Source organism: Kitasatospora sp. NPDC001603 (assembly GCF_040298365.1).
Lineage (GTDB): Bacteria > Actinomycetota > Actinomycetes > Streptomycetales > Streptomycetaceae > Kitasatospora.
Genome location: NZ_JBEPAA010000065.1, coordinates 1 through 44,457, shown reverse-complemented (window position 1 = coordinate 44,457; position 44,457 = coordinate 1). Strand labels below are relative to the sequence as shown.

Below are 44,457 nucleotides of genomic sequence, written 5' to 3'. Positions count from 1 at the left end.
GCGGCGGAGTTGGCCGGGATCGTCCCGCGGGCGGGTCGTGTCCCGATGATCTCGACGGTGACGGGCGAGTGGTTGTCCGGTACGGAGGTGGACGCCGCCTACTGGTTCGCGAACCTGCGGCGGATGGTCCGCTTCGAGGAGGCCGTTCGCACGCTGCTGGGTGGCGGTTACGGCTCGTTCGTCGAGGTGTCGACCCATCCGGTGCTGACGGCGGCGGTGGCGGAGACGGCCGAGGACGCCGGTGTCGCCGACGTCCTGACGGTGGGCACGCTGGAGCGTGACAACGCGGGCGCCTCCCGCCTGCTCACGGCGTTCGCGCAGGCCTACGTCGGCGGCCTGTCGGTCGACTGGAAGGTCGTGCTGCCCGCCGCCGAGGTGGTGGAGCTGCCGACCTACGCCTTCCAGCACCAGCACTACTGGCTCCAGTCCGCCGCGACGGCGTCCCCCGTCGGTGGCGACGGTGCGAGCACGGCGGCGGAAGCGCAGTTCTGGGCCGCCGTCGAGGGCGGCGACCTGGCCCGGCTCGCGGACACCCTGGCGATCGAGGACCAGCGGCAGCTCAGCACCGTGCTGCCCGCGCTGGCGTCCTGGCGCCGCCGGGAGCAGGACCGCTCGGTCACGGAGAACTGGCGCTACCGCGTCAGCTGGGCGCCGGTCGCCGACCCCGCTCCCGCCCGGCTGTCCGGGTCGTGGCTGGTGGTGCTCCCCGCCGGGGAGACCGACGGCGGGGTGGCCCGGGGCTGCACGGCGGCGCTGACCGCCCGCGGCGCCGAGCCCGTCGTCCTGGAGGTCACGGCCGAGACCGACCGGAAGCAGCTGGCCGAGCGGATCCGCGCGGTGCGGCCGGAGTCCGGCTTCGCCGGGGTGCTGTCGCTGCTGGGCCTGGACGAGACGCCCGTGCCGGAGCACCCGGTGGTGCCCCGGGGCCTCGCCGCGACGCTGAGCCTGGTGCAGGCGCTGGGCTCCGCCGAGGTGGACGCGCCGCTCTGGGTGGTCACGTCCGGCGCGGTGGCCGGTGGGCCGGGCACCGGACCGGCGAGCCCGGTGCAGACGCAGGTGTGGGGTCTGGGGCGGGTCGTCGCCCTGGAACACCCGGACCGCTGGGGCGGGTCGATCGACCTCCCCGGGACGGTCGACGAGCAGGCCGCGGGACGGCTGGCCGCGGTGCTGGCCGGCTGCGGCGAGGACCAGGTCGCGATCCGTCCGGCCGGGATCCTGGCCCGGCGGCTGACCCGCGCCCCGCACCCCCGCCCGGCGGAGCGGCCGTGGACGCCGACCGGGACCGTCCTGGTCACCGGAGGCACGGGCGCGATCGGCGGGCACGTGGCCCGCTGGCTGGCCGGTCGGGGCGCGCAGCGGCTCGTGCTGACCAGCCGGTCCGGCGCCGGCGCCGCCGGGGTCGCCGCACAGGCGGCCGAACTGGCCGCCCGGGGCAGCCGGGTGGACGTCGTCGCGTGCGACGTGAGCGACCGGTCCGGGCTGGCCGGGCTGCTCGACCGGATCGCCGCGACCGGCCCCGCGCTGTCCGCGGTGATGCACACCGCGGGCCTCGGACAGGCCACCACGGTCGAGGACACCGACCTGGCCGAGACGGCCGCCGTGCTGGCCGCCAAGGCGGGGGGAGCCGTGCACCTGGACGAGCTGACCAGGGGCCTGGACCTGGACGCGTTCGTGCTCTTCTCGTCGATCTCGGCGACCTGGGGCAGCAGCGTCCAGCCCGCCTACGCCGCGGCCAACACCTTCCTGGACGGCCTGGCCGAGCACCGCCGGGCGCAGGGTCTGCCCGCCACCTCGGTGGCCTGGGGGCCGTGGGGCGGCGGCGGGATGACCGACGCCGACACCGGCGCCTGGATGGCCCGGGGCGGCCTGATGGTCATGGACCAGGACCACGCCGTCCAGGCGCTGGCCCAGATCCTGGACGGCCGCGAGGGCTCCGTCACGATCGCCGACGTGGACTGGGCGCGGTTCGCCCCGCCGTTCACGCTGCGCCGGCGCAGCCCGCTGATCGAGGGGCTGCCCGAGGTCGTCGCGGCGCTGGCCGGGACGGGGGCCGGCGCGGCCGACCCGGACGCGGGCGCGTCCCTGCGGGAGCAACTGGCGGGCCTGACCCGGGCCGAGCAGAACCGGACGCTGGTCAAGCTGGTCCAGGCGCAGGCGGCCGCGGTGCTCGACTACGCGTCCCCCGAGGCCGTCGAGGCCACCCGGGCCTTCAGCGACCTGGGCTTCGACTCGCTGACCTCGGTGGAGCTGCGCAACCGGCTCGGCGCCGCCACCGGCCTGCAGCTGCCGGCCACGCTGCTGTTCGACTGCCCCACCCCGGCGGCGGTGGCCGAGTACCTCTGGAACGAGGAGTTCCGGGACGGGTCCGGTCCGGTGTCCCTGGTGGAGGAGGTCGACCGGCTCGGGTCGGTGCTGACCGGGGCGGCGCCGGACGAGAAGACGCATCAATTGATCACCGATCGCCTGCAGGAGCTCCTTTCCCAGTGGATGGAGGTTGGTGCTCCCACGGAAACCCAGGCGGTCGCGGAGAAGATCGGGTCCGCGACGGACGACGAGATATTCGAGTTCATCCACAAGGAACTCGGCAGGTAAGTGGTTGTCCGTGTGCGCGGATGGCAGGCATGCGTTTCACAGACTGGAATGGTGAGATCCGATGGCGAACGAAGAGACTCTCCGCGACTACCTCAAATGGGTGACGACCGACCTCTACAACACGCGTCAGCGACTGCGTGAGGTGGAGGAACGCAGCCACGAACCGATAGCGATCGTCGGAATCGGCTGCCGGTACCCCGGTGGAATCCAGGCTCCGGAGGACTTCTGGAATCTGCTCTCCACCGGCCGGGACGGGGTCGCCGGAATTCCGACCGACCGCGGCTGGAACATCGAGGAGCTCTACGCGGAGGACCCGGACGGCATATCGCAGGTGCGCGAGGCCGGGTTCATCGCGGACGCCAGCGGATTCGACGCGGGGTTCTTCGGTGTCAGCCCGCGGGAAGCGGTGGCGATGGACCCGCAGCAGCGCGTGCTGCTGGAGGTCTGCTGGGAGGCGCTGGAGCGGGCGGGCATCGACCCGACCTCGCTGCGCGGCTCGCTGACCGGTGTGTTCGCCGGCGCCGCGCTGTCCGGCTACGGCTTCGGCACGGACGAGGACCTGGACGTCCACCTGATGACCGGGACGTCGACCAGCGTCATCTCCGGCCGGGTGTCGTACTCGCTGGGCCTGGAGGGCCCGGCGGTGACGGTGGACACCGCCTGCTCGTCGTCCCTGGTGGCGCTGCACCTGGCCGCCCAGGCGGTGCGCTCGGGCGAGTGCACGCTGGCCCTGGCCGGCGGCGTCACGGTGACCGCCATCCCGATCATGTTCACCCAGTTCTCCAAGCAGCTCGGGCTGGCCCACGACGGCCGCTGCAAGGCGTTCTCGGCGGAGGCCGACGGCATGGGCATCGCCGAGGGCGCGGGCATGGTCGTCCTGGAGAAGCTGTCCGACGCCCGGCGCAACGGGCACCCGGTGCTCGCGGTGATCCGGGGTTCGGCGATCAACCAGGACGGCGCGTCCAACGGCCTGGCCGCGCCGAACGGCCCCTCGCAGCAGCGGGTGATCCGCGCCGCGCTGGCCAACTCCCGGCTCTCGGCCGCCGACGTGGACGTGGTCGAGGCGCACGGCACGGGCACCACGCTGGGCGACCCGATCGAGGCCCAGGCGGTGATCGCCACCTACGGCCAGGGCCGCCCGGAGGACCGTCCGGTCTTCCTCGGCTCGGTGAAGTCCAACATCGGGCACACCCAGGCCGCGGCCGGCGTCGCGGGCGTCATCAAGATGGTGCTGGCGCTGCAGAACCAGCGCATGCCGCAGACCCTGCACGCGCAGGAGCCGTCGCCGCACATCGACTGGTCGGCGGCCGACGTCCGGCTGCTGAACGAGGCCGAGTCCTGGCCCGCCGGTGAGCGGGTGCGCCGCGGTGGCGTCTCCTCGTTCGGTGTCAGCGGCACCAACGCGCACGTCATCATCGAGGAGGCCCCGGCCGAGGAGGCCGAGCCGGCGGAGGCCGTCGACGCCGGCGCCCCGGCCGAACCCGGCGCCCCGGAGGGCGGGGCGCCGGTCGTCGCGGAGGTCGTGGCACCGCTGGTGTCGGGCGCCGAGGCGTGGCTGGTGTCGGGCCGCTCGGCGGACGGGCTGGTCGCCCAGGCGGACCGGCTGCGCGACTGGATCGCCGCGCGGCCGGCCCTGGAGCCGGCCGCGGTGGCGCGGTCACTGGTGACCACGCGTGCGGCCTTCGAGCACCGGGCCGTGGTGCTGGGCACCGACCGGGCCGCACTCATGGGCGGCCTGGGCCAGTTGGCCGGCGGTCAGCAGACCGCCTCGGTCGTCGCGGGGGTGGCGCACGCGAGCGCGCGGGCGGTCTTCGTCTTCCCGGGCCAGGGCTCGCAGTGGCTCGGCATGGCCACCGAACTGGCGGCCGGCAGCCCGGTGTTCGCCGCGCGGCTGGCCGAGTGCGCGGCGGCGCTGGCGCCGTACGTGGACTGGTCGCTCGCCGACGTGCTGGCCGGCGCCGAGGGCGCGCCCGCGCTGGAGGCGGCCGACGTCGTGCAGCCCGTGCTGTGGGCGGTCATGGTCTCGCTGGCGGCGGTCTGGGAGGCCGCCGGGGTGACCCCCGAAGCGGTGGTGGGCCACTCGCAGGGCGAGATCGCCGCGGCCACCGTCGCGGGCATGCTGAGCCTGGAGGACGCGGCCAAGGTCGTCGCGCTGCGGTCCCGGGCGCTGCGGGCGATCACCGGCATCGGCGGGATGCTGTCGGTGACCGAGCCGGCCGCCCGGGTGGAGGAGCGGCTCGGACGCTGGGCGGGCCGGCTCTCGCTGGCCTGCGTCAACGGCCCCTCGGCGGTGGTGGTCTCCGGCGAGGCGGCCGCCCTGCGGGAGCTCCAGGAGGAGCTGAAGGCCGACGGCGTGCGCGAGCGGATGGTCGCCGTCGACTACGCCTCGCACTGCGCGCAGGTGGAGCGGCTGGAGGAGGAGATCACCTCCCTGCTGGCCGGGGTGACGCCGCGCGCCGGGCGGATCCCGATGATCTCGGCGGTCACCGGCGAGATGCTGACCGGCGAGGAGCTGGGCGCCGGGTACTGGTACGCGAGCCTGCGGGCCACCGTCCGCTTCGAGCGGGCGGTGCGGACCCTGGCCGGCCTCGGCCACCAGGTGTTCATCGAGGTCTCCCCGCACCCGGTGCTGATCGCGCCGATCACCGACACCCTGGAGGAGGCCGCCGTCGACGCCGGCCCGGCCGTCCAGGCCGGGCGGGTCTGCGGCACCCTGCGCCGGGACGACGGCGGGGCGCTGCGCCTGCTCACCTCGCTCGCCGAGGCCTTCGTGGCCGGGGTGCCCGTCGACTGGGCGCGGGTGCTGCCCGCCGCCGACCAGGTGGAACTGCCCACCTACGCCTTCCGCCACGAGCGGTACTGGCCGAAGGGCATGCTCGCGCTGCCCGGCGCGGCCCGGGCCGGGAGCGGCGACCCGGCCTCGCTGGGCCTGGGCACCGTCACGCACCCGCTGCTGCGCGCCGTGGTCGAACTCGCCGGCGACGCCGAACTGGTGTGCACCGGACGGCTGTCGCTGCGCACGCACGCCTGGCTCGCCGACCACGCGGTCGGCGGCGTGGTGCTGCTGCCCGGCACCGGCTTCGTCGAGATGGTGGTGAGCGCCGGCCACCAGGTGGGCTGCTCGCTGCTGGAGGAGCTGACCCTGCAGTCGCCCCTGGTGCTGCCCGCGGACGGCGCCGGCGTCCAGGTCCAGGTGGTGGTGGCCGCGGCCGACGCCGAGGGCCGGCGCCAGGTGGACGTGTTCTCCCGCCCCGACCGCCCCGAGGAGGAGCAGGTCTGGGTGAAGCACGCCGCCGCGGTGATCGCCCCCGCCCCGGCCGCCGCCGAACCGGAGGAGGACCTCACGGTCTGGCCGCCGCGCGGGGCCGAGGCGCTCGACATCAGCGACCTGTACACCGTGCACCTGGCCGACATCTACGGACCGGCGTTCCAGGGCCTGCAGGCCGTCTGGCGCCGCGGCGAGGACATCTTCGCCGAGGTGGCCCTGCCGGAGGAGGCCGGGGACCCGGCCTCGTACGGGCTGCACCCGGTCCTGCTGGACGCGGCGCTGCTCGCGGGCGTGGTGGCCGAGGCGGCCGAGGCACAGGAGTCCGGCGACGCCCAGCAGGGCCAGATCCGGATGCCGTTCGCCTGGACGGGCGTCGCGCTGCACGCCGCCGGGGCGCCGGTCCTGCGGGCCCGGCTGCGCCGGGACGCCCAGGGCAGCCTGACGCTGACCGCGGCCGACGCCACGGGCCGGCCGGTGGTGACGGTGGACTCGCTGATCACCCGCCCGGTCTCGCCGGAGCAGCTGCAGAGCGCCGACGACTGGATCCGCGACGCGCTGTTCACCGTGGAGTGGGCGCCGCTGCCGCAGGGCGCGGTGCAGGAGGGGCCGTGGGCGCTGGTCGGCGCCGACCACTTCGCCGTGGCCGAGCAGCTGGCCGCCGCCGGGATCCCGGTGCACGGCTACCCCGGCATCGCCGAACTGGCCGCCGCCACCGCCGAGGGGGAGGTCTCGCCCCGCGCGGTGATCGCCTGCGTGAGCGGCGAGGGCGTCGACGGGACGGCCGTGGCCGCCCGTCAGGTCGCCGGCGAGGCCCTGGAGCTGGCGCAGGACTGGCTGGCCGCGGCCGAGCTGGAGCCCGCGCAGCTGGTGGTCGTCACCCGTGGCGGCGTGGCCGTGCAGGCCGGCGACGCGGTGGCGGACCCGGCCGTGGGCGCGGTCTGGGGCCTGCTGCGCTCGGCCCAGCTGGAGAACCCCGGCCGCTTCGTCCTCGCCGACCTCCCCGCGGACGGCGGTGACGGCGAGGTGGCCGCGCTGCCGGCCGTGCTGGGCAGCGGAGAGCCCGAGGTGGCCGTCCGCGAACGGAAGGGCTACGGCCGGCGCCTGACCCGCCCGGCGGGCGACCTGGTGGTCCCCGACCGGACGGCGGCGGAGCGGCCGGCCGACCAGGAGCCGCGGACGGTGCTCGTCACCGGTGGCACCGGAACGCTCGGCGGTGTGGTCGCCAAGCACATGGTGGCCACCGGGCGGGCCGGCGGTGCCGTGCTGCTCAGCCGCTCCGGCCCGGGCGCCGCCGGGGTGGCCGCGCTGGCCGCCGAGGTGGCCGAGCTGGGCGGCTGGGTCCGGGTGGTCGCGTGCGACGTGGCCGACCGGGACGCGCTGGCCGGGGTGCTGGACTCGCTGCCGGCCGACTGCCCGCTGGGCTCCGTGTTCCACGCCGCGGGCATCATCGACGACGGCATGGTCGACTCGCTGAGCGCCGAGCGCGTGTCGGCGGTCATGCGTCCCAAGGTGGACGCGGCCTGGCACCTGCACGAGCTGACCCAGGGCCTGGACCTCGACCACTTCGTGCTGTTCTCCTCGGTCGCCGCCGCGTTCGGTGGTGCGGGCCAGGCCAACTACGCGGCGGCCAACGCCTTCCTGGACGCGCTGGCGGCCGCCCGGCGGGCCGCCGGACTGGCGGGCACCGCGCTCGCCTGGGGCCCGTGGATGCCCGAGGCCGGCATCGGCCGCGGCCTGGACGAGGTGATGCTCCGCCGGATGACCGGTTCGGGCCTCGCCGCGCTGAACGAGCAGGAGGGCCTGGTCCTGCTGGACCTCGCCCTGGAGCGGGCCGAGTCCGTCCTGGTCCCGGCCCGGCTGGACAAGGCCGGCCTGCGGGCGCAGGCGGCCGCCACCGGCATCCCGCCGCTCTGGCAGGTGCTCGCGGACGACTTCATCCCGCGCCGGGCGGCCGTCACCTCGGCCGCCGGGGCGACCGGCGCCGGCGCCGCGGACGTGCTGCGCCAGCAACTGGCCGGGCTGCCGGGCACCGAACGCGACCGGGTGCTGCTGGACCTGGTGCGCACCCACGCCGCGGCGGTGCTCGGACACGCCTCGGGCGACGCGATCGAGGCCGGCCGTCCGTTCACCGACCTGGGCTTCGACTCGCTGATCGCGGTCGAGTTCCGCAACCGGATGAACCCGGCGACCGGGCTGCGGCTGCCCGCCACCCTGGTCTTCGACTACCCCAACCCGGTCGCGCTCGCCGCGCTGCTGCGCGAACAGCTCGCCGGCGACCTGTCCGACGACGTGGACCTCGGCGGTCCCGCGGCGACGGCGGCGCTCGCCATGGACGAGCCGGTCGCGATCGTCGGCATGGCCTGCCGCTTCCCGGGCGGCGCGACCAGTCCGGAGGAGCTGTGGCAGATGCTGGCCACCGGCACGGACGGGCTGTCGACCTTCCCGACCGACCGCGGCTGGGACCTCGACTCCCTCTACAACCCGGACGTGGACAACGTCGGGACCTCGTACACGCAGGTCGGCGGGTTCGTCCAGGAGGCCAGCGGCTTCGACGCCGGCTTCTTCGGGATCAGCCCCCGCGAGGCGCTGGCGATGGACCCGCAGCAGCGGCTGCTGCTGGAGACCTCGTGGGAGGCGCTGGAGCGGTCCGGCATCGACCCCGCGACGCTGCGCGGCAGCCAGACCGGCGCGTTCGTCGGCGGCTACGGCTCCTCGTACCTGGCCGTCACGATGGCCGACGAGGAGGAGGTGGAGAGCCTCGGGGCGCACCTGATGACCGGGAACGCGGCCAGCGTGCTGTCCGGCCGGGTCTCCTACGTGCTGGGCCTGGAGGGCCCGGCGGTGACCATCGACACGGCCTGCTCGTCCTCGCTGGTGGCCCTGCACCTGGCGGCCCAGGCGCTGCGCCAGGGCGAGTGCACGCTGGCGCTGGCCGGCGGCGTCACGATCATGGCGAGCCCGGACGGCTTCCGCGCGTTCTCGCACGCCCGCGGTCTCGCGGAGGACGGGCGCTCCAAGGCGTTCTCCGACGCGGCCGACGGCATGGGCATGGCCGAGGGCGCGGGCATGCTCGTGGTCGAGCGGCTCTCCGACGCCCGCCGCAACGGGCATCCGGTGCTCGCGGTGCTGCGCGGTTCGGCGATCAACCAGGACGGCGCGTCCAACGGTCTGACCGCGCCGAACGGCCCCTCGCAGCAGCGGGTGATCCGCGCCGCGCTGGCCAACTCCCGGCTCTCCACGGCCGATGTGGACGTGGTGGAGGCGCACGGGACGGGCACCACGCTGGGCGACCCGATCGAGGCGCAGGCACTGCTGGCCACCTACGGCCAGGAGCGCGGCGACCGCGGGTCGCTCTGGCTGGGCTCGGTGAAGTCGAACCTCGGGCACACCCAGGCGGCCGCCGGTGTCGCCGGGGTGATGAAGATGGTGCTGGCGCTCCAGCACGAGGAGCTGCCGCGGACGCTCTACGCGGACGTGCCCTCCTCGCACGTGGACTGGGAGGCCGGTGACATCAGGCTGCTGAACGAGCCGGTGCCGTGGCCGACCGGGGAGCGGGTGCGCCGGGCCGGTGTGTCGGCCTTCGGCATCAGCGGCACCAATGTGCACGTCATCGTGGAGGAGGCCCCGGCCGAGGAGCCCGAAGCGGTGGAGACCGAGGACGGGCCGGCCGAGGATGTCCGGTCCGCCGCGGTGGTGGAGCTGGACGGGCCGGCCGCGTGGCTGGTCTCGGGCCGGACGGCCGAGGGGCTGACCGCCCAGGCGGGCCGGCTGCGGGAGTGGGTCGCGGCGCGGCCGGACCAGGCGCCGGCCGAGGTGGCCTGGTCGCTGGCGACGACGCGGTCGGTGTTCGAGCACCGGTCGGTGGTGGTCGGCACCGAGCGCGCGGAGCTGGTCGCGGGCCTGCAGAGCCTGGCCGCCGGTGCGCCGTCGGGTGCGGTGGTGTCGGGTGTGGCCCGACCGGGTGCGCGGGTGGTGTTCGCGTTCGCCGGGCAGGGTTCGCAGTGGGTGGGCATGGGCCGTGAACTGGCGGCGTGCAGCCCGGTGTTCGCGGCGCGGCTCGCGGAGTGCGAGGCGGCGCTGGCGCCGTACGTGGAGTGGTCGCTGAGCGACGTCCTGGCGGGTGCCGAGGGTGCCCCCGCACTGGAGGCGGCGGATGTCGTCCAGCCGGCGTTGTGGGCGGTGATGGTGTCGCTGGCGGCGGTCTGGGAGGCCGCGGGCGTCGCGCCCGATGCGGTGGTCGGTCACTCGCAGGGTGAGATCGCGGCGGCGACGGTGGCCGGGATGCTGTCGCTGGAGGACGGTGCCCGGGTGGTGGCGCTGCGTTCGCGGTCGCTGAAGGTGCTGGCGGGCCTGGGCGGCATGTTGTCGGTGAGCCGGAGCGCCGCGGTGGTGGAGGAGCGGATCGCGCGCTTCGGTGAGCGGCTGTCGCTGGCGGCGGTCAACGGGCCGTCGGCGGTGGTGGTTTCGGGTGAGCCCGAGGCGCTGGAGGAGCTGAGGGCGGAGTTCGAGGCCGAGGGCGTGCGCGCCCGGCTGGTCGCGGTGGACTACGCCTCGCACTCGGCGCAGGTGGACCGCCTTGAAGCGGAGATCACCGAGGTCCTGGCCGGTATCGCGCCGCGCCGGGGCCGGATCCCGATGGTCTCGGCGATGACCGGCGAGACGCTGACCGGCGAGGAGCTGGACCCCGCCTACTGGTACGGCAGCCTGCGCGCCACGGTCCACTTCGACCGCGCGGTGCGCACCCTGGCCGGTCAGGGCTACCAGGTCTTCGTCGAGTCCACGCCGCACCCGGTGCTGCTCGGTGCGATGAACGACACCCTGGAGGAGGTCGCCCAGGCGGCCGGGCCGGGCGCCATGACGGCCGCCGTCTGCGGCACGCTGCGCCGCGACGACGGCGGCGCCCAGCGCCTGCTGGTTTCGCTCGCCGAGGCCTTCGTCCAGGGCGCGACCGTCAACTGGCGCGCGGTGCTGACCGCCGCCGCACCCGTCGAGCTGCCCACCTATGCCTTCCGCCACCAGCGGTACTGGCCGCAGGGCGCCCTGGCGCTGCCGGCGGCCGGACCGGTCCTCGGTGGGGACGGGGCGAGCACGGCGGCGGAGGCCCAGTTCTGGGCGGCCGTCGAGGGCGGGGACCTCACGCAGCTGGCCGACACGCTGGCCTTCGACGGCGGTCGTCCGTTCAACGAGGTGCTGCCGGCCCTGGCGTCCTGGCGGCGCCGGGAGCAGGACCGGTCGGTGACGGCCGGCTGGCGCTACCGGGTGAACTGGGCGGCGATCGCCGAGCCCGACGCCCGGGTGCTGTCCGGCACGTGGGTGCTGGCGGTGCCGGCCGGTGCGGGCGAGCAGCCGTGCGCGGCCGCGCTGGCGGCGCGTGGCGCGGAGGTGGTCGTGGTCGAGGTCCCGGCGGGTGCCGTGGACCGGGCCGAGGTGGCCGCGCTGCTGGCCGGCGCGGTCGAGCCGTCGGCGGTGGCGGGTGTGCTGTCGCTGCTGGCGCTGGACGAGGCGCCGGTCGCGGAGTTCCCGGTGGTGGCCGGTGGTCTGGCCGGGACGCTGGCGCTCGTCCAGGCGCTGGGCGACGCCGGGATCGGCGCGCCGCTCTGGCTGGCGACGCGCGGCGCCGTGGCGGCCGGTCCGGGGGAGGCGCTGGCCAGTCCGGTGCAGGCGCAGGTCTGGGGCCTGGGCCGGGTCATCGGCCTGGAGCACCCGGAGCGCTGGGGCGGGATGGTCGACCTGCCCGAGGTGCTGGACGAGCGTGCGGGTGTGCGGCTGGTCGCGGTGCTGGCCGGCTGCGGCGAGGAGCAGATCGCGATCCGGACGGCCGGGATCCTCGGCCGCCGGCTGTCGCGGGTCCCGCAGCGCGGCTCCGAGCGGAGCTGGGCGCCGCGCGGCAGCGTACTGATCACCGGCGGCACCGGCGCCATCGCCGGGCACGTGTCGCGGTGGCTGGCCGGCCTCGGTGCCGGGCGGCTGGTGCTGACCGGTCGCTCCGGTCCGGCGGCCGCCGGGGTCGCGGCGACGGTCGCGGACCTCGCCGCCCGGGGCATGGACGTCGACGTGGTGTCCTGCGACGTGACCGACCGCTCGGCGCTGGCCGGGCTGGTCGACTGGATCGGCGCGACCGGTCCGGCGCTGTCCTCGGTGTTCCACACGGCCGCCGTCCTGGACGACGGCGTGGTCGACCGGCTGTCGGTGGAGCGGCTGGAGACGGTGCTGGCCGCCAAGGCGGCGAGCGCGGTCCACCTGGACGAGCTCACCGCCGGTCTGGACCTGGACGCCTTCGTGCTGTTCTCCTCGGCCGCGTCCACGCTGGGCGGCCCCGGGCAGGGCAACTACGCGGCGGCGAACGCCTTCCTGGACGCTCTGGCGGAGAACCGCCGCAGCCGCGGCCTGGCCGGTCTCGCGGTGGCCTGGGGCCTGTGGGGCGGCGGCGGACTCGCGGAGTCCAACGAGGCGATCCGGTCGCGGATGCGCCGGATCCCGATGCCGCCGATGGACCCGCAGCTGGCCGTCCGGGCGCTGGCCGAGTCGCTGGACGGCCCGGAGCCCGTCGTCACGGTGATGGACGTCGACTGGCGGCAGCTCGGCACCGCGCCGGGCACGGCCGACGTGCTGGACATGCCGCTGGTGCGTGACATGCCCGAGATCCGCCGGCTGGCCGCCGACCGGGCGGGCGCCGCGGACACCACCCGCAACGACGGCGAACTGGCCCACCGGCTCGCCGGGTTGGGCCGGGCCGAGCAGGACCGGGTGCTCACCGACATGGTCCGGGCACAGGCCGCCGCCGTCCTGGGCCACTCCTCGGCGGAGATGGTGCAGGCCAGGCAGGCGTTCAAGGACCTGGGCTTCGACTCACTGACCGCGGTCGAGCTGCGCAACCAGCTGAACGCGGCGACCAGGCTGCGGCTGCCCGCCACGCTGGTGTTCGACTACCCCACCCCGGTCGCCATGGCGGAGTTCCTGCGCGGCGAGCTGGTCGGGGAGCAGACGGGCGGGACTCCCGCCCCGGTGGCCGCCGTGGTGGCCCCGGTGGTGGACGAACCGCTGGCGATCGTCGGGATGGCCTGCCGCTTCCCCGGCGGTGCGGGCACTCCGGAGGAGTTCTGGCAGCTGCTCGCCTCGGGCGGCGACGCGGTGGGCGGGTTCCCGACCGACCGCGGCTGGGACCTCGACGGCTTCTTCGACCCGGACGGAGGGACGGCGGGGACGTCGTCCACCCAGTCGGGCGCGTTCCTGCGCGGCGCCGCGGAGTTCGACGCGGGCTTCTTCGGGATCTCGCCGCGCGAGGCGCTGGCGATGGACCCGCAGCAGCGACTGATGCTGGAGACCTCGTGGGAGGCGCTGGAGCGGGCGGGCATCGACCCGGCCTCGCTGCGGGGATCGTCGACCGGTGTGTTCGCCGGCGGCTTCGGGTCCGGCTACGCCATCGGCATGGCGTTGACGGGCCAGGACTCCTCGGGCGTCGAGGGCCACCTGATGACCGGCAACTCGACGAGCGTGCTGTCCGGCCGGGTCTCCTACGTGCTGGGCCTGGAGGGCCCGGCGGTGACCGTGGACACCGCGTGCTCGTCCTCGCTGGTGGCGCTGCACCTGGCGGCCCAGGCGGTGCGCTCGGGCGAGTGCTCGCTCGCGCTGGCCGGCGGTGTCACCGTGATGGCGACGCCGTTCTCCTTCGTCGAGTTCTCGCGCCAGCAGGGTCTGGCGACGGACGGCCGGTGCCGGGCGTTCTCCGAGGACGCCAACGGGACGGGCTGGGCCGAGGGCGCCGGCGTGCTGGTGGTGGAGCGGCTGTCGGACGCGCAGCGCAAGGGCCACAAGGTGCTCGCGGTGATCCGCGGTTCGGCGATCAACCAGGACGGCGCCTCCAACGGCCTGTCCGCGCCGAACGGTCCGTCGCAGCAGCGGGTGATCCGGGCGGCGCTGGCCAGTGGCCGGCTGACCGCCGCCGACGTCGACGTGGTCGAGGCGCACGGCACCGGTACGACGCTGGGCGACCCGATCGAGGCGCAGGCGCTGCTGGCCACCTACGGCCAGGAGCGGGCCGGCGGGCAGCCGCTGTGGCTGGGGTCGGTGAAGTCCAACATCGGGCACACCCAGGCGGCCGCCGGTGTGGCGGGCGTGATCAAGATGGTGCTGGCGCTGCAGAACGAGCGGCTGCCGCGGACGCTGCACGCCGAGGTGCCGTCCTCGCACGTGGACTGGACGGCCGGTGACGTCAGGCTGCTGACCGAGTCGGTGCCGTGGCCGTCCGACGGGCGTCCGCGCCGAGCGGGTGTGTCGGCCTTCGGGATCAGCGGGACCAACGCGCACGTCATCGTCGAGGAGGCGCCGGCCGCCGTCGAGGCTTCCGCGACGGTGTCGGCTCCGGTGGTGTCGGGTGCCGGTGCGTGGATCGTCTCGGGCCGGTCGGCCGAGGGGCTGACGGCCCAGGCGGGCCGCCTGCGCGAATGGATGTCGGTGCGCTCCGAGCTGGCGCCGGTGGATGTCGCGTGGTCGCTGGCGGCGACCCGGTCGGCGTTCGAGCACCGGGCCGTGGTGCTCGGGGCCGAGCGCGCCGAGCTGATGGCGGGGCTGGGGAGCCTGGCCACCGGTGCCTCGTCGGGTTCGGTGGTGTCGGGTGTGGCGCGGGCGGATGCCCGGGTGGGTCTGGTCTTCGCGGGTCAGGGTTCGCAGTGGGTCGGGATGGGCCGGGGCCTCTATGAGGGCAGCGCGGTCTTCGCCGAGGTCTTCGACCGGGTGTCCGGGCTGCTGGAGCTGGAGTTGGGCGTCTCGGTCCGGGACGTCGTGCTCGGCGCCGAGGGTGTGGACGAGTCGCTGGCGCAGCAGACGCTGTACGCGCAGGCCGGTCTGTTCGCCTTCGAGGTGGCCGTCGCGGCGGTGCTGGAGGCCGCGGGCGTGACGCCGGACGCGGTGGTGGGTCATTCGGTGGGCGAGGTCGCGGCCGCGTATGTGGCCGGGGTGCTGTCGCTGCCGGACGCGGTGCGGCTGGTGGCGGCGCGGGCGCGGTTGATGCAGGCGCTGCCGGCGGGCGGGGCGATGGCTGCGGTCAACGTCCCGGAGGCCGAGGTGCTGGCGGAGCTGGTGCCCGGTGTGGTGATCGCGGCGGTCAACGGCCCGGAGTCCGTGGTGGTTTCGGGTGAGGTCGAGGCCGTCGATCAGGTGGTGGAGCTGTGGCGGGGGCGGGGTCGCCGGGTGCGGCGGCTGCGGGTCTCGCACGCCTTCCACTCCCCGGCGATGGATCCGGTGCTGGACGAACTCACCGCCGTCGCGGCCGGGTTGGAGTACCACCGGCCGAACATGATGTGGGCGGGCGCGCTCACCGGTGAACTGGTCACCGCGCCCGAGGCGGGCTACTGGCCGGCGCAGACCCGCCAGGCGGTGCGCTTCGCCGACGCGGTGGCGACGCTGGCCCGCGAGGGCGTCTCGGTGTTCATCGAGGTCGGCCCCGACGGATCGCTCTCCTCGCTGGGCCCCGACGCCGTGGCCGGCATCGGGAGCGAGGAACCCGTCTTCGTCCCGCTCCAGCGGCGCGACGAGCAGGGGGTGACCGGCCTGCTGGGCGGTCTCGCCCGGGCCTTCGTCAACGGCGCCGGGGTGGAGTGGAGTTCGGTGCTGCCGACCGGTACGCCGGTCGAGCTGCCCACCTACGCGTTCCGGCACCAGCGGTTCTGGCCGGAGGGCATCCTGGCCCTGCCGGTCGCCGGTGGGGACGGCACCAGCACCGAGGCGGAGGCCCGGTTCTGGGCGGCCGTCGAGGGCGGGGACCTCACGCAGCTGGCGGACACGCTGGCCTTCGACGGCGGTCGTCCGTTCAACGAGGTGCTGCCGGCCCTGGCGTCCTGGCGGCGCCGGGAGCAGGACCGCTCGCTGACCGCCAACTGGCGCTACCGGACCGCCTGGTCGGCCGTCGCCGAGCCCGACTCCGGCGTGCTGTCGGGGACGTGGCTGGCGGTGGTGCCGGCCGGTGCGGGCGAGCAGGCGTGCGCGGCCGCCTTGGCGGCGCGTGGCGCGGAGGTGGTCGTGGTCGAGGTCCCGGCGGGTGCCGTGGACCGGGCCGAGGTGGCCGCGCTGCTGGCCGGTGCGGTCGAGCCGTCGGCGGTGGCGGGTGTGCTGTCGCTGCTGGCGCTCGACGAGACGCCGGTGCCCGGCCACCCCGCGGTGACCGGCGGCATGGCCGCCACCCTGGCACTCGTCCAGGCGCTGGGCGACGCCGGGATCGCCGCCCCGCTCTGGCTGGCGACGCGCGGCGCGGTGGCGGCCGGTCCGGGCGAAGCCCTGGCCCACCCGCTCCAGGCGCTCGTCTGGGGGCTGGGCCGGGTCGTCGGCCTGGAACAGCCGGACCGCTGGGGCGGGTTGGTCGACCTGCCCGAGGTGCTGGACGACCGGGCCGGTGCCCGACTGGTCGCCGTGCTCGCCGGCTGCGGCGAGCACGAGATCGCGATCCGGGCGGCCGGGATCCTCGGCCGCCGGCTCACCCGGGCCGCCCAGCTCCGCGGCAAGGACCGCTGGGCACCGCGCGGCAGCGTGCTGATCACCGGCGGCACCGGCGCCATCGCCGGGCACGTCGCCCGGTGGCTGGCCGGTCGCGACGCGCCCCGCCAGGTGCTGACCAGCCGTTCCGGCCCCGCCGCGAGGGGGGCGGCGGCGCTCGCCGCCGAACTCGCGACGGCCGGCTCCGCGGTGGACGTCGTCGCCTGCGACGTGACCGACCGCTCGGCGCTGGCCGGGCTGGTGAGCTGGATCGGCGGGACCGGTCCGGCGCTGTCCTCGGTGCTGCACACCGCGGCGGTGCTGGACGACGGTGTCGTGGACCGGCTCTCGGTCGAGCGACTGGAGACGGTGCTGGCCGCGAAGGCGTTGAGCGCGGCCCATCTGGACGAGCTCACCGCCGGCCTGGACCTGGACGCCTTCGTACTCTTCTCCTCGGTGTCCTCGACGATCGGCGCCGCCGGTCAGGGCAACTACGCGGCGGCGAACGCCTACCTGGACGCCCTGGCGGAGAACCGCCGGGGCCGGGGGCTGGCCGCGCTCACCGTGGCCTGGGGTGCCTGGGCCGGCGGTGGCATGGCGGAGTCCAGCAGCGTGGTGCAGGCCCGGGTCAAGCGCGGCCCGATGCCGGCGATGGACCCGCAGCTCGCCGCCCGCGCCCTGGGCGAGGCCCTGGAGGGCCCGGACGCCCTGGTGACGGTGATGGACGTGGACTGGGCGCTGCTGGCGTCCGGACCGGGCGCGGCGGACCTGCCGAAGCGCCCGCTCGTCCGGGACCTGCCGGAGATCCGGCAGCTGGCCTCGGCCGGCGGGAGCGCGGCGGCCGTGGTCCACGCCGAGGGAGAGCTGGCCCACCGGCTGGCCGGGCTCGCCCCGGCCGAGCAGGAGCGGGTGCTCACCGAGGTGGTGCGGGCCGAGGTCGCGGTCGTGCTGGGGCACGCCTCGGCCGACGCGGTCGAGGACCGGCGCGCCTTCAAGGACCTGGGCTTCGACTCGCTGACCGCGGTCGAGCTGCGCAACCGCCTGGGCGTGGCGACCGGCATCCGGCTGCCCGCCACGCTGGTGTTCGACTACCCGAGCCCGGTGGTCCTCGCCGAGTTCCTGCGCGGCGAGCTGACCGGGAGGGTGGCGGACGCCGCCGCTCCGGTGTCCACCGCCGCGGCGGTCGCGGCGGCGGACGAGCCGCTGGCGATCGTCGGGATGGCCTGCCGCTTCCCGGGGGGTGCGGGCAGCCCGGAGGAGTTCTGGCGGCTGCTGGCCTCGGGCGGCGACGCGGTGGGTGCCTTCCCGACCGACCGTGGCTGGGACCTGGAGGGCTTCTACGACCCGGAGCGCGGCAACGCGGGGACGTCCTACACCCGGTCGGGTGCCTTCCTGAGGGACGCGGCCGAGTTCGACGCGGGCTTCTTCGGGATCTCGCCGCGCGAGGCGCTGGCGATGGACCCGCAGCAGCGCCAGCTCCTGGAGACCTCGTGGGAGGCGCTGGAGCGGGCGGGCATCGACCCGGCCTCGCTGCGGGGGTCGTCGACCGGTGTGTTCGCCGGCGGCTTCGCCTCGGGCTACGGCTTCGGGGTGACGCTGGCGAGCCAGGGCGACTCCGGCTCCGAGGGCCACGTGATGACCGGGAACGCGACGAGCGTGCTGTCCGGCCGGGTCTCCTACGTGCTGGGCCTGGAGGGCCCGGCGGTGACGGTGGACACGGCGTGCTCGTCCTCGCTGGTGGCGCTGCACCTGGCCGCCCAGGCGGTGCGCTCGGGCGAGTGCTCGCTCGCGCTGGCCGGCGGTGTCACCGTGATGGCGACGCCGGGGACGTTCATCGACTTCTCGCGGCAGCAGGGTCTGGCGGCGGACGGCCGCTGCCGGGCGTTCTCCGAGGACGCCGACGGGACCGGCTGGGCCGAGGGCGCGGGCATGCTCGTGGTCGAGCGGCTGTCGGACGCGCGGCGCAACGGGCACAAGGTGCTCGCGGTGCTGCGCGGCTCCGCCGTCAACCAGGACGGTGCGTCCAACGGTCTGACGGCGCCGAACGGGCCGTCGCAGCAGCGGGTGATCCGGGCGGCGCTGGCCAGTGGCCGGCTGACCGCCGCGGACGTGGACGTGGTCGAGGCGCACGGGACGGGGACCACGCTGGGTGACCCGATCGAGGCGCAGGCGCTGCTGGCCACCTACGGCCAGGAGCGGCCGGAGGGGCGGCCGTTGCTGCTCGGCTCGGTGAAGTCCAACATCGGGCACACCCAGGCGGCCGCCGGGGTGGCGGGCGTGATCAAGATGATCCTCGCCCTCCAGCACGAGGAACTGCCGCGGACGCTGCACGCCGAGGTGCCGTCCTCGCACGTGGACTGGTCGGCGGGTGAGGTCAGGCTGCTGACGGAGCCGGTGCCGTGGCCGTCGGACGGGCGCCCGCGTCGTGCGGGTGTGTCGGCCTTCGGGATGAGCGGGACCAACGCGCACGTCATCGTCGAGGAGGCGCCGGCGGCCGTCGAGGCTACCGGGACGGTGTCGGCGCCGGTGCTCTCGGACGCCGGTGCGTGGCTGGTGTCGGGCCGGACGGCCGAGGGGCTGACGGCCCAGGCGGAGCGGCTGCGCGACTGGGTGACGGCCCGGCCGTCGGTGGAACCGGTGGACGTGGCGGCGTCGCTGGCGACCACCCGGGCGACGTTCGAGCACCGGGCGGTCGTGCTCGGGGCCGAGCGCGCCGAGCTGGTGGCCGGCCTGGAGAGCCTGGCTGCCGGGACGCCCTCGGCTTCGGTGGTGTCGGGTGTGGCACGGCCGGGTGCCCGGGTGGGTCTGGTCTTCGCGGGTCAGGGCTCGCAGTGGGTCGGGATGGGCCGGGGGCTCTACGAGGGCAGCGCCGTGTTCGCGGAGGTCTTCGACCGGGTGTCCGGGCTGCTGGAGCTGGAGTTGGGAGTCTCGGTCCGGGACGTGGTCCTGGGCGCCGAGGGCGTCGACGAGGCGCTGGCGAACCAGACCCTGTACGCCCAGACGGGGCTGTTCGCCTTCGAGGTCGCCGTCGCGGCGGTGCTGGAGGCCGCCGGTCTGACGCCGGACGCGGTGGTGGGTCATTCGGTGGGCGAGGTCGCGGCCGCCTATGTGGCCGGGGTCCTCTCGCTGGAGGACGCGGTGCGGCTGGTGGCGGCGCGGGCTCGCTTGATGCAGGCGCTGCCGGCGGGCGGGGCGATGGCGGCGGTCAACGTCTCGGAGCCCGAGGTGCTGGCCGAGCTGGTGCCCGGGGTGGTGATCGCTTCGGTGAACGGTCCGGAGTCCGTGGTGGTTTCGGGTGAGGCCGACGCGGTGGACCACGTGGTGGAGCTGTGGCGGGAGCGGGGCCGCCGGGTGCGGCGGCTGCGGGTCTCGCACGCCTTCCACTCGCCGGCGATGGATCCGGTGCTGGACGAACTCGCCGCTGTGACGGCCGGGTTGGAGTACCACCGGCCGAACCTGATGTGGGCGGGCGCGCTTTCGGGTGAGCTGGTCACCGAGGCCGAGGCGGGCTACTGGCCGGCGCAGACGCGCCAGGCGGTGCGCTTCGCGGACGCGGTGGCGACGCTGGCCCGCCAGGGTGTCTCGGTGTTCGTCGAGGTCGGCCCCGACGGGTCGCTCTCCTCGCTCGGCCCGGACGCGGTGGCAGGCGTCGACGGTGACGAGGCCGTGTTCGTCCCGCTCCAGCGGCGCGACGAGCAGGTGGTGACCGGCCTGCTGGGCGGTCTCGCCCGGGCCTACGTCAACGGCGCTGCCGTGGAATGGAGTTCGGTGCTGCCGACCGGTACGCCGGTCGAGCTGCCCACCTACGCGTTCCGGCACCAGCGGTTCTGGCCGGAGGGCATCCTCTCGCTGCCGACGGCCGCGCCGGCGGTCGGCGGGGACGGTACGAGCACCGAGGCGGAGGCCCGGTTCTGGGCGGCCGTCGAGGACGGCGACCTGGCGGGCATCGCCGACACGCTGGCCATCGAGGACCAGAACCGGCTCGGCGAGGTGCTGCCGGCGCTGGCGTCCTGGCGGCGCCGGGAGCAGGACCGGTCGATGACCGCGAACTGGCGCTACCGGGGCGGCTGGGCGGCGATCGCCGAGCCTGACGCCCGGGTGCTGTCCGGCACCTGGCTGGTGGTCGTGCCGGCCGGAGCGGCCGAGCAGGCGTGCGCTGCCGCGCTCGCCGACCGTGGTGCCGAGGTCGTCACGGTCGAGGTCCCGGCGGGTGCCGTGGACCGGGCCGAGGTGGCCGCGCTGCTGGGCGCGGCGGTCGAGCCGTCGGCGGTGGCGGGTGTGCTGTCGCTGCTGGCGCTCGACGAGGCACCGGTGCCGGGCCACCCCGCGGTGACCGGCGGTCTGGCCGCCACCCTGGCACTGGTCCAGGCCCTGGGCGACGCCCGGATCGGCGCGCCGCTCTGGCTGGCGACGCGCGGCGCCGTGGCGGCCGGTCCGGGAGAGGCGCTGGCCCACCCGCTCCAGGCGCAGGCCTGGGGGCTGGGCCGGGTCGTCGGCCTGGAACAGCCGGACCGCTGGGGCGGGTTGGTCGACCTGCCGGAGACCGTCGACGAGCGGGCGGGTGCGCGACTGGTCGCGGTGCTCGCCGGCTGCGGCGAGAACCAGGTCGCGATCCGGACGGCCGGGATCCTCGGCCGCCGGCTCACCCGGGCCGCCCAGCCCCGCGGCACCGCCCGGTGGACACCGCGCGGCAGCGTGCTGATCACCGGCGGCACCGGCGCCATCGCCGGGCACGTGTCGCGGTGGCTGGCCGGCCGCGAGGCGGAGCGGCTGGTGCTGACCGGTCGTTCCGGTCCGGCGGCCGCCGGCGTCGCGGCGACGGTCGCCGACCTCGCCGCCCGGGGCATGGACGTCGACGTGGTGTCCTGCGACGTGACCGACCGCTCGGCGCTGGCCGGGCTGGTGGAGTGGACGGGGAAGACCGGTCCGGCGCTGTCCTCGGTGCTGCACACCGCGGCGGTGCTGGACGACGGTGTCGTGGACCGGCTGTCGGTGGAGCGGCTGGAGACGGTGCTGGCCGCCAAGGCGGCGAGCGCGGTCCACCTGGACGAGCTCACGGCCGATCTCGACCTGGACGCCTTCGTGCTGTTCTCCTCGGCCGCGTCCACGCTGGGCGCCGCCGGGCAGGGCAACTACGCGGCGGCCAACGCCTTCCTGGACGCCCTGGCGGAGAACCGCCGCAGCCGCGGCCTGGCCGCGCTCACCGTCGCCTGGGGTGCCTGGGCCGGTGGCGGAATGGCCGGGTCCAGCAAGGTGGTCCGGGCGAGGGTCGAGCGGGCCCCGATGCCGGCGATGGACCCGCAGCTCGCGGTGCGCGCGCTGGGCGAGTCGCTGGACGGCCCGGACGCCGTGGTCACGGTGATGGACGTCAACTGGGCCGAGCTGGTGGCCTCGCCGGGCCCGGTGGACCCGCGGGAGATGCCGCTGGTGCGGGACCTGCCCGAGATCCGCCGGCTGGCCGCGGCGGGTGCGAGCGGCGGCGCGGTCCGCGAGGAGGGCGGACTGGCCCGGCAGCTGGCCGGGCTCGGCCGGGCCGAGCAGGAGCGGGTGCTCACCGAGGTGGTGCGGGCCGAGGTGGCCGTCGTGCTGGGGCACGCCTCGGCCGACGCGGTCGAGGACCGGCGCGCGTTCAAGGACCTCGGCTTCGACTCGCTGACCTCGGTCGAACTGCGCAACCGGCTGAACGGTGTGACGGGGCTCCGGCTGCCCGCCACGCTGGTGTTCGACTACCCCACCCCGAACGCCCTTGCCGCGTGGCTGCGAACCGAGGTTGTCTCGGACGAAGCGGTGTCGGTGCCGGTCCTCGCGGAGCTCGACCGGCTCGAAGCCGCCCTCCGCACCGGGTCGATGGCGGACCAGGTGCGGGAGGAGGCCACCGACCGGCTGCGCCGGCTGCTGGACGCCATCGGTGACCAGGCCGCCGACAAGAGCAAGGAACGGCGCGAAGCGGAACTCCGGGAAGCGACCGACGACGAGCTGTTCGCTCTCGTCGACGAACTGGAGTGACGCCTGCCAGGCCCTGACGGGCTCCGTTCGAACCCGGGCTGCCCCGCACACACCGTGCGGGGCAGCCCGCCCCTGACTCTGCCGAAAAACACCATTGCTGGGAGATGACCGTGTCCGACGAGGACAAGCTCCGTAGTTACCTGAAGCGGGCCATCGCAGACGCCCAGGACGCCCGCGCCCGACTGCGCGAGGTGCAGGAGCAGACGGCGGAGCCGGTGGCGATCGTCGGAATGGCGTGCCGCTTCCCGGGGGGCGCGGACACCCCGGAGGAGTTCTGGGAGCTGCTGGCCTCGGGCGGTGACGCGGTGGGCGCCTTCCCGACCGACCGCGGCTGGGACCTGGACGGCGTCTACGACCCGGACGGCGAGCGCGAGGGCACCTCGTACGTGGCGCAGGGGGCGTTCCTGCGGAACGCGACCCGGTTCGACGCCGGGTTCTTCGGCATCTCCCCGCGCGAGGCCATGGCGATGGACCCGCAGCAGCGGCTCCTGCTGGAGACCTCGTGGGAGGCGCTGGAGCGGGCGGGCATCGACCCGGCGACCCTGCGGGAGAGCGCGACCGGGGTGTTCGCGGGCGGCTTCGCGTCCAACTACGGGATCGGGGTCTCCTGGTCCGCCGAGGCCGGGTCCGGCGTCGAGGGCCACCTGATGACCGGCAACGCGACCAGCGTGCTGTCCGGCCGGGTCTCCTACGCACTGGGCCTGGAGGGCCCGGCGGTCACCATCGACACGGCCTGCTCGTCCTCGCTGGTCGCCCTGCACCTGGCGGCCCAGGCGCTGCGCTCGGGCGAGTGCACGCTGGCCCTGGCGGGCGGTGTCACCATCCTGGTGTCGCCGGGGACCTTCGTGGAGTTCTCGCGGCAGCAGGGGCTGTCGGCGGACGGCCGGTGCCGGGCGTTCTCCGAGGACGCGGACGGCACGGGCTGGGCCGAGGGGGTGGGCATGCTCGTGGTGGAGCGGCTGTCGGACGCGCGGCGCAACGGGCACCGGGTGCTCGCGGTGCTGCGCGGCTCGGCGGTGAACCAGGACGGCGCGTCGAACGGTCTGACCGCGCCGAACGGGCCTTCGCAACGGCGGGTGATCCGCGCCGCGCTGGCGAACGCGCGGCTGTCGGCCGCCGACGTCGACGTGGTGGAGGCGCACGGGACGGGGACCACGCTGGGTGACCCGATCGAGGCGCAGGCGCTGCTGGCCACCTACGGCCGGGAGCGGCCGGAGGGCCGGCCGTTGTGGCTGGGCTCGGTGAAGTCCAACATCGGGCACACCCAGGCGGCCGCCGGGGTGGCGGGCGTGATCAAGATGGTGCTGGCGATGCAGCACGAGGAGCTGCCGAAGACCCTGCACGCCGAGGTGCCGTCCTCGCACGTGGACTGGACGGCCGGTGAGATCGAGCTGCTCACGGCGCCGGTGCCGTGGCCCGCCGGGGAGCGGCCGCGTCGGGCGGCGGTCTCCTCGTTCGGGATCAGCGGGACCAACGCGCACGTCATCGTGGAGGAGGCGCCGGCTCCCGAGACGGCCCGGGCCGAGGCCGTGGCGCCGCTGCTGGCGGGTGCCGGTGCGTGGCTGGTGTCGGGCCGGACGGCCGAGAGCCTCACGGCGCAGGCGGGCCGGCTGCGCGCCTGGACGGTGGCGCGTCCGGAGCTGGCGCCGGTGGACGTGGCGTGGTCGCTGGCGGCGACGCGTTCGGCGTTCGAGCACCGGGCCGTGGTGGTGGGCACCGAGCGGGCCGAACTGGTCGGTGGCATCGAGAGCCTGGCCGCCGGGGTCTCCTCGGCCGCGGTGGTGTCGGGTGTGGCGCGGCCGGGTGCCCGGGTGGGTCTGGTCTTCGCCGGTCAGGGTTCGCAGTGGGTCGGCATGGGCCGGGGTCTGTACACGGCGAGCACGGTCTTCGCCGAGAGCTTCGACCGGGTCAGCGGGCTGCTGGAGCTGGAGTTGGGCGTCTCGGTCCGGGACGTCGTGCTCGGCGCCGAGGGTGTGGACGAGGCGCTGGCGCAGCAGACGCTGTACGCGCAGGCCGGTCTGTTCGCCTTCGAGGTCGCCGTCGCGGCGGTGCTGGCGGCCGCGGGCGTGACGCCGGACGCGGTGGTGGGTCATTCGGTGGGCGAGGTCGCGGCCGCCTATGTGGCCGGGGTGCTGTCGCTGCCGGACGCGGTGCGGCTGGTGGCGGCGCGGGCGCGGTTGATGCAGGCGCTGCCGGCGGGCGGGGCGATGGCGGCGGTCAACGTCTCGGAGGCCGAGGCGCTGGCCGAGCTGGTGCCCGGGGTGGTGATCGCCTCGGTGAACGGGCCGGAGTCGGTGGTGGTCTCCGGCTCGGTCGAGGCCGTCGATGAGGTGGTGGAGCTGTGGCGGGAGCGGGGCCGCCGGGTGCGGCGGCTGCGGGTCTCGCACGCCTTCCACTCGCCGGCGATGGATCCGGTGCTGGAGGAACTCGCGGCCGTGGCCGATGGGTTGGAGTACCACCGGCCGGCTGTGCTGTGGGCGGGCGCGCTCGCCGGTGAGCTGGTCACCGCGCCCGAGGCGGGCTACTGGCCGGCGCAGACCCGCCAGGCGGTGCGCTTCGCGGACGCGGTGGCGACGCTGGCCCGCCAGGGTGTCTCGGTGTTCGTCGAGGTCGGCCCCGACGGGTCGCTCTCCTCGCTCGGCCCGGACGCGGTGGCGGGGATCGACGGGGACGAGCCCGTGTTCGTCCCCCTCCAGCGGCGCGACGCGGAGGGCGTCGCGAGTTTCGTCACGGGTCTCGCCCGCGCCTTCGTGCACGGCGTGCCGGTGAACTGGAGTTCGGTTCTGCCCGCCGGGAAGCCTGTCGAGCTGCCCACCTATGCCTTCCGTCAGCAGCGCTTCTGGCCGGAGGGCGTGGTGCCGCTCACGCCGCCGGCGGCGGGCGGCGGCGACGGTGCGGGCACGGCGGGGGAGGCGCGGTTCTGGGCGGCCGTCGAGGACGGGGACCTGGCGAGCATCGCCGACACGCTGGCCATCGAGGACCAGCGGCAGCTCGCCGAGGTACTGCCGGCGCTGGCGTCCTGGCGGCGCCGCGAGCTGGACCGCCTGGTGACCACCGACTGGCGCTACCGGACGGCCTGGTCGGCCGTGGCGGAGCCCGACGCGCGGGTGCTGTCGGGGACGTGGCTGGTGGTGGTGCCGGCCGGCGCGGGCGAGCAGCCGTGCGCGGCCGCGCTGGCGGCGCGTGGCGCGGAGGTCGTCGTGGTCGAGGTCCCGGCCGGTGCCGTGGACCGGGCCGAGGTGGCCACGCTGCTGGCCGCGGCGGTCGAGCCTTCCGCCGTCTCCGGTGTGCTGTCACTGCTGGCCCTGGACGAGACGCGCGTGCCGGACCACCCGGGGGTGACCGCCGGGCTGGCGGCCACGCTGGCGCTCGTCCAGGCGCTGGGCGACGCCGGGATCGGCGCGCCGCTCTGGCCGGCGACGCGCGGCGCCGTGGCCGCCGGTCCGGGCGAGGCGCCGGTCAGCCCGGTGCAGGCGCAGGTCTGGGGGCTCGGCCGGGTCGTCGGTCTGGAACACCCCGAGCGCTGGGGCGGGTTGATCGACCTGCCCGAGGTGCTGGACGACCGGGCCGGTGCCCGGCTGGTCGCGGTGCTGGCCGGTGCCGGGGAGAACGAGGTCGCGATCCGGGCCGAGGGGATCCTCGGCCGCCGGCTCAAGCGGGCCGGGCAGACCCGCGACCGGGACCGCTGGTCGCCGCGCGGCAGCGTGCTGATCACCGGCGGCACCGGCGCCATCGCCGGGCACGTGGCGCGGTGGCTGGCCGAGCGCGGAGCCGGGCGGCTGGTGCTGACCAGCCGCTCCGGCCCCGCGGCCGCCGGGGTCGCGGCCACGGCCGCCGAACTGGCCGCCCGGGGTACGGGAGTGGACGTCGTGGCCTGCGACGTCGGCGACCGGTCGGCGCTGGCCGGGCTGCTGGCCCGGATCGGGGAGACCGGTCCGGCGCTGTCCTCGGTGCTGCACACCGCCGCGGTGCTGGACGACGGCGTGGTCGACCGCCTCTCGGCGGCGCGCCTGGCGTCCGTGCTCGGGGTGAAGGCCGAAGGCGCGCTGCTGCTCGACGAGTTGACCGCCGACCTCGATCTCGACGCCTTCGTGCTGTTCTCCTCGGCCGCGTCCACGCTGGGCGCCGCCGGTCAGGGCAACTACGCGGCGGCCAACGCCTACCTGGACGCCCTCGCCGAGAACCGCCGCAGCCGGGGCCTGCCGGGCCTGTCGGTCGCGTGGGGCGCCTGGGGCGGCGGCGGGTTCGCCGAGTCCAGCGCGGCGGCCCGGGCGCGGGTCGAGCGCGGCCCGATGCCGCCGCTGGACCCGCAGCTCGCCGCCCGCGCCCTGGGCGGGGCACTGGAGGGGCCGGACGCCGTCGTCACCGTGATGGACGTCGACTGGGCCCAACTGGCCTCCGCGCAGGGCACGGCGGACCTGCGGGAGGCACCGCTCTTCCGCGAGCTGCCGGAGGTCCGCCGGCTGACCGCCCGGGGCGCCGGGAGCGGGGACGGCACCCGGACCGAGGGTGAACTGCCCCGGCGGCTGGCCGGGCTCACCCGGGCCGAGCAGGAGCGGGCGCTCACCGACATCGTCCGGGCCGAGGTGGCCGTCGTACTGGGGCACGCCTCCGCGGACGCGGTCGAGGACCGGCGGTCGTTCAAGGACCTGGGCTTCGACTCGCTGACCGCCGTCGAACTGCGCAACCGGCTGGGCGTGGCGACCGGCATCCGGCTGCCCGCCACCCTGGTCTTCGACTACCCCACCCCGCTGCTGCTGGCCGGCTACCTGCGGGGCGAACTGACCGGGGACGCGGCCGGGCCGGGGCCGGTCGTCGTGGCGGCCGCGGCCGCGGACGAACCGCTGGCGATCGTGGGCATGGCCTGCCGCTTCCCGGGCGGGGCCGGCAGCCCCGAGGAGTTCTGGGAGCTGCTGGCCTCGGGCGGTGACGCGGTGGGCGCCTTCCCGACCGACCGCGGCTGGGACCTGGACGGCGTCTACGACCCGGACGGCGAGCGCGAGGGCACCTCGTACGTGGCGCAGGGCGCCTTCGTGGGGGACGCCACGGAGTTCGACGCCGGGTTCTTCGGGATCTCGCCGCGCGAGGCGCTGGCGATGGACCCGCAGCAGCGGCTGCTGCTGGAGACCTCGTGGGAGGCGCTGGAGCGGGCGGGCATCGACCCGGCGGCGCTGCACGGCAGTGCGACGGGCGTCTTCGCCGGCGGCTACGCGTCCGGGTACGGCTTCACCCTGGCGGGTGAGGGCGGGGCCGGTGTCGAGGGTCACCTGCTGACCGGGAACGCGACCAGCGTGCTCTCCGGCCGGGTCTCCTACGTGCTGGGCCTGGAGGGCCCGGCGGTGACCATCGACACCGCCTGCTCGTCCTCGCTGGTGGCGCTGCACCTGGCGGCCCAGGCGCTGCGCTCGGGCGAGTGCACGCTCGCGCTGGCCGGCGGTGCCACGGTGATGGCCACGCCCGGCATGTTCATCGACTTCTCGCGGCAGCAGGGGCTGTCGGCCGACGGCCGCTGCCGGGCGTTCTCCGAGGACGCCGACGGGACGGGCTGGGCCGAGGGCGCGGGCATGCTCGTGGTCGAACGGCTCTCCGACGCCCGGCGCAACGGCCACCCGGTACTCGCGGTGCTGCGCGGTTCGGCCGTGAACCAGGACGGCGCGTCCAACGGCCTGACGGCGCCGAACGGCCCGTCCCAGCAGCGGGTGATCCGGTCCGCGCTGGCGAACGCGCGGCTGTCGGCCGCGGACGTGGACGTGGTGGAGGCGCACGGGACGGGGACCACGCTGGGCGACCCGATCGAGGCGCAGGCGCTGCTGGCCACCTACGGCCGGGAACGGCCGGAGGGCCGGCCGTTGTGGCTGGGCTCGGTGAAGTCCAACATCGGGCACACCCAGGCCGCCGCCGGTGTGGCGGGCGTGATCAAGATGATCCTCGCCCTGCAGCACGAGGAGCTGCCGAAGACGCTGCACGCGGACGAGCCCTCCTCGCACGTGGACTGGTCGATGGGTGAGGTACGACTGCTGGCCGAGTCGGTGCCGTGGCCGGTGGGGGAGCGGCCGCGCCGGGCAGCGGTCTCCTCGTTCGGGATGAGCGGCACCAACGCGCACGTCATCGTCGAGGAGGCGCCGGCGGTCGTCGAGACCGCCGAGGTGGTCGACGCCGTGGCGCCGGTGGTGTCAGGGGCCGGTGCCTGGCTGGTGTCGGGCCAGTCGGCCGAGGGGCTGACGGCGCAGGCGGAGCGGCTGCACGCGTGGGTGTCGGCGCGGCCGTCGGTGGATCCGGCGGAGGTGGCGTGGTCGCTGGCGACGACGCGGTCGGCCTTCGAGCGCCGGTCGGTGGTGGTCGGTACCGACCGCGCCGAGCTGGTGTCGGGGCTGGAGAGCCTGGCGGTCGGTGTGCCGTCGGGTGCGGTGGTGTCGGGTGTGGCGCGGCCGGGTGCGCGGGTGGTGTTCGCGTTCGCCGGGCAGGGTTCGCAGTGGGTCGGCATGGGCCGTGAACTGGCGGCGTGCAGCCCGGTGTTCGCGGCGCGGCTCGCGGAGTGCGAGGCGGCGCTGGCGCCGTATGTGGAGTGGTCGCTGGGCGATGTCCTGGCGGGTGTGCCGGAGTTGAAGGCGGCGGATGTCGTCCAGCCGGCGTTGTGGGCGGTGATGGTGTCGCTGGCGGCGGTCTGGGAGGCCGCCGGTGTCGCGCCGGACGCCGTGGTGGGGCATTCGCAGGGTGAGATCGCGGCGGCGACGGTGGCCGGGATGCTGTCGCTGGAGGACGGCGCCCGGGTGGTGGCGCTGCGTTCGCGGTCGCTGAAGGTGCTGGCGGGCCTGGGCGGCATGTTGTCGGTGAGCCGGAGCGCCGCGGTGGTGGAGGAGCGGATCGCCCGGTTCGGTGAGCGGCTGTCGCTGGCGGCGGTCAACGGGCCGTCGGCGGTGGTGGTTTCGGGTGAGCCCGAGGCGCTGGAGGAGTTGAAGGCGGAGTTCGAGGCCGAGGGCGTGCGCGCCCGGATGGTCGCGGTGGACTACGCCTCGCACTCGGCGCAGGTGGACCGCCTCGAAGCGGAGATCACCGAGGTCCTGGCCGGTATCGCGCCGCGCCGGGGCCGGATCCCGATGGTGTCGGCGATGACCGGCGAGACGCTGACCGGTGAGGAGCTGGACCCCGCCTACTGGTACGGCAGCCTGCGCGCCACGGTGCACTTCGACCGCGCGGTGCGCACGCTGGCGGGCCAGGGGCACCAGCTGTTCGTCGAGGTGACTCCGCACCCGGTGCTGCTGGGCGCGATGAACGACACGCTCGAAGAGGTCGCCCAGGAGGCCGGCCCGGGCATCGTGCCCGCCGCGGTCTGCGGCACCCTGCGCCGTGACGAGGGCGGTGTGGCCCGGCTGGTCACCTCGTTCGCCGAGGCCTTCGTCAACGGCGCCTCCGTGGAGTGGACTTCCGTCCTCCCCGCCGCCGAGCGGATCGAGCTGCCGACGTACGCCTTCCAGCACGAGCGGTACTGGCCGCAGGGGATGCTGCCCCTGTCGCCGGTGGGTGCCGGCCGGGACACGGCGTCGCTGGGCCTGGGCGCGGTGGACCATCCGCTGCTGGGCGCGGCGGTCGAACTGGCCGGCGGCGCGGGCCTGGTCTGCACCGGGCGGCTCTCCGTGCGGACGCACCCGTGGCTGGCCGACCACACGGTGGGCGGGACGGTGCTGCTGCCGGGGACCGGATTCGTCGAGCTGGTGGTCCGGGCCGGGGACCAGGTGGGCTGCGGCCTGCTGGAGGAACTGACGCTCCAGGCGCCGCTGGTGCTGCCCGCCGACGGCGGCGGGGTCCAGGTCCAGGTGGTGCTGGCCGAGGCGGACTCCGAGGGCCGCCGCGCGGTCGAGGTGTTCTCCCGCCCCGACGTGTCCGACCCGCAGCAGGACTGGACGCGGCACGCGAGCGGCGCGGTGGCCCCGGCCCCGGCGGAGCGGCCGGCCCCCGGGGAGCTGTCGGTCTGGCCGCCGGAGGGCGCGACCGCGCTCGACGTCGGCGAGGTGTACGCCGTCCGGCTGGCGGAGGTGTACGGCCCGGCGTTCCACGGGCTGCGGGCCGCCTGGCGGCGCGGTGAGGACGTCTTCGCCGAGGTGGCGCTGCCGGAGCCGGTGGCGCGCGAGGCGGGTGCGTTCGGTCTGCACCCGGCGCTGCTCGACGCGGCCCTGCACGCCGCGCTGCTGGAGGGCACGGCCCCGGCGGACGCGGACGGCGGGCCGGGCGAGGTCCGGATGCCGTTCGCCTGGACGGGCGTCGAGCTGCACGCGAGCGGGGCGACCGTCCTGCGGGTGCGGCTGCGGCGGGACGCCCGGGGGGCGCTGGCGCTGACGGCCGTGGACCCGGCCGGCTCCCCGGTGGTGTCGGTGGGGTCGCTGGTCAGCCGGCCGGTGTCGGCCACGCAGCTGCGGGCCGCCGACAGCGGGGTGTCGGACGCGCTGTTCGTGGAGGAGTGGGCCCCGGTGGCCGAGGTCCCGGTGGCCGAGGTGCCGGTCGGGGCGTGGGCGCTGATCGGCGCCGACCGGTTCGGTCTGGTCGAGGCGCTGGCCGCGGCCGGTGTGCCGGTCCGGTCCTTCACCGGTCCGGCCGAGGCGGCCGGGGCCGAGCCGCAGGTCGTGCTGGTCTGTGCGGGGGCCGAGGAGGCCGAGGACGGCGACGTGGCCGGGGCCGCCCGCCGCCGCACCGCCGACGCGCTGGCGCTGGCCCAGGAGTGGCTGGCCGAGGAGCGCCTGGAGAACGCCCGGCTGGTGGTCGTCACCCGGGGCGGCGTGGCCGCCGGGGAGGGCGAGGCCGTGGCCGACCTGGCCGCCGCCGCCGTCCGGGGCCTGCTGCGCTCGGCGCAGTCGGAGAACCCCGGCCGGCTGGTCCTGGTGGACCTGCCCGCCACCGGTACGGCCGAGCGGATCGCCGTTCTGCCGGGCGTCCTCGCCACCGGCGAACCGGAGCTGGCCCTCCGTGACACGGCCGTGCTGGGTCGGCGGCTGGGCCGTCCGTCCGGCGCTGGAGCAGCGGTTGAACGCCCCGTGGGCCGCGCGGCCGACGGCTCGCGGACGCTGCTGGTGACCGGCGGGACGGGCACCCTGGGCGGTCTGGTGGCCCGGCACCTGGTGGTGACCGGGCAGGTCAACGGCGTGGTGCTGACCAGCCGTTCGGGCCCCGCCGCCCCCGGCACGGCCGCGCTGGCGGCCGGGCTGGCGCAGCTGGGCGCCCCGGTCCGGATCGTGGCGTGCGACGTGGCGGACCGGGACGCGCTGGCCGCGCTGCTGGCCACGATCCCGGCCGACCGCCCGCTGGGCTCCGTCTTCCACGCCGCCGGGATCATCGACGACGGCGTGATCGGTACCCTCACCGCCGACCGGCTGGCGGCGGTCATGCGGCCGAAGGTCGACGCCGCGTGGCACCTCCACGAACTCACCCGGGACCTGGACCTGGCGCACTTCGTCCTGTTCTCCTCGGCCGCCGCCGTCTTCGGCGCACCGGGGCAGGGCAACTACGTCGCCGCCAACTCCTTCCTGGACGCGCTGGCCGGGTACCGCCGGGCCGCCGGCCTGGCGGGCCTGTCGCTGGCCTGGGGCCCCTGGGTGCACGAGGCGGGCATCGGCCGGGAGCTGGGCGAGCGGCTGCTTAGCCGGATCAGCCGGTCCGGGGTCGCGGCGCTGGGCGCCGACGAGGGCCTGGCCGTGCTGGACGAGGCGCTCACCCGCGGCGAGGCCGTCCTGGTGCCGGCCCGGCTGGACCTGGCGGACCTGCGGGCGCGGGCCGCCCGCAGCGGGGAGGTCCCGCCGCTGTGGCGGGCGCTGGCCGGTGGCCGGGTCCGGCGGGCCGCCGCCGCGGCCGGGACCGGCGCCGAGGCCGGCGAGGCGCTGCGGCACCGGCTGGCCGGGCTCTCCGGCCAGGACCGTGACCGGGCGCTGCTGGACCTGGTCCGGGCGCACGTGGCCGCGGTGCTCGGGCACGCCTCCGCCGAGGCGGTCGAGCCCACCCGGGCCTTCACCGACCTGGGCTTCGACTCGCTGACCGCGGTGGAGCTCCGGAACCGGCTGCGGACCGAGACCGGGCTGCGGCTGCCGGCCACGCTGGTCTTCGACCACCCCACCCCCGTCGCGCTGGCCGCGCTGCTGCGCGGCGAACTGGCGGGCGGCCTGCCCGCCGCGGCCCCGGCGGTCCGGCCGTCCGCCGCGGTGGCGGACGAGCCGATCGCGATCGTCGGCATGGCCTGCCGGTTCCCCGGCGGCGCCGCCGGCCCGGAGGAGCTGTGGGAGCTGCTGGCCTCGGGCCGGGACGCGATCGGCCCGTTCCCGCAGGACCGCGGCTGGGACCTCGACGCCCTGTACGACCCGGACACCGAGCACGCCGGGACGTCCTACACCCGCGAGGGCGGCTTCGTCCGGGACGTCAGCGGCTTCGACCCGGCGTTCTTCGGGATCTCGCCGCGCGAGGCGCTGGCGATGGACCCGCAGCAGCGGCTGCTCCTCGAAGTGTCCTGGGAGGCCTTCGAGCGGGCCGGGATCGACCCGGCCGCCCTGCGCGGCAGCCTGACCGGCGCCTTCGTCGGCGGCTACGGGTCGGGGTACGCCGGGATGAGCCTCGAAGGCGAGTCCGAGTTCGAGGGCATCGACGGCCATGTGATGACCGGGAACGCGACCAGCGTGCTCTCGGGCCGGCTGTCCTACACCTTCGGCCTGGAGGGGCCCGCCGTCACGATGGACACGGCGTGCTCCTCGTCGCTGGTGGCGCTGCACCTGGCCTGCCAGTCGGTCCGGGCGGGGGAGTGCTCGCTCGCACTCGCGGGCGGCATCACCGTCATGGCGGCCCCGGACGGCTTCATCGCCTTCTCCCAGGCGCGCGGGCTGGCCGTGGACGGCCGGTCCAAGGCGTTCGCCGCGTCCGCCGACGGGATGGGCATGGCCGAGGGCGTCGGCATGCTCGTGGTGGAGCGGCTGTCCGACGCGCGCCGCAACGGGCACCCGGTGCTCGCGGTGGTGCGCGGTTCGGCGATCAACCAGGACGGCGCGTCCAACGGCCTCACCGCCCCCAACGGGCCTTCGCAGCAGCGGGTGATCCGGGCCGCGCTGGCCAGTGGCGGCCTGACGGCCGCCGACGTGGACGCGGTCGAGTCGCACGGCACGGGCACCAAGCTCGGCGACCCGATCGAGGCCCAGGCGCTGCTGGCGACCTACGGGCAGGACCGCCCCGAGGACCGTCCGGTCTGGCTGGGGTCGGTGAAGTCCAACCTCGGGCACACCCAGGCGGCCGCCGGGGTGGCCGGGGTGATGAAGATGCTGCTGGCGCTCCAGCACGAGGAACTGCCGCGGACGCTGCACGTGGACGAGCCGTCCCCGCACATCGACTGGTCGGCCGGGCACGTGCGGCTGCTCACCGAGCCGGTGCCGTGGCGGGCGAACGGACGGCCGCGCCGGGCGGGCGTCTCCTCGTTCGGGATCAGCGGCACCAACGCGCACATCATCCTGGAGGAGGCACCGGCGGCCGACGCCGTCGAGCCCGCGGCGCCGGCGCCGTCCGGGGCCGGCGCGTGGGTGCTGTCGGGCCGCTCGCCCAAGGCACTGGCGGGCCAGGCGGGCCGGCTGCGCGAGTGGGTGGCCGCCCGGCCCGGGGCGGAGCCGGCCGACCTGGCCTGGTCGCTGGTCGCGACCCGGTCCCTGTTCGAGCACCGGGCCGTGGTCGTGGGCGGGAACGGCGCGGAGCTGGCGGCCGGGCTGGAGAGCCTGGCGGCGGGCGTGTCCGCGGGGTCGGTGGTGTCGGGCGTGGCCCGGGCCGACGCGCGGCCGGTGTTCGCCTTCCCCGGCCAGGGTTCGCAGTGGGTCGGGATGGGCCGTGAACTGGCCTCGGTGAACCCGGTGTTCGCCGCCCGGCTGGCGGAGTGCGAGGCGGCGCTGGCGCCGTATGTGGACTGGTCGCTGGGTGAGGTCCTGGCGGGCGCCGAGGGCGCGCCGGAGTTGAAGGCGGCGGATGTCGTCCAGCCGGCGCTGTGGGCGGTGATGGTGTCGCTGGCGGCGGTCTGGGAGGCCGCCGGGGTGGTGCCCGAGGCGGTGGTCGGTCACTCGCAGGGTGAGATAGCGGCGGCGACTGTCGCGGGGATGCTGTCGCTGGAGGACGGCGCCCGCGTGGTGGCGCTGCGCTCTCAGTCGTTGAAGGTGCTGGCCGGGCTCGGCGGGATGCTGTCGGTGAGCCGGAGCGCCGCGGTGGTGGAGGAGCGGATCGCCCGGTTCGGTGAGCGGCTGTCGCTGGCGGCCGTCAACGGGCCGTCGGCGGTGGTGGTTTCGGGTGAGCCGGAGGCGCTGGAGGAGCTGAAGGCGGAGTTCGAGGCCGAGGGCGTGCGCGCCCGGCTGGTCGCGGTGGACTACGCCTCGCACTCGGCGCAGGTCGAGCGGCTGGAAGCGGAGATCATGTCCGTGCTGGCCGCGGTGGAACCGCGTCCGGGCCGGATCCCGATGGTGTCCGCGATGACCGGGGAGACGCTGACCGGTGAGGAGTTGGAGGCCGCCTACTGGTACGGCAGCCTGCGCGCCACGGTGCACTTCGACCGGGCGGTGCGGACCCTGGCGGGCCAGGGGCACCGGGTGTTCGTCGAGGTCTCCCCGCACCCGGTGCTGCTCGGCGCGATGACCGAGTCCCTGGAGGAGGTCACCCAGGAAGCCGGGCCGGGCGCGGTGCCCGCCGCCGTCTGCGGCACCCTGCGGCGTGACGACGGCGGCGCCCAGCGCCTGCTGACCTCGCTCGCCGAGGCCTTCGTGAACGGCGCGGCCGTCGACTGGACGGCCGTCCTCCCGGCCGGCCGGCGGGTGGACCTGCCGACGTACGCCTTCCGGCATGACCGCTTCTGGCCGAAGGTCCCGTCGGCGCTGCCGGCGGGCGGCCCGGCCACCGGCCGGGACGGGGCGGCCACACCGGCCGAGTCCGCGTTCTGGGCGGCCGTCGAGGGCGGCGACCTGGAGCAGCTCGCGGACACCCTGGCGATCGAGGACGGGCGCGAGCGGCTCGGCGAACTGCTGCCCGCGCTGACGACGTGGCGGCGCCACGACCTGGACCGCTCGACCACCGCGAGCTGGCGCTACCGGATGGGCTGGGCGCCGGTCGCCGAGCCCGACCCGGGCGTGCTCACCGGCACCTGGCTCGTCGCGGTGCCCGAGGCGGACGCCGCCGGCGACCTGGCGCAGGGCTGCGCGGTCGCGCTGGGTGTGCGCGGGGCCGAGGTCGTGCCGGTCGAGGTCCCGGCCGGGACGACGGACCGCGCCGTCCTGTCCGCGCTGCTCGCCCGGGCGCTCCGGGAGGCGGGCGCGGAGCCGTCCGGCGTGACCGGCGTGCTGTCGCTGCTCGCGCTGGACGGGACGCCGCTGCCGGACCACCCGGTGGTGACCGGCGGGCTGGCCGCCACCCTGACCCTCATCCAGGCGCTCGGCGACGCCGGGATCGAGGCACCGCTCTGGCCGGCCACCCGCGGCGCGGTCGCGGCCACGCCCGGCGAGCTGCCGACCGCTCCGGCGCAGGCACAGGTCTGGGGCCTCGGCCGGGTCGTCGCCCTGGAGCACCCGGACCGCTGGGGCGGTCTGATCGACCTGCCCGAGGTGCTGGACGACCGGGCCGGCGCCCGGCTGGTCGCGGTGCTCGCCGGCTGTGGCGAGGACCAGGTCGCCATCCGCCCGGCCGGGATGCTGGGCCGCCGGATGAGCCGGGCCGCCGGGGTGCGGGCCGGTGAGGACCGCTGGACCCCGCGCGGCAGCGTGCTGATCACCGGCGGCACCGGCGCCATCGCCGGGCACGTGGCCCGCTGGCTGGCCGAAGGGGGCGCGCCGCGCGTCGTGCTGACGGGCCGTTCCGGCCCGGCGGCCGCCGGGGTCGCGGCCACGGTCGCCGAACTGGCGGAGCGCGGCACCGCGGTGGACATCGTCTCCTGCGACGTGAGCGACCGCGCGGCGCTGGCCGGGCTGGTGGACCGGATCGGGAAGACCGGTCCGGCGCTGTCCTCGGTGCTGCACACCGCCGCCGTCCTGGACGACGGCGTCGTCGACCGCCTCACCCCGGCCCGCCTGGAGACGGTGCTGGCCGCCAAGGCCGCGAGCGCCGCCCACCTCGACGAGCTGACCGCCGACCTCGACCTGGACGCCTTCGTGCTGTTCTCCTCCGCGGCGTCGACCCTCGGCTCCGCCGGGCAGGGCAACTACGCGGCCGCCAACGCCCACCTCGACGCCCTGGCCGAGAACCGGCGGGCCCGCGGGCTGACCGGTCTGTCGGTGGCCTGGGGCCAGTGGGGCGGCGGCGGCCTGGCGGAGTCCAAGGAGGCGATCCGGGAGCGGATGAAGAAGCTCCCGATGTCGGCGATGGACCCGCAGCTGGCGGTCCGGGCCCTGGACGAGTCGCTGCGCGGCCCCGACGCCGTGGTGACGGTGATGGACGTGGACTGGGCCCTGCTGGCGCAGACCGCGGTGGACCTGCCGAAGGCCCCGCTGGTGCGGGACCTGCCGGAGGTCCGCCGGATCGCCACCACCGCCGCCGCCCGGCCCGCCGAGGCGGCCGGCCCGGGCGAGGGCGAGCTGGGCCGGCGGCTGGCCGGCCTGGACCGGGCCGAGCAGGAGCGGCTGCTGTCGGACCTCGTACGGGCCGAGGCGGCCGTGGTCCTGGGCCACGCGTCGGCGGACGGGGTCCAGGCCCAGCAGGCCTTCAAGGACCTCGGGTTCGACTCGCTGACCGCGGTGGAGATCCGCAACCGGTTGAACACCGCGACCGGACTGCGGGTGCCCGCTACGTTGATTTTCGACTACCCCACCCCGGTGGCGGTGGCCGCCTGGCTGCGCACCGAACTCGCCCCGGACGAGGCGGACTCGGTGCCGGTGCTCGACGACCTCGACCGGCTCGAATCCAGCCTGTCCGGTCCGGCACCCGACCAGGACACGAGCGAGCGAATCACGAGGCGGCTGCAGAGCATTCTGTCGAAGTGGATCGAGAAGCAGGGCGAAGCGGAATCCGGCAGCGGCGAGGTTGAACTCGAATCGGCGACACCCGACCAGGTGTTTGAGTTTCTCGACAAGGAACTTGGTCTGTCCAACTAGTTACTTCGCGCTAATTGACGGCATGTTTTGGTAAGGGGTCACTGTGGATAACCAAGAGAAACTCTTCGACTACCTCAAGAAGACCGCGGCCGAGCTCCAGGAGACGCGCAAGCGCCTGCACAAGCTGGAGGCCGGCGAGTACGAGCCGCTGGCGATCGTCGGCATGGCGTGCCGCTACCCGGGCAACGTGGAGACCCCGGAGGACCTCTGGGAGCTGCTGGCGGCCGGCGGCGACGCGGTGGGCGACTTCCCCACCGACCGCGGCTGGGACCTGGAGAGCATCTACGACCCGGACCCGGAGAAGTCCGGCCGGTCGTACACCCAGTCCGGGGCCTTCGTGAAGGACGCCAGCGGATTCGACGCCGCGTTCTTCGGGATCAGCCCGCGGGAAGCCGTCGCGATGGACCCGCAGCAGCGCCTGCTGCTCGAAGTCGCCTGGGAGGCGCTGGAGCGCGCGGGAATCGACGCGGGAACGCTCAAGGGCAGCCGGACCGGCGTTTTCGTCGGTGGTTTCACCTCGAACTACCTGGTGAACCTGGAGCTGGCGGAAGGGGGCACGGCCGGGCTGGAAGGCCACATGATGACCGGCAACCTGACCGCCGTGCTCTCCGGCCGGGTCTCCTACGTCATGGGCCTGGAGGGTCCCGCCGTCACGGTGGACACGGCGTGCTCCTCCTCGCTGGTCGCGCTGCACCTGGCCTGCCAGGCGATCCGCGCCGGGGAGTGCTCGATGGCACTCGCCGGCGGCGTGACCGTGCTGGCGCAGCCCGGCATGTTCGTCGAGTTCTCCCGCCAGCAGGGCCTGTCGGTGGACGGCCGCTGCCGCGCCTTCTCCGACGACGCGAACGGCACCGGCTGGGCCGAGGGCACCGGCATGCTCGTCGTGGAGAAGCTCTCCGACGCGCGCCGCAACGGGCACAAGGTGCTCGCGGTGATCCGCGGCTCGGCGATCAACCAGGACGGCGCGTCCAACGGTCTGACCGCCCCGAACGGCCCCTCGCAGCAGCGGGTGATCCGCGCCGCGCTGGAGAGCTCCCGGCTGTCCGCCGCCGACATCGACGCGGTGGAGGCCCACGGCACGGGCACCAAGCTCGGCGACCCGATCGAGGCGCAGGCGCTGCTGGCGACGTACGGCCAGGAGCGCGGCGGCGGGCAGCCGCTCTGGCTGGGGTCGGTGAAGTCCAACCTCGGACACACCCAGGCCGCCTCCGGGGTGGCCGGCGTGATCAAGATGGTGATGGCGCTGCGCAACGGCCGGTTGCCGCGGACGCTGCACGTCAACGAGCCCACCCCGCACGTCGACTGGTCCGCCGGTGAGGTGGAGCTGCTGACCGAGTCCGTCCCGTGGCCGGCCGGCGAGCGGGTCCGCCGCGCGGGCGTGTCGTCGTTCGGCGGCAGCGGCACCAACGCCCACCTGATCCTGGAGGAGGCACCCGCCGAGGAGGACGCGGCCGAGCCGGTGGAGGCGGCGCCGCGGGTCGTCTCGGGCGCCGGCGCCTGGCCGGTGTCGGGCCGTTCGGCCGAGGGGCTGGCGGCGCAGGCCGGCCGGCTGCGGGACTGGGTGGCGGCGCGGCCGGAGGCGGAGCCCGCGGACGTGGCGTGGTCGCTGGCGACCATGCGCGCGACCTTCGAGCACCGCGCCGTGGTCGTGGGCGGGGACCGCGCGGAGCTGGCGGCCGGGCTGGAGAGCCTGGCCGACGGCGTGCCCAGTGGCGCCGTCGTCGCGGGCGTGGCCCGGGCCGACGCGCGGCCGGTGTTCGTCTTCCCCGGTCAGGGTTCGCAATGGCTCGGCATGGGCCAGGAGTTGGCGCGGTCGAGCCCGGTGTTCGCGGCGCGCCTCGCGGAGTGCGAGGCGGCGCTGGCGCCGTATGTGGACTGGTCGCTGGCCGATGTCCTCGCGGGCGCCGAGGGTGCGCCGGAGTTGAAGGCGGCGGATGTCGTCCAGCCGGCGCTGTGGGCGGTGATGGTGTCGCTGGCGGCGGTCTGGGAGGCGGCGGGCGTCACGCCCGATGCGGTGGTCGGTCACTCGCAGGGTGAGATAGCGGCGGCGACTGTCGCGGGGATGCTGTCGCTGGAGGACGGCGCCCGGGTGGTGGCGCTGCGTTCTCAGTCGTTGAAGGTGCTGGCCGGGCTCGGCGGGATGCTGTCGGTGAGCCGGAGCGCCGCGGTGGTGGAGGAGCGGATCGCGCGCTTCGGTGAGCGGCTGTCGCTGGCGGCCGTCAACGGGCCGTCGGCGGTGGTGGTTTCGGGTGAGCCGGAGGCGCTGGAGGAGCTGAAGGCGGAGTTCGAGGCCGAGGGCGTGCGCGCCCGGCTGGTCGCGGTGGACTACGCCTCGCACTCGGCGCAGGTCGAGCGGCTGGAAGCGGAGATCATGTCCGTGCTGGCCGCGGTGGCTCCGCGTCCGGGCCGGATCCCGATGGTGTCCGCGATGACCGGGGAGACGCTGACCGGTGAGGAGTTGGACGCCGCCTACTGGTACGGCAGCCTGCGCGCCACGGTGCACTTCGACCGGGCGGTGCGGACCCTGGCGGGCCAGGGGCACCGGGTGTTCGTCGAGGTCTCCCCGCACCCGGTGCTGCTCGGTGCGATGACCGAGTCCCTGGAGGAGGTCACCCAGGAAGCCGGGCCGGGCGCGGTGCCCGCCGCCGTCTGCGGCACGCTGCGCCGTGACGACGGCGGCGCGACCCGCCTGGTCACCTCCTTCGCCGAGGCCTTCGTCAGCGGCGCGGCCGTCGACTGGGCCGCCGTGCTCCCGGCCGGACCGGGAGTGGACCTGCCGACCTACGCCTTCCAGCACGAACGGTTCTGGCCCAAGGGCACGCTGGGCGAGCTGCGCTCCGCGCGCCCGGGCGGCGACGCGCTGTCGCTCGGCCTGGGCGCGGTGGGCCACCCCATGCTCGGCGCGGTGGTGGAACTGGCCGGCGGCGCGGGCCTGGTGTGCATGGGCCGGGTGTCGCTGCGCACGCACGCCTGGCTGGCCGACCACGCCGTCGGCGGCGTCGTCCTGCTGCCCGGCACCGGCTTCGTGGAGCTGGCGGTGCGCGCCGGTGACCAGGTGGGCTGCGGCCTGCTGGAGGAACTGACGCTGCACGCACCGCTGGTGCTGCCCGCCGACCGCGGCGGGGTCCAGCTCCAGGTGGTCGTGGCCGCGCCCGACGCCGAGGGCCGCCGCGGGGTCGAGGTGTTCTCCCGCCCCGAGGAGACGGCCGCCCCGCAGGCCTGGGTCCTGCACGCGAGCGGTGTGGTCGCCCCCGCCACCGCGGCCGGGCGGACCGACGAGGACTTCCTGGTGTGGCCGCCGAAGGACGCCGCACCGGTGGACATCACCGACGTGTACGCGGTGCACCTCGCCGAGGTGTACGGCCCGACGTTCCACGGCCTGCGGGCCGCCTGGCGCCGGGGCGAGGACGTCTTCGCCGAGGTCGCGCTGCCCGAGGAGGCGGCGGCCGAGGCCGGCGCGTTCGGCCTGCACCCGGCGCTGCTCGACGCCGCCCTGCACGCCTCGCTGCTGGCGGAGCCGGTCGTCGAGGCCGAGCCGGGCCAGGTGCCGATGCCGTTCGCGTGGACCGGCGTCGAGCTGCACGCCGGTGGCGCGTCGGTGCTGCGGGTGCGGCTGCGCCAGGACGCCCAGGGCGGTGTGTCGCTGACCGCCGCGGACGCCACCGGCGCACCCGTGGTGTCGGTGGGGTCGCTGGTGAAGCGACTCGTCGCGATGGACCAGCTGCGCTCCGCGCAGAACGAGTTGAACGACTCGCTGTTCGTCCAGGAGTGGACCGAGGTGCCCGCCGGCGCCGCCCCGGCCGGCGAGTGGGCGCTGATCGGCGCCGACCGCTTCGGGCTGGTCGACGAGCTGGGCGCCGCCGCCGTGCCGGTGCGCGCCTTCGCCGGCATCGCCGAGCTGGCCGCCGCCGTCGAGACGGGCGAGGCCGCTCCCGGCACCGTCCTGCTGTGCGCGGACGCCCTGCTCGGCGGGGACGCGGACCAGGGCGCCGGCCTCCCGGACACGGTGCGCCGGGCCGGTGCCGAGGCACTGCGGCTGGTGCGCGAGTGGCTGGACGAACCACGCCTGGACGCCGCGCGGTTGGTGGTCGTCACCCGGGGCGCCGTGGACGCCGGCGGCGAGCCGGTGACGGACCTGGCGGCGGCCTCCGTACGGGGGCTGCTGCGGTCCGCCCAGGCCGAGAACCCGGGCCGGCTGGTCCTGGCCGACCTCCCGGCCGTCGAGGCCGGCGCCCGAAGCGCGCTGCTGACCACCGTGGTCGGCGGCGACGAGCCCGAGCTGGCGATCCGCGGCGAGGCCGCCTACGGCCGGCGCCTGACCCGACCCTCGGGCGAGCTGGAGGCGGTCAGCTGGCCGGCCGACCCGGTGGCCGACCCGGCGGCGCGTTCGCTGCTGGTGACGGGCGGCACCGGGACGCTGGGCGGGCTGGTCGCCAAGCACCTGGTGGCGACCGGCCGGGCCGGCGGTGTGGTGCTGACCAGCCGCTCCGGCCCGGCCGCCGCCGGAGCCGCCGCGCTGGCGGCCGAGCTGGCGGAGCTGGGCGTCTGGGTCCGGATCGTCGCGTGCGACGCGGCCGACCGGGACGCGCTGGCCGAGGTGCTGGACCGGATCCCGGCCGAGAACCCGCTGGGCTCCGTGGTCCACTCGGCCGGCGTCGTCGACGACGGCGTGATCGCCTCCCTGACGCCGGAGCGGCTGGCGGCCGTCATGCGGCCGAAGGTCGACGCGGCCTGGAACCTGCACGAGCTGACGGCCGGGCTGGACCTGGAGCGCTTCGTCCTGTTCTCGTCCGCGGCCTCCACCTTCGGCGCGGCCGGCCAGGCCAGCTACGTGGCGTCGAACTCCTTCCTGGACGCCCTGGCCGGGTACCGCCGGGCCGCCGGCCTCGCGGGGATGTCGCTGCAGCTCGGCCCGTGGATGCACGAGGCGGGCATCGGCCGGAACCTGGACCGGACCTCGCTGTCGCGGATCGACCGCGGCTTCGTCCCGCTCGGCGCCGAGGACGGCCTGGTCGTCATGGACGTGGCGCTGGCCCGGGACGAGGCGGTGCTGATGCCCGCCCGCCTCGATCTGGCGGCGCTGCGGGCGCAGGCCGCCGGCAGCGCGGATGTCCCGCCGCTGTGGCGCACGCTGGCCGGGGTGTTCGTCCGGCGCACGGCCGTCTCGGCCGCCGCCACCGGCACCGGCGCCGACGCGGCCGAGGCGCTCCGGCGCCGGCTCGCGGCGGTCTCCGGCCCCGAGCGGGACCGGGTGCTGCTGGACCTCGTCCTCGCCCATGTCGCCGCCACGCTGGGGCACGCCTCGGCGGACGCGATCGACACCGGCCGCCCGTTCACCGACGTCGGCTTCGACTCGCTGACCGCCGTCGAGCTGCGCAACCGCCTGAACGCCGAGACCGGCCTGCGGCTGCCCGCGACGCTGGTCTTCGACTACCCCACCCCGACCGCGCTCGCCACGCTGCTGCGCGGCGAGCTGGCGGGCGACCTGCCCGCCGTCGCGGCACCCGCCGCACCGGTGGCCACCGGCGCCGCGGACGAGCCCATCGCGATCGTCGGCATGGCCTGCCGCTTCCCCGGCGGCGCGGCCAGCCCCGAGGAGCTGTGGCGCCTACTGGCCTCGGGCTCGGACGCGATCGGCCCGTTCCCGCGCGACCGCGGCTGGGACTTGGAGAGCCTCTACCCGGACACCGACCCGCACGGCGAGTCGTACACCCAGGCCGGCGGCTTCGTCCAGGACGCCAGCGCCTTCGACGCGGGGTTCTTCGGCATCTCGCCGCGTGAGGCGCTGGCGATGGACCCGCAGCAGCGGCTGCTGCTGGAGACCTCCTGGGAGGCGTTCGAGCGGGCCGGGATCGACCCCGCGACGCTGCGCGGCAGCCAGACCGGCGCCTTCGTCGGCGGCTACAGCTCCCGGTACGCGACCGACGTCCAACTGGAGGGCACCGAGGTCGTCGAGGGCCACCTGGTGACCGGGAACGCGACCAGCGTGCTCTCGGGCCGGCTGTCCTACACCTTCGGCCTGGAGGGCCCGGCGGTCACGGTGGACACGGCGTGCTCCTCCTCGCTGGTGGCGCTTCACCTGGCCGCCCAGGCGCTGCGTTCCGGTGAGTGCTCGCTCGCCCTGGCCGGCGGGGCCACCGTCACCGCCACCCCCGGGGTGTTCGTGGCCTTCGCCAAGGCCGGCGGCATCTCGATGGACGGGCACTGCAAGTCCTTCGCCGCGGCGGCCGACGGCTCCGGCTTCGCCGAGGGCGCGGGCATGCTCGTGGTGGAGCGGCTGTCGGACGCGCGGCGCAACGGGCACAAGGTGCTCGCGGTGATCCGCGGCTCGGCGATCAACCAGGACGGCGCGTCCAACGGTCTGACCGCCCCCAACGGGCCCTCCCAGCAGCGGGTGATCCGCGCGGCGCTGGCCAGCGCCCGGGTGTCGCCCGCCGACGTGGACGTGGTGGAGGCGCACGGTTCGGCGACCACGCTGGGCGACCCGATCGAGGCACAGGCGCTGATCGCCACCTACGGCCAGGACCGGCCGGAGGGCCGGCCGCTGTGGCTGGGGTCGGTGAAGTCGAACATCGGGCACACCCAGGCCGCGGCCGGTGTGGCCGGGGTGATGAAGATGGTGCTGGCGCTGCAGAACGAGCAGCTCCCGCAGACGCTGCACGTGGACGAGCCGACCCCGCACGTGGACTGGTCGGCGGGCGAGGTGCGGCTGCTGACCGAGCCGGTGGCGTGGCCCACCGGCGAGCACGTCCGCCGGGCCGGCGTGTCCGGCTTCGGAATGAGCGGTACCAACGTGCACGTCATCCTGGAGGAGGCGCCGGCCGCGGTCGCCGAGGAGGCGGAGGCCCTGGACGAGCCGGCCGGTGAGGCCGGGGCGGTGGCGGTGCTGGAGCCGGCCGGGCCGGTGGCGTGGCCGGTGTCGGCGCAGTCGTCGGAGGCGTTGGCGGGTCAGGCGGATCGGTTGCGGGAGTGGGTGTCGGCGCGGTCGTCGGTGGATCCGGTGGATGTGGCGTGGTCGTTGGCGGCGACGCGGTCGGTGTTCGAGCACCGGGC

General features: G+C 75.9%; 4 protein-coding genes. All 4 read left to right on the top strand.

All coding sequences use genetic code 11. The features are described from left to right. On the top strand, positions 1-2,592 hold a 2,592-nt coding region (locus ABT263_RS30045; protein WP_352295101.1), incomplete at its 5' end, for an SDR family NAD(P)-dependent oxidoreductase. A 61-nt stretch (positions 2,593-2,653) separates the two neighbouring features. Continuing rightward, on the top strand, positions 2,654-22,333 hold the full coding sequence (locus ABT263_RS30040; protein WP_352295099.1) for a type I polyketide synthase: 19,680 nt from the start codon (positions 2,654-2,656) through the stop codon (positions 22,331-22,333). A gap of 110 nt (positions 22,334-22,443) precedes the next feature. After that, positions 22,444-37,404 carry a type I polyketide synthase gene (locus ABT263_RS30035; protein ID WP_502885885.1) on the top strand — a complete coding sequence of 4,987 codons (14,961 nt, stop codon included), beginning with the start codon at positions 22,444-22,446 and terminating at the stop codon, positions 37,402-37,404. Between the two features lie 43 nt (positions 37,405-37,447). Further along, a partial coding sequence (locus ABT263_RS30030; RefSeq protein WP_352295095.1) for a type I polyketide synthase occupies positions 37,448-44,457 on the top strand: 7,010 nt, incomplete at its 3' end.

Bases quoted from the DNA above. Each gene is read 5' to 3' on its own strand.
- ABT263_RS30040 (WP_352295099.1), top strand. From the start codon at position 2,654: ATGGCGAACGAAGAGACTCTCCGCGACTACCTCAAATGGGTGACGACC.